45 protein-coding genes (1 of these 45 running past the window's edge) are annotated in these 57,671 nt (G+C 66.3%); 9 read left to right on the forward strand and 36 right to left on the reverse strand.

Features of this window, described 5'->3' with window-relative positions:
• Positions 1–416 precede the first annotated feature (416 nt).
• The gene (locus N7573_RS10160; RefSeq protein WP_024958695.1) at positions 417–1,400 is read right to left on the reverse strand and encodes a LysR family transcriptional regulator; all 984 of its coding nucleotides are present in this window, start codon (positions 1,398–1,400) and stop codon (positions 417–419) included.
• A gap of 207 nt (positions 1,401–1,607) precedes the next feature.
• On the opposite strand from N7573_RS10160, the gene cysK reads away from it, so the two are divergent.
• Both cysK and N7573_RS10170 read left to right on the forward strand, forming a co-directional pair.
• Positions 1,608–2,567, forward strand: coding sequence for a cysteine synthase A (gene cysK, locus N7573_RS10165; RefSeq protein WP_032127874.1), 960 nt, complete (start codon positions 1,608–1,610; stop codon positions 2,565–2,567).
• Positions 2,568–2,842: 275 nt separating this feature from the next.
• The gene (locus tag N7573_RS10170; protein ID WP_032127873.1) at positions 2,843–3,442 is read left to right on the forward strand and encodes an O-acetyl-ADP-ribose deacetylase; all 600 of its coding nucleotides are present in this window, start codon (positions 2,843–2,845) and stop codon (positions 3,440–3,442) included.
• A 91-nt stretch (positions 3,443–3,533) separates the two neighbouring features.
• On the opposite strand, the gene N7573_RS10175 is transcribed toward N7573_RS10170, so the two are convergent.
• The 8 genes from N7573_RS10175 to gap form a co-directional block, all read right to left on the reverse strand.
• Positions 3,534–4,682 carry a hypothetical protein gene (locus N7573_RS10175; RefSeq protein WP_032127872.1) on the reverse strand — a complete coding sequence of 383 codons (1,149 nt, stop codon included), beginning with the start codon at positions 4,680–4,682 and terminating at the stop codon, positions 3,534–3,536.
• Between the two features lie 129 nt (positions 4,683–4,811).
• Positions 4,812–5,816 carry a class I fructose-bisphosphate aldolase gene (locus tag N7573_RS10180; protein ID WP_010481439.1) on the reverse strand — a complete coding sequence of 335 codons (1,005 nt, stop codon included), beginning with the start codon at positions 5,814–5,816 and terminating at the stop codon, positions 4,812–4,814.
• 196 nt (positions 5,817–6,012) lie between these two features.
• Positions 6,013–7,479, reverse strand: a complete 1,467-nt coding sequence (pyk, locus tag N7573_RS10185; RefSeq protein ID WP_032127871.1) for a pyruvate kinase — start codon at positions 7,477–7,479, stop codon at positions 6,013–6,015.
• 180 nt (positions 7,480–7,659) lie between these two features.
• Positions 7,660–8,313 (reverse strand): HAD hydrolase-like protein, encoded by a 654-nt coding sequence (locus N7573_RS10190; RefSeq protein ID WP_279943145.1) that lies wholly within the window; start codon positions 8,311–8,313, stop codon positions 7,660–7,662.
• Positions 8,310–9,485, reverse strand: coding sequence for a phosphoglycerate kinase (locus tag N7573_RS10195; RefSeq protein WP_032127869.1), 1,176 nt, complete (start codon positions 9,483–9,485; stop codon positions 8,310–8,312). Before N7573_RS10195 ends, N7573_RS10190 begins: the two co-directional genes overlap by 4 nt.
• Positions 9,486–10,199: 714 nt before the next feature.
• On the reverse strand, positions 10,200–11,576 hold the full coding sequence (locus tag N7573_RS10200) for a DUF3999 domain-containing protein (protein WP_279913827.1): 1,377 nt from the start codon (positions 11,574–11,576) through the stop codon (positions 10,200–10,202).
• Entirely contained in the window at positions 11,573–14,248 is a 2,676-nt protein-coding gene (locus tag N7573_RS10205; protein WP_279913828.1) for a DUF2339 domain-containing protein, read from the reverse strand. Before N7573_RS10205 ends, N7573_RS10200 begins: the two co-directional genes overlap by 4 nt.
• A 125-nt stretch (positions 14,249–14,373) precedes the next feature.
• On the reverse strand, positions 14,374–15,378 hold the full coding sequence (gap, locus tag N7573_RS10210) for a type I glyceraldehyde-3-phosphate dehydrogenase (RefSeq protein ID WP_032127866.1): 1,005 nt from the start codon (positions 15,376–15,378) through the stop codon (positions 14,374–14,376).
• Positions 15,379–15,571: 193 nt separating this feature from the next.
• Between gap and N7573_RS10215 the strand changes: the two genes are divergently transcribed.
• The 3 genes from N7573_RS10215 to N7573_RS10225 all read left to right on the forward strand — a co-directional run bounded on the left by N7573_RS10215 (position 15,572) and on the right by N7573_RS10225 (position 18,393).
• Positions 15,572–16,201, forward strand: coding sequence for an OmpW family outer membrane protein (locus N7573_RS10215; RefSeq protein WP_279943146.1), 630 nt, complete (start codon positions 15,572–15,574; stop codon positions 16,199–16,201).
• 561 nt (positions 16,202–16,762) lie between these two features.
• Positions 16,763–17,581, forward strand: a complete 819-nt coding sequence (locus N7573_RS10220) for a S1/P1 nuclease (protein ID WP_279912238.1) — start codon at positions 16,763–16,765, stop codon at positions 17,579–17,581.
• 11 nt (positions 17,582–17,592) lie between these two features.
• The gene (locus tag N7573_RS10225; protein ID WP_279912237.1) at positions 17,593–18,393 is read left to right on the forward strand and encodes an MBL fold metallo-hydrolase; all 801 of its coding nucleotides are present in this window, start codon (positions 17,593–17,595) and stop codon (positions 18,391–18,393) included.
• Positions 18,394–18,458: 65 nt separating this feature from the next.
• Here the strand turns inward: N7573_RS10225 and N7573_RS10230 are convergent, their stop codons facing one another.
• The 3 genes from N7573_RS10230 to N7573_RS10240 are packed head-to-tail and all read right to left on the reverse strand — an operon-like array spanning position 18,459 to position 20,618.
• A complete protein-coding gene (locus N7573_RS10230) occupies positions 18,459–19,022 on the reverse strand; it encodes a hypothetical protein (protein WP_279912236.1) in 564 nt (187 codons plus the stop codon).
• A complete protein-coding gene (locus N7573_RS10235; protein WP_279912235.1) occupies positions 19,019–20,260 on the reverse strand; it encodes a TonB family protein in 1,242 nt (413 codons plus the stop codon). The genes N7573_RS10230 and N7573_RS10235 overlap by 4 nt, the downstream gene beginning before the upstream one ends.
• Positions 20,253–20,618: a BlaI/MecI/CopY family transcriptional regulator gene (locus tag N7573_RS10240; protein WP_014648244.1), complete on the reverse strand. Its 366-nt coding sequence runs from the start codon at positions 20,616–20,618 to the stop codon at positions 20,253–20,255. Before N7573_RS10240 ends, N7573_RS10235 begins: the two co-directional genes overlap by 8 nt.
• Before the next feature lie 118 nt (positions 20,619–20,736).
• Here N7573_RS10240 and N7573_RS10245 point away from each other — a divergent pair, with 118 nt between their 5' ends.
• Entirely contained in the window at positions 20,737–21,294 is a 558-nt protein-coding gene (locus N7573_RS10245) for a flavin reductase family protein (RefSeq protein WP_279912234.1), read from the forward strand.
• A 34-nt stretch (positions 21,295–21,328) separates the two neighbouring features.
• The gene (locus N7573_RS10250; RefSeq protein ID WP_279912233.1) at positions 21,329–23,281 is read left to right on the forward strand and encodes an acetyl-CoA hydrolase/transferase C-terminal domain-containing protein; all 1,953 of its coding nucleotides are present in this window, start codon (positions 21,329–21,331) and stop codon (positions 23,279–23,281) included.
• Between the two features lie 88 nt (positions 23,282–23,369).
• Here N7573_RS10250 and N7573_RS10255 read toward each other — a convergent pair whose 3' ends face one another.
• The 15 genes from N7573_RS10255 to N7573_RS10325 form a co-directional block, all read right to left on the reverse strand.
• Positions 23,370–23,675, reverse strand: a complete 306-nt coding sequence (locus tag N7573_RS10255; protein ID WP_014038309.1) for a HigA family addiction module antitoxin — start codon at positions 23,673–23,675, stop codon at positions 23,370–23,372.
• Between the two features lie 11 nt (positions 23,676–23,686).
• Positions 23,687–23,965, reverse strand: a complete 279-nt coding sequence (locus N7573_RS10260; RefSeq protein WP_049422655.1) for a type II toxin-antitoxin system RelE/ParE family toxin — start codon at positions 23,963–23,965, stop codon at positions 23,687–23,689.
• Positions 23,966–24,270: 305 nt separating this feature from the next.
• Entirely contained in the window at positions 24,271–26,268 is a 1,998-nt protein-coding gene (gene tkt, locus N7573_RS10265) for a transketolase (protein ID WP_032127859.1), read from the reverse strand.
• Positions 26,269–26,606: 338 nt separating this feature from the next.
• Positions 26,607–27,926 carry a dicarboxylate/amino acid:cation symporter gene (locus N7573_RS10270; RefSeq protein ID WP_032127858.1) on the reverse strand — a complete coding sequence of 440 codons (1,320 nt, stop codon included), beginning with the start codon at positions 27,924–27,926 and terminating at the stop codon, positions 26,607–26,609.
• 57 nt (positions 27,927–27,983) lie between these two features.
• Positions 27,984–29,699: a BatD family protein gene (locus N7573_RS10275; protein WP_279912232.1), complete on the reverse strand. Its 1,716-nt coding sequence runs from the start codon at positions 29,697–29,699 to the stop codon at positions 27,984–27,986.
• The gene (locus N7573_RS10280; protein WP_279912231.1) at positions 29,696–31,534 is read right to left on the reverse strand and encodes a tetratricopeptide repeat protein; all 1,839 of its coding nucleotides are present in this window, start codon (positions 31,532–31,534) and stop codon (positions 29,696–29,698) included. Before N7573_RS10280 ends, N7573_RS10275 begins: the two co-directional genes overlap by 4 nt.
• Positions 31,531–32,535, reverse strand: a complete 1,005-nt coding sequence (locus N7573_RS10285) for a VWA domain-containing protein (protein ID WP_049400749.1) — start codon at positions 32,533–32,535, stop codon at positions 31,531–31,533. Before N7573_RS10285 ends, N7573_RS10280 begins: the two co-directional genes overlap by 4 nt.
• Complete coding sequence (locus tag N7573_RS10290) at positions 32,532–32,981, reverse strand: DUF4381 family protein (RefSeq protein ID WP_032127854.1); 450 nt, start codon at positions 32,979–32,981, stop codon at positions 32,532–32,534. The genes N7573_RS10285 and N7573_RS10290 overlap by 4 nt, the downstream gene beginning before the upstream one ends.
• Entirely contained in the window at positions 32,978–33,907 is a 930-nt protein-coding gene (locus tag N7573_RS10295) for a DUF58 domain-containing protein (RefSeq protein WP_049422629.1), read from the reverse strand. The genes N7573_RS10290 and N7573_RS10295 overlap by 4 nt, the downstream gene beginning before the upstream one ends.
• 8 nt (positions 33,908–33,915) lie before the next feature.
• Positions 33,916–34,950 carry a MoxR family ATPase gene (locus N7573_RS10300; RefSeq protein WP_279912229.1) on the reverse strand — a complete coding sequence of 345 codons (1,035 nt, stop codon included), beginning with the start codon at positions 34,948–34,950 and terminating at the stop codon, positions 33,916–33,918.
• Between the two features lie 196 nt (positions 34,951–35,146).
• A complete protein-coding gene (locus tag N7573_RS10305; protein ID WP_049422631.1) occupies positions 35,147–37,120 on the reverse strand; it encodes a type IV pilus secretin PilQ family protein in 1,974 nt (657 codons plus the stop codon).
• A gap of 21 nt (positions 37,121–37,141) precedes the next feature.
• On the reverse strand, positions 37,142–37,648 hold the full coding sequence (locus N7573_RS10310; RefSeq protein WP_032127850.1) for a pilus assembly protein PilP: 507 nt from the start codon (positions 37,646–37,648) through the stop codon (positions 37,142–37,144).
• A 26-nt stretch (positions 37,649–37,674) separates the two neighbouring features.
• Positions 37,675–38,331: a type 4a pilus biogenesis protein PilO gene (gene pilO / locus N7573_RS10315; protein WP_049400744.1), complete on the reverse strand. Its 657-nt coding sequence runs from the start codon at positions 38,329–38,331 to the stop codon at positions 37,675–37,677.
• The gene (locus N7573_RS10320; protein WP_279943148.1) at positions 38,328–39,251 is read right to left on the reverse strand and encodes a PilN domain-containing protein; all 924 of its coding nucleotides are present in this window, start codon (positions 39,249–39,251) and stop codon (positions 38,328–38,330) included. Before N7573_RS10320 ends, pilO begins: the two co-directional genes overlap by 4 nt.
• A complete protein-coding gene (locus tag N7573_RS10325; RefSeq protein ID WP_010484061.1) occupies positions 39,251–40,309 on the reverse strand; it encodes a pilus assembly protein PilM in 1,059 nt (352 codons plus the stop codon). Before N7573_RS10325 ends, N7573_RS10320 begins: the two co-directional genes overlap by 1 nt.
• A gap of 219 nt (positions 40,310–40,528) precedes the next feature.
• On the opposite strand from N7573_RS10325, the gene N7573_RS10330 reads away from it, so the two are divergent.
• Both N7573_RS10330 and N7573_RS10335 read left to right on the forward strand, forming a co-directional pair.
• Positions 40,529–42,952, forward strand: a complete 2,424-nt coding sequence (locus N7573_RS10330; protein ID WP_343238869.1) for a penicillin-binding protein 1A — start codon at positions 40,529–40,531, stop codon at positions 42,950–42,952.
• A 564-nt stretch (positions 42,953–43,516) separates the two neighbouring features.
• Positions 43,517–44,161 carry a hypothetical protein gene (locus N7573_RS10335; RefSeq protein WP_010484059.1) on the forward strand — a complete coding sequence of 215 codons (645 nt, stop codon included), beginning with the start codon at positions 43,517–43,519 and terminating at the stop codon, positions 44,159–44,161.
• Between the two features lie 281 nt (positions 44,162–44,442).
• On the opposite strand, the gene N7573_RS10340 is transcribed toward N7573_RS10335, so the two are convergent.
• From N7573_RS10340 to N7573_RS10380, 9 genes are all read right to left on the reverse strand, one after another.
• Positions 44,443–45,186 (reverse strand): hypothetical protein, encoded by a 744-nt coding sequence (locus N7573_RS10340; RefSeq protein ID WP_107432127.1) that lies wholly within the window; start codon positions 45,184–45,186, stop codon positions 44,443–44,445.
• 69 nt (positions 45,187–45,255) lie between these two features.
• A complete protein-coding gene (locus N7573_RS10345) occupies positions 45,256–49,884 on the reverse strand; it encodes an ESPR-type extended signal peptide-containing protein (protein WP_279912227.1) in 4,629 nt (1,542 codons plus the stop codon).
• A gap of 57 nt (positions 49,885–49,941) precedes the next feature.
• The gene (locus tag N7573_RS10350; RefSeq protein WP_279912226.1) at positions 49,942–50,649 is read right to left on the reverse strand and encodes a pilus assembly protein; all 708 of its coding nucleotides are present in this window, start codon (positions 50,647–50,649) and stop codon (positions 49,942–49,944) included.
• A gap of 18 nt (positions 50,650–50,667) precedes the next feature.
• On the reverse strand, positions 50,668–51,801 hold the full coding sequence (locus tag N7573_RS10355; protein ID WP_279912225.1) for a CfaE/CblD family pilus tip adhesin: 1,134 nt from the start codon (positions 51,799–51,801) through the stop codon (positions 50,668–50,670).
• Positions 51,798–54,530, reverse strand: a complete 2,733-nt coding sequence (locus N7573_RS10360; protein ID WP_279912224.1) for a TcfC E-set like domain-containing protein — start codon at positions 54,528–54,530, stop codon at positions 51,798–51,800. The genes N7573_RS10355 and N7573_RS10360 overlap by 4 nt, the downstream gene beginning before the upstream one ends.
• A gap of 61 nt (positions 54,531–54,591) precedes the next feature.
• On the reverse strand, positions 54,592–55,092 hold the full coding sequence (locus tag N7573_RS10365) for a CS1 type fimbrial major subunit (RefSeq protein WP_279912223.1): 501 nt from the start codon (positions 55,090–55,092) through the stop codon (positions 54,592–54,594).
• 456 nt (positions 55,093–55,548) lie between these two features.
• Complete coding sequence (locus N7573_RS10370) at positions 55,549–55,911, reverse strand: NirD/YgiW/YdeI family stress tolerance protein (protein WP_279912222.1); 363 nt, start codon at positions 55,909–55,911, stop codon at positions 55,549–55,551.
• Positions 55,912–56,248: 337 nt separating this feature from the next.
• Positions 56,249–57,319 carry a hypothetical protein gene (locus tag N7573_RS10375; protein ID WP_279912221.1) on the reverse strand — a complete coding sequence of 357 codons (1,071 nt, stop codon included), beginning with the start codon at positions 57,317–57,319 and terminating at the stop codon, positions 56,249–56,251.
• A 346-nt stretch (positions 57,320–57,665) separates the two neighbouring features.
• Positions 57,666–57,671 carry the end of a citrate synthase gene (locus N7573_RS10380; RefSeq protein ID WP_032127838.1) on the reverse strand. It continues 1,272 nt past the right edge of the window, so the window shows 6 of its 1,278 coding nt (coding positions 1,273–1,278); its start codon lies off the right edge, out of view — the gene reads right to left on this strand; it ends in the stop codon at positions 57,666–57,668.

Below are 57,671 nucleotides of genomic sequence, written 5' to 3' on the forward strand. Positions count from 1 at the left end.
CCATGGCGCTCACGCCCCCGCAACCGGACCCACCCCGCCTTCGACAGATCTCTGCGATCTGCAGTAGATCCACGCCATGCGTGGATGAATCTCCATCGGAATCGAATATTTCGAATTGGAATCGAAATGCATCCACGCATGGCGTGGATCTACCGTGTCGACCAAGGTCGACACCTACCAACAGCCGCCGGAATCTGTCAGAGGTGGGGCGGTGTGGGCAGGCAGGACCGTTGGCGCCATGGATGGCGCCATCGAGCCCCCATGGATGGGTTTACGGCGTGTCCTGCCTGCCCACACCGCCCCGCCATCCCACAGGAAACCCGCATTTGATGTTGATGTTGATGTTGCTTCTGAGGTTGCCGGCCAGCGGCCGGCACTACCGCGGGTGCAGGGCGGCACGCCCTGCTCGACCCACCTCACACCGTGATGGTCTGGGTCAATGACTCCCACGTCGGGGGCACCGGCCACGCGGCGGCCTGGTTGCCATCCAGCACCCTGCGCAGATCGCGCGGATCAATCTGCGGTGCCAGCACGTGCACCAGCTCCAGCGCGTAATCGCGCAGCACCCGGTCGCGCGGCAACACCGCCCAGGCAATGCACTCGCTGATCGGGTCCGGCGCCGGCCACGAGCGCAGGTCTTCGTCGTTGGAACTGACCGCCATCTCGGCCAGCAGGCCCACGCCCAGCCCGGTACGCACATAGGTCTTGATCAGGTCCGCATCGAGCGCGGTCAGCGCCAGGTCCGGCGCCAGGCCGTTTGCAGCGAAGGCGCGCTGCAACGAGGAATTCGGGCGGGTCGAGGATTCGTAGCTGATCAGCGGCTGCCGGGCCAACGCGGCCAGGTCCGGCGCGCGGCCGGCGCGGTCCAGCGGGTGCCCCTTGGGTACCACCACCAGGCGTCGCCAGCGGAACAGCGGCACCGCGATGCCATCGGTGGGCTCACTGCCGGCGGTGCTGATGATGGCGATATCCGCGTCACCCTGATTCAAGCGGTCCAGCGCGTCGGTTTCACCGGCCTGCTGCAGGTGCACGCTGACCTGCGGGTAGGCCTGCTTGATCGCTGCCACCGCCGGCGGCAGGACGAAGCGCGCCTGGGTGTGGGTGGTGGTCAGGATCAGCTGGCCCTGGCTCTCGCGGCGCTGGTTGGCCGCGTAGGTGCGGATGTTGTTGGCCTCGGCCAGCACCGCGCGGGCGCGGGCGATCACCTCGGTGCCGGCCGGGGTGACCGACTCCAGGCTGCGGCCCTTGCGCACGAACAACAGGAAGCCGAGCTCGTCCTCCAGCTGCTTGAGCTGCTTGGACAGGCCGGGCTGGGTGGCGTGCACGCGCGAGGCGGCCAGCGTGATGTTCAGCTCGGCGTCGGCGATGGCGACCAGGTAGCGCAGCTGGGTCAGCGTCATGGGAGGCGGGCGGCGTGGGGCGGAGGTCCACTCTAGGGTCAATTGCCGTCACCAGCTTATAACCAAAGGTTGTTTAAGAAAGGTATCTGGTCATTTCCGGGCGTCATATGCCGGCGCTACGGTCAGCCGGCAGCCGCTGGCCTGAACAGCCAGCCCTCCCCCTTCGCCCGCCGAAGCCCGGCGCGGCCCCGTTTCCGGAGCGCTTCCATGGCCCTGTACGACTCCATCCTCGATACCGTCGGCAACACCCCCATCGTCAGGCTGCAGCGCCTGGCGCCCGCGCAGGTCAGCGTCTACGCCAAGGTCGAGTCGTTCAACCCGGGCGGCTCTGTGAAGGACCGCCTGGCGCTGGCGATCATCCTCGACGCCGAAGCGCGTGGCCTGCTCAAGCCGGGCGACACCATCGTCGAGGCCACCTCGGGCAACACCGGCGTGGCACTGGCGATGGTCGCCGCCGCGCGTGGCTACAAGTTCGTGGCCACCATGGTCGAAACCTTCTCGGTGGAGCGCCGCAAGCTGATGCGCGCCTATGGTGCCAAGGTGATCCTGACCCCGGCCGCCGAGCGCGGCAGCGGCATGGTGCGCAAGGCGGCCGAACTGGCTGAGCAGCACGGCTGGTTCCTGGCCAGCCAGTTCGCCAACCCGGCCAACCCGGCCTATCACCGCAACACCACCGCTGCCGAGATCCTGCGCGACTTCGCCGGCAAGCGGCTGGACTACTTCGTCAGTGGCTGGGGCACAGGTGGCACGCTTACCGGCGTGGGCGAAGTGCTGAAGGTCGCGCGCCCGCAGACCCGCATCATCGCCACCGAACCGGCCGGTGCCGCACTGCTCAAGGGCGATGACTGGAAGCCGCACAAGATCCAGGGCTGGACCCCGGACTTCGTGCCGGACGTGCTCAACCGCGATGTGGTGGACGAACTGGTCTCGGTCGAAGATGACCGCGCGATCGCCACCGCGCGTCGCCTGGCTGCGGAGGAAGGCATCTTCGTCGGCATTTCCGCCGGCGCCACCGTGGCGAGCGCGCTGGACGTGGCCGCCCGCGCTGAACCGGGCTCGGTGATCCTGGCAATGCTGCCCGATACCGGCGAGCGCTATTTCTCCACACCGCTGTTCGCCGATGTGAATGAGGGTTCCGACGACGACTGGCTGGCCGGCCTGCCGTGATGCATTGGGTCGGATCCCTTTCCTGCAGGGAAAGGGCTCTGACCCGGTTTGCCAGAACCATGGATCGCAGGGGTCAGAACCTTTTCCGTGCGGGAAAAAGCTCTGAGCCCTTTCTGCTTCAGCCTGCGTGAAGGCGTCGCCCGCCATCGTGCGTGAAGGCCGTCGGATCGCAGCGCGTGAGACGGTCATGACGCAGTATCGATGCCCTGTCCCCTACCGTGGGAACAGCCGGCGCAGATGCTGCGCGGAACACCTCACAGGCAGGAGACGGACGCATGAAGATCGAAGTTTGGCAGGGCGATATCACGACCCTGGCGGTGGATGCGATCGTCAACGCGGCCAATGAAACACTGCTCGGCGGCGGCGGCGTCGACGGCGCGATCCATCGCGCGGCCGGGCCGGCATTGCTGGCCGAGTGCGAGCAGTTGCCGGAACTGCGTCCGGGCGTGCGTTGCCCGACCGGCGAAGTGCGCGCCACCGACGCTTACGCATTGCCTGCGCGGCATGTACTGCACACGGTGGGCCCGGTCTGGCACGACGGCCAGCGCGACGAACCGGCATTGCTGGCCAACTGCTACTGGAAATCGCTGCAGTTGGCCGAGTCGCTGGGCGTGAAGTCGATCGCCTTCCCGGCGATCAGCTGCGGTGTGTATGGCTATCCGCTGTACCAGGCCGCGCAGATCGCAGTGACGGAAACACTGGCGTGGCAGCGCAGCCATGCACAGCCGATGCGCATCGTGCTGGTGGCGTTCAACACTGCTACGGCGAAGGCCTACCAGCAGGCATTGAGCGCCGCGGGACAAAGCACGGACAACGAACCGCGTGGATCGATGCTGCCGCCTCTGGGCGATGCGGGCTTCGCCGCTGCGCACTGAACCGCAGCGCTTCCGGTAAAAGGAAAGGCCGGGCATTGCCCGGCCTTTCCCGTTGCGGCCTTGAGGTCATCCACGCTACGTGTGGATCACCTCAACGGCTGGCTGCTTCCACCGCAGCAGCGGCGTCATCGGCCACGGCAGCAGCGGCATCCGCAGCGGCGCGTGCGGCCGAGACGGCAGCACCGTCGGCGCTGGCACCTTCGACCTGCACGCGCACTTCCACCAGGCCCGCACCGTTGTTCAGGCTGGACACGTCGACGGTGTAGTGACCGGCCGGCAGCGTCTCTTCCAGGCGTGCATTGGTGCCATTGCCACCGTCGTCGTCGGTCAGCTCGACGGCGCCGCCGACCACGCGCAGCACGGTATCGACCTGGCTGGAAATCGCATCCAGGCGCACGTCGGCCGGACGATCCAGGGTCAGCAGGAAGCGGCGGCGGCCTTCGTTATCGAGCATGGTGTACGCGCTGCCCGACTTCGGCAGTGCCGTGCCATCGCGATCCACCAGGTTGCCTGGCAGCTCAATGCGGGTGGCCGACAGGGTGAACATGCCATTGACGCCGTCGCCGAGGCCGCGTGCAGTCAGGGTGTACTTGCCCGGCTTCAGCGAGAGGTTCAGGCGCGAGTTGGTGCTGTCGCCGCCATCATCGTTCTCGGCATCCACGCCCTGGCCGGACAGCTTCAGCACCGGATCGAAGACATCCGAGACCAGGCGGATCTCGTACAGGCCCGCCTTCTCCACCTGCAGGGTGTAGTCCTGCGAGTTGCTGGCCAGCATGTCGACGATCTCACCACTGCCCACCAGCGGCTTGCCGTCGTACGGCTTCAGCTTCTCGGCGCGCAGGCGGTACGGACCAAAGGCGCTCGGACCGTTGGCGTTGACCGCCACCTGGTAGGTGCCGCCACCGTTGGCACGGAAGGCCAGCGAGACATCGCCTTCGCGTTCGTAACCGGTATTGCTGGTGGACACCAGGCTGCCGTTGTTGAACACGGCAATCGAGCCGGTCAGTGCGCCGGTGAGCTTCAGGCCGACCAGTTCCCTGTCTTCCAGCTTGATCTGGTACAGCTGGTGATGGCTGCCGTCGTTGAAGTTGATGCCGCTGCGCGAGGTGATCTCGCCGGACACCGGCTTGTCGAAATCGAGCGACGCGGCCTTGCCTGCGTCACCACCGCCACCGATGCGGTTGCAACCGCCGGCGATCAGGACCGTGGCGACGGCCAGTGTGATTGCTGCCAAACGCATGTTTTTTCTCCTTGGCCTTCCATGTATGTCCCGCACACCGGCCCGGTGCGTGGGGGCGGAAAAGATACCCGCAAAAGCAAACGCCGGCGTGATGCCGGCGTTGCCCTGTTCATCCTGCGATGGGACGGATCAACCGTTCCACTTGCCCAGCGCGGCCAGGCCGTTGTCCTTGGCGCGCTCGTACACGGTCTTCTGGGCGGCAGCGTAGTTGCCCTTCATGTCCTTGGCCCACAGCTTCAGCGCGGCCTGCTGCATGGCGCGGCCGTAGGAGAAGCTCAGCGGCCACGGCAGGTTCCCCAGCTGGTTCATCGCGTTCAGATGCTCGGTGGACTGCTCGTCGCTCTGGCCACCGGACAGGAACACCACGCCCGGCAGGATGGCCGGCACGGTGCTCTTCAGGCACATCACGGTCGACTCGGCCACTTCCTCGACGTCGGCCTGCTCATCGCAGCCCTTGCCGGAGATGACCATCGAGGCCTTCAGGATGGTGCCTTCCAGCAGCACGTTCTGCTGGTACAGGGCATCGAACAGCGAACGCAGGGTGGCTTCGGTGACTTCGTAGCAGGTCTCGATGTCGTGGTCGCCGTCCATGATCACTTCCGGCTCGACCATCGGCACCAGGCCACATTCCTGGCACAGGGCGGCATAGCGGGCCAGCGCGTGGGCGTTGGACTCGATGCAGGTGCCCGACGGAATGCTTTCGCCGATGTTGATCACCGCACGCCACTTGGCGAAGCGCGCACCCAGCTTGTAGTACTCCTGCAGGCGCTCGCGCAGGCCGTCCAGGCCTTCGGTCACCAGCTCGCCCGGGCAGCCGGCCAGCGGGTGCGCACCCTTGTCCACCTTGATGCCCGGAATCATGCCGTGGTCGGCCATGTACTTGGCGAACGGCACGCCGTCCTTGGTCGACTGACGGATGGTTTCGTCAAACAGGATGGCGCCGGAAATGTGCTCGTTGAGCTTCGGCGTGGTCAGCAGCAGTTCGCGGTAGGCACGACGGTTCTCCTCGGTGTTCTCGATACCGACGCCTGCGAAACGCTTGGCGATGGTAGCGGTGGATTCGTCGATCGCGATGATGCCCTTGCCCGGGGCAACCATGGCCTGGGCGGTTTCAGCCAGCTGTTCGATGCTCATGTACTTCCTGTGGCGGGTGCGGGAAAAACGTAAGTATAGCCCCGCCGCCCGTTGCACCGACGTGCAGGGCAGTCTGGAAACGATTCCAATGTCCGCACCGGACAGACGATGTCCTGTTGCGCCGGGTCACGACCCCTTCAGGGATCTGACCCCGGGTCGGACCCGCGCAGCGGCTCCGACCCGGGGCCGCCTGGGTTTACAGATCGCCCAGGCCGCTGGCGCGGCCGTCTTCGCCCACTTCCAGCAGGCGCAGGGTGTTGGTCGCGCCCAGGGTTTCCATGTGCTCACCGCTGGTGAACACGACGCGGTCACCGGCCTGCAGCAGTTCGGCTTCCACCAGCAGGCGGATGCTGCCGCGTGCGGCTTCACGCGGGGTCAGGCCACGGCTGTCGAAGTTGATCGGGTAGACATCGCGCATCAGCGCCATCTGGCGGCGTGCACCGTCGTGGCGGGTGACCGCGAACACCGGCGCCTTGGCGCGGAAACGCGACAGGTAGCGGGCGGTGCCACCGGATTCGGTCATCGCCACGATCGCGCGCACGCCCACGTGCTGCGACAGGAACATGGTGGCCATGGCAATGGCCTGGTCGGCACGTTCCAGGTTGCGCGGCGAGGCGTTGAAGTCGGTCTCGGTCTGGAACTGGCGCTCTGCACCCAGGCAGATGCGCGCCATCGCTTCCACGGCCTTGACCGGCCAGGCACCGGCAGCGGTCTCGGCCGACAGCATCACCGCGTCGGTACCGTCGATGACCGAGTTGGCCACGTCCAGCACTTCGGCACGGGTCGGGATCGGGCTTTCGACCATCGACTGCAGCATCTGCGTGGCGGTGATGACCACCTTGTTCTGCGCCAGCGAGGCCTTGATGATCTTCTTCTGCAGGCCCGGCAGTTCGGCATCGCCGATTTCCACGCCAAGGTCGCCACGGGCCACCATCACCACGTCGCTGGCCTCGACGATCTCTTCCAGGTTCTCGATCGCCTCGGTGCGCTCGATCTTCGACACCAGCGCGGCATCGCAGCCGTGCGAGCGGGCGATCTCACGCGCGTCGTTCATGTCCTGCGCATTGCGGCAGAACGACACGGCAATGAAGTCGACACCGATCTTGGCGACGATGCCGATCAGTTCCTTGTCGCGCTCGGTCAGCGCGCCCAGCGACAGGCCGCCGCCCTGCTTGTTCAGGCCCTTGCGGTCGGACAGCACACCGTCGTTCAGTACGGTGTTGATGATGCGTTCGCCCTGCACTTCCACCACCTGCAGCTGCATCAGGCCGTCGTCGAGCAGCAGCACATCGCCCGGACCCACGTCCTGCGGCAGGCCGAGGTAGCTCACGCCCACCTGGGTGGCGTCACCCGGGCCGGCGCTGGTGCTGGCGATCAGGTCGAAGCGGTTGCCCGCCTTCAGCTGTACCTTGCCTTCGGCGAAGCGCTCGATGCGGATCTTCGGGCCCGGCAGGTCGGCCAGGATGCCGACTTCCACGCCCACGCGGGCCGCGGCAGCGCGCACTTCGGCAGCACGCTTGGCCTGGCCGGAGGGATCGCCATGGCTGAAGTTCAGGCGTACCACGTTGACGCCGGCGCGGAACAGATCCTCCAGCACGCCCGGCGGATCAGTGGCCGGACCGAGGGTGGCAAGGATCTTGGTGCGACGCTGACGCTCGAACATGGTGAATGGGCCTCTCCCGATAAAGAACGGAAATTAGCACATCCTTCACGCCGCATGTATACGGTTACAGCCTTGTGCTGCCTGACTTCGCGGGTCATGGAACGGACATCACCCGGACATACGCTGGCGCAGGGTGGTGGTGGCGCCGGGCGTGGCCCGGCGCTACCGATCAACGGTGCATCACGCCAGCAGCGTTTCCAGCTGCGCCGGTTCACGGGCCAGCTGCCCGGCACCGGCTTCGGTGAGTTCGGCCTCACCGCCGAAGCCCCACAACACACCGACGCTGCGCACGCCATGGTGACGCGCGCCTTCAATGTCCATGCGGCGGTCGCCGATCATCCAGCACTGCGCGGGCTGCACCTGCAGCCGACGCAGCGCCTCACCGACCAGTTCCGGCTTGTGGCTGCGCGAGCCATCGAGGGTTGAACCGACGATCTCCTCGAACAGCCCACCGAACGGCAGGTGGGCAAGGATGCGGCGCGCGTGCGGCTCGTTCTTGGCAGTGACCACCGCCAGGCGATGGCCACGACCATGCAGCGTGCGAAGGGTGTCTTCCACCTGCGGGTACACCGTGTGCTCGCGCCAGCCCTCGACGTCGAAGCGCTCACGGTAGTAGCCCACCGCCTGTTCCACCCGCGCCGGTTCACCGAACAGCGGCGCGAAGGTGGTGCGCAGTGACGGACCGATCCAGCCCAGCAGGGTCTCCTGCGGTGGCACCGGATGGTCCATCTTCTGCAGCGCATAGGCGATGCAGGCGGTGATACCCACCTGCGAATCGATCAGCGTGCCGTCGAGGTCGAAGAACAGGACATCCTTGCTGCGGTCGGCACTCATGCGCCGCGCGCGTCGAGTGCGGCCACCGCCGGCAGGGTCTTGCCTTCCAGGAATTCCAGGAACGCACCGCCACCGGTGGAGATGTAGCTGACCTGCTGGGCGATATCGAACTTGTCGACCGCGGCCAGGGTGTCGCCGCCACCGGCGATGGAGAATGCCGGCGAACTGGCGATGGCACGGGCCAGCGCTTCGGTGCCCTTGCTGAAGGCCTCGAATTCGAACACACCGACCGGACCGTTCCAGACCACGGTACCGGCCTTCCCGATCAGCTGCGCGTACTGCGCCGCGGTCTGCGGGCCGATGTCCAGGATCAGGTCGTCTTCGGCAACGGCGTCGACCGCCTTCACTTCGGCAACCGCGTCCGGCATGAACTGCTTGGCGGTGACCACGTCCACCGGCAGCGGGATATCGGCGCCACGCGCCTTGGCATCGGCCACGATCTTCTTCGCGGTGTCCAGCAGGTCCGGCTCGTACAGCGACTTGCCGACGTTGTAGCCGGCGGCAGCGATGAAGGTGTTGGCGATGCCACCACCGACGATCAGCTGATCGACCTTGCCGACCAGGTTGGCCAGCAGTTCCAGCTTGGTGCTGACCTTGCTGCCGGCGACGATGGCCAGCAGCGGCTTGGCCGGTGCATCCAGCGCCTGCGCCAGCGCGTCCAGTTCGGCCATCAGCAACGGGCCACCGGCAGCGACCGGGGCGAAGCGGATGACGCCATGGGTCGAGGCCTGCGCACGGTGCGCGGTGCCGAAGGCATCCATCACGAACACATCGCACAGGGCGGCGTACTTCTTCGACAGGGCTTCATCGTCCTTGCCCTCGCCGACATTCATGCGGCAGTTTTCCAGCAGCACCAGCTGGCCCGGCTGCACGTCGACACCGTCGACCCAGTCGCGCACCAGCGGAACCTCGCGACCGAGCAGCTCGGACAGGCGCTGGGCCACCGGCGCCAGCGAATCGGCTTCACTCCACACGCCTTCCTTCGGGCGCCCCAGGTGTGAGGTGACCATCACCGCCGCGCCCTGCTCCAGCGCGCGCTTGAGCGTCGGCAGCGAAGCGGTGATGCGCTGTTCGGAGGTGATGCGGCCATTCTCGATCGGCACGTTCAGATCCTGGCGGATCAGCACGCGCTTGCCGGAGAGGTCGAGGTCGGTCATGCGGACGATGGACATGGGCAACTCTTTGGCTCAGGGACGGGATGCCGGGGTACGGCAGACGGCCATTGTATCGGGTGCGGGTGGTGGGAGGGCCGATGCCTGCGGCAGGCAGAGGCGCACAGCAACTGCAACAGCTACGGCAACGGCCAAAGCGCTGGCGCTTCGTGATGCTGGGGCTGGGCCGGGGTAGTGTGGGCTGGCAGGGGACGCCGTGGATCCGTCCCTGGAGGCTTGGCAGCCGCTTGCTCGTGTGCGCTGTCCTGCGCACACGGCAAGACCGGGGTTGGCCGTCCTGCCCAACCCGCCCGAGGCATGCCTCGGGCCCATGCGGCTGACACCCCTGCCAGCCCACACTACCCCGGCCTCGACAGGTTCATGAGGTGACGCGGATGGCAAAGGCGGAAGCAAGAGCGGCTTCTGGTGTCGGGAAAAAAATGAAGAGCCGAGCATGGGCTCGGCTCTACAAGGAGCGCGCAGCCAAGCCGCTTTTGCTTTTGCTCTTCTTTTTTCTCTTCCGTGGGTGGACGCACCCGGAAACTGTCAGAGGCCGGGCGGGGTGGGTTCGCGGGGGTGTCCGTCGCATGGATGCGGCGGCCAAGCCTACAAGGACGTACTTGCGGCGTCCCCCGCGAACCCACCCCGCCCGGCCAAGCGCAGCTTTGCAGTCGAGCAAGCTCGACTCTACCGACGCTACGGCCACCCACGAGGGGCTGCGCCGTTCGCCGGAACCTACGCCGAAGGCGCAGGCTTCTGCCGAAGCAGACTGACCGCCAGGCCGCCAACAACCAACACGCCCAGCCCCAACAACGCCCACAACAGCCACGACTTCCAGCCGTGCTGCGGCTTCAACGCCGCATCGCCGGCCAGCGGTTCCGGGCTGCCCTCCAGGCGCGCCAGCGTCGGCTGCCACGACGGATCATTGCGCTGCCGCAGCTCCTCGATCAGCACACCGATCGGCGCCTCCATCCGGCGCGCAGTCGAGCTGCCCACCGCCAGCGCATACGGCGCCGCGCCCTGGCTCAGGAACACCAGCACTTCCGGCTGATAACCCAGACGCAGGGTTGGAGCCGTCGCCGTTTCAGCCGGATTTGCTACCAGCTTCCAGTAACGATCCCGATGCACGCCGCCCAGCGGCTGCGCGGCCGATTGCTGACGCTGGCCCTGCGCGCCCTGCTGCAGCTGATAGGCAATCCACGGTGCACTACGGCGCTGCCATTCCGCGCTCTCGTCATCGCGGCTGAACAATGTCCACTGCACCAGGCTGTTGTCGGTGCTGGCCACGTCAGCACGCGCCGCCGGGAAGCGGCCATCCATCTCGAAGGTGTATTCGCCCTTGCGCTTCGAGGTCGGTTCCAGCGACAACCACTCCCACGGCAGTGTGGCCGGTGCCGGCGGCAGCTCGGCCAGTACGCTGCGCAGCGTTGGCAGACGGGCATCGCCCTGCGCCAGCACACGCAGATAGCGCGCTTCACCATCCACCTGCAGACGGCGCTGGAGCAGGCGCTTGCCGGCGCGCTGCAGATCCACCAGCGGAATGTCGCGGCCAATCGCACGCCAGTGCTGCAGGTCGTCGCTGACGTCCAGCTGCACCTGTGCCTGCAACGGCTGGCCACTATCCGCCCAATCCAGCACCAGTGCCGCCAATGGTTGCTGGCCGAGCACGCTGGCATCGATCAGCCAACCGCCCTGCCCGTTCGCTACCGCACCACCACCCACACGCGCCTCGACCCGGCGTACGCGACCATCGGTATCGCGCTCGGTCAGCAACTGCAGGTCGTTGCGCTGCGCTTCGGCCAGCGGCGGCAACGCGAACCACGGCAGCTCACGCTGCACCGGCGGCTGTGCCAGCGGCTGGTCCGGCGCCAGCAATGCCGACGGCAACGATTGGCCGGCGGCATTGAACACCTGCACATCGCCCAGGTCCGCACTACCGGCGCGACGGTAGATCGCCGGTTCCAGCACGACACGGTAGGCACCCGATTGTGCGCTGGACAACGTCAGCGGCCACTGCTCGGCGTACTGGGTACGGTAATCGGCGGCCTGTGCGGTGACGGCGGCCAGCATGCCGAACATCGCCGGCAGCAGCGCCCTGCTCCACGTCTTCATTGTTTTTCCTCCACGGTCGGCGCCGCGCTCGGCGGTGCCGGTGCCAGATAACCCACGACCGTGCACAGCAGGCCGTAGGCGATGAACGATGCGATGCCCAGCAGGTTGCCCAGGTGCTGGCGATCGACGATGACCAGCTTGGCCAGCACCACGCCCATCAGCACGGCACCGACCATCCACAACACGCGCTGGCCGCGGCGCGAGCCCCACACCCAGGCAATCACGCCGAGCACGCTCCACAGCACGGTCAGGCTGGTCTGCGCCAGGCTGAAGCGCATCATCGACGCGTTCCAGGACAGGCCGCCCCACTGATGCACGCCATGCAGCACAACGCTGGTCAGCGCGACGAAGGTTGCCAGTGACAGCAGCGGCATGCGGATACCCAGCAGCGCCTGCGGCGCCTGATCGCTGTACAGCCAACGCGCCAGCAGCAGCAGGCTCAGCCACTGCCCGATCTCCGCCGGATTCAGCACCGGCAGCCACAGCAGCGGCGCAGCATCGCCCGGCAGCAGCTGGCCGGACAGCCAGCCGATCGACAACAGGCCGAACAGCACGCACTGCAGCGGCTGGCGCACGCGATCGAACGCTGCACCCAGCGGCCAGCGCAGCGCATTCCAGCGCCACAGCGACAGCGCCGCCATCAGCAGCCACGGCAGCGTCACCAGCAACGTGGTCCAGCCCTGTGCCAGCCCGGCTTCACCACCGCCCCACAGGGCCAGCAGCGAAAGCAGCGACGGCCACAGCAGCCACCACAGGAACTGCGCGATGCGTGCCACGGTATTGCCGCCCTGGCGCAGGCACAGCAGCGTGCGCACGCCCAGCACCGCGAACACCGCCCAGGCCAGCGCGCCGTAGCCGGCGAACGGCTGATGGTGCGCGTCGCTCTGTATCAGCGCCAGTGGGAAGCCCAGCGCCAGCATCGCGAGTGCGGTCACCCCCAGCGCACGCGCCGGCTGGCGCCGCTGTACTTCGGCGGCCAGCCATGCGGTAACGGCAGCCAGCACCAGCAGTGCATCCACTTCGGTGCGGTACGGGAAGAACCGGGTGATCTCGTGCACCAGGCCACCCAACCACCACAGCAGGCCCCACAGGTAGTAGACCAGGGCAATCTCGTGGCGCTGCCTGCGCTGGTAGCTCCAGGCCGACGCGAAGCCGGCAACGGCCAGCAGCAGTGCACCGATCGCGGTCGGGTTGAGCAGGAAGCGCAGGTCCTCATGCCAGTGATCGCCACCGGCCACGAAAGCGAACGCCGCGCCCATCTGCAACAACGCACCGGACACCTGCGGCAGCCAGCGCTTCTGGCGCAGGCCCAGCCAGGCCAGGCCTGCACCTTCCAGCGCGAACACCGCGCCGGTGGCACGCGCCGACAAGGCCAGCGGCACCGCCAGCGTGGCGAAGCCCACCGCCAGCACCGCATGCGACTGCGCCAGCACGGTGTACGACGCGCGCCCAATCAGTGCCCGCGCCAGTACGGCGTAGATCGCCGCCAGGCCCAGTGCGCACAGCGCCAGCGTCATCGGCTGCTCGTGCAGCATGCCGGCCTGCAGCGAGAAGGCGACCAAGGGCGTACCGAACACCAGGCTGCCGTCGACCAGGTCACGCCGCCCGGCGGGCTGCCGGCGTGCGTACAGCAGCGGGATCAGCAGGTAGAAGGCGAAGAACAGCAGCAGGAACGGCTCGGTGCTGCTGAACTTGTCCGGCGCGTACTGCAGCACGCCCCAGAACGTACCGATGCCGAAGGTGAAGGCGAAGCCCAGCAGGTTCAGCGCGCGCCACGGCCGGAACCAGGCAATGGCGAAGATGCCGGCGTTGAGCACCGCGTAGTAGCTGAACAACCCCACGTGGTTGCCGCTGCCGGTGGACAGCCACAGCGGTGCCATGAAGCCTGCGAGGATGCCCAGCACCGCCAGCGTGCGCGAGTTCTGCACCACCGCCAGCACACACAGCCCGGCCACCAGCGCGATCGAACTGGCAAAGGCAAACCCGGGGTTGAGCAGCTCGAACCGCTTGAACGCGGCGAAGATGGTCAGCAGCAGCACGCCGATGGCACCGCCCTGCAGCGCCAGTGCGAACAAGCGCCGGCGCTCGCGCTGATGCCAGCCGAACGCCAGCAGGCCCAGCGCACCCACGGTGACACCGGCCAGGCGCAGCTCGATCGGCAGCACCAGCCAGCCCTGGTCACTGACGTACTTCAACAGCGCGGCAACACCGGCCAGCAGCACCAGCATGCCGATCTTGACCGGCACATTGCCCTCGGTGAACCAGCGCTTGACCGCTCCGATGCCGCGCTCGATGAAGTTCGGCAGCGTCGGTTCGGAAGGCAACGGCGGCTGCACTGGCACGGGTGGCACCGGCGGTGGTGCGACCGGGCGCGGCGCCTCCACTGCCGCAGGCACCGGTTCGTGCACCGGCGGCGGCGTTGGCTGGGGGGGAGGCGGCGCGGCAGCCGCCACCGGCCGCAGGAACGGTGGATCGGCACTGGCCGCAGGCATGGGCGCAGCCCGTTCCGGCGCAGGCTCGGCTGCAGCCGGGCGGGCGGTCGGCGCGGCGGCCAAGGCACCTTCCAGCGCGGCCACACGACGGCGCAGGCCGGCAATCATCACCAGCGCTACCACCAGCAGCAGCGGGATGGCCAGCAGAACCAGTACCACCAGGGCTATCAATGCTTCCATTGCATGCTTCCATTGCAATCCCGCGCCCCAGCGGCAGCGGTCGACCGCCCCATGCTACGACAGGGCTGGCCCCATAAACGACGAACCCCGGCCAGGCCGGGGTCCGCGTGCGATCTTGGCCAGCCTTACTTGGCGGCGACGACCTTGGCCATTTCCAGGCACTTGTTCGAGTAGCCCCACTCGTTGTCGTACCAGGTGACCAGCTTGACGAAGGTGCCGTCCAGGGCGATGCCGGCTTCGGCGTCGAACACCGAGGTGCAGGTCTCGCCGCGGAAATCGGTGGCCACGACCTTGTCTTCGGTGTAGCCCAGGATGCCCTTCAGCGGGCCTTCGCTCTGTGCCTTCACTTCAGCGCAGATCTCGGCGTAGGTGGCTTCCTTTTCCAGCTCGACGGTCAGGTCGACCACCGACACGTCCGAGGTCGGGACACGGAAGCTCATGCCGGTCAGCTTCTTGTTCAGTTCCGGGATGACCACGCCGACGGCCTTGGCCGCACCGGTGGACGACGGAATGATGTTCTCCAGGATGCCGCGGCCACCACGCCAGTCCTTGTTGGACGGGCCATCGACGGTCTTCTGGGTAGCGGTAGCCGCATGCACGGTGGTCATCAGGCCACGCTTGATGCCCCACTTGTCATTGATGACCTTGGCCAGCGGGGCCAGGCAGTTGGTGGTGCACGACGCGTTGGAGACGATCGCCTGGCCGGCGTAGGTCTTGTCGTTCACGCCGTAGACGAACATCGGGGTGTCGTCCTTCGACGGGGCCGACATGATGACCTTCTTGGCGCCGGCATCGATGTGCTTCTGCGCGGTTTCCTTGGTCAGGAACAGGCCGGTGGATTCGATCACCACGTCCACGTCCACTTCGTTCCACTTCAGGTTGGCCGGGTCGCGTTCCTGGGTCAGGCGGATCTTCTTGCCGTTGACCAGCAGGTCGTTGCCCTGCACCGCCACGTCAGCCTTGAAACGGCCGTGCACGGAGTCGTACTTGAGCATGTACGCCAGATAGTCCGGCTCCAGCAGATCGTTGATGGCCACGATTTCGATGTCGTCGCCGAAGTTCAGCACCGCCGAGCGCAGGACGTTACGCCCGATGCGACCGAAACCGTTGATACCAACCTTGATTGCCATGTTCTCAAGCTCCTGCGGCCGCGACGGGTGCGGCGGGATGGATAGGGCCCACAAGTCTAGCAAACCGGGGCTGGCCACCGCCGGCCAGCCCCGGCAGGCAGCAGGCCGGCGGACAGGATTTGATCCGGATCAAAGCGTTAGCGCGATGTGAGGCCGAGACTGGCCGCATCCACCCAGCAACGAGATCCCCCCCATGCGCAAGACCTCCCCCCTGATCGTGGCCAGCCTGGCCGCCGCCCTGTCCCTCGTCGCCGCCCCGGCCATGGCCCAGTCCAAGGGCGACTGGACCCTCTCCGCCGGCGTGCACCAGGTGGCCCCGAAGTCGAACAACGGCTGGCTGGCCAACCACACCCTGAAGGTCGACGTCGACAACGACGTCAAGCCGACCATCACCGGTGAGTACTTCATCGCCGACAACCTGGGCATCGAAGTGCTGGCCGCGCTGCCGTTCAAGCACGACATCAACATCAACGGCCTGGGCCGCGTGGGCAGCACCAAGCAGCTGCCGCCGGTGGTGACCGTGCAGTACCACTTCAACAGCAAGGGCAAGGTGTCGCCGTTCATCGGTGCGGGCGTGAACTACACGACTTTCTTCAGCGAAGACACCACCGGTGCGCTGAAGGACAGCCGCCTGAAGCTGCAGGATTCGTGGGGCCTGGCCGCGCATGCGGGCGTGGACTTCGCGATCGGCGAGAAGGGCGCACTGCGCGTGGACATGCGCTGGATCGACATCGACAGCAAGGTGAAGTTGAACGGCGAGAAGATCGGCACGGTCAACATCGATCCGCTGGTCTACGGCGCTTCGTACGTCTTCAAGTTCTAAAGCGGTGTGTTGAGTGCGGGGGCTTCGCCCCCGCTCCCCCGCTACACGCAAAACCCTCGCAGCATGTTGCCCCGGTGATTGCCGGGGCTTTTTTGTTCCTGGGACTGAAGCGGTTTCGGAGCTGGGGCGAGGCGGGGAGCAGAGCCGGGACACGCCGTTAACCCATCCATGGGGGCTCGATGGCGCCATCCATGGCGCCAACGGTCCCGGCTCTGCTCCCCGCCTCGCCCCTTCCCATCACTGCGCGCGTGCCAGCTCAAGCAAAGGCAAGAGCAGAACCCGTGCATCCGAGGCGCAATGATTGCCTGTAATTGCAGGAGGCCGATTCTGATCCTGCATTTGTTTTTGATGTTGCCTTTGACGTTTGCATCCGCCTCCGCGGCCAAGTTGGATGGGGGCTGCAGGGGCAGGCGCTGCGGGACCGTCCGCGGCATGGATGCCGCGGCCGAGCTTACAGGGACGTACTTGCAGCGTGTCCCGCAGCGCCAGCCCCTGCAGCCAGCCCCCAGCAGACAGGAACGCGCCGCTCTTCAATCCACCTACCCCCGCTAGAATGTGCGCATGAAAGCCCTGCACTCCCTGTTCCTCGCCGCCGCCCTGGCGCCGGCCCTGCTGTCCGTCTCCGCCCCCGCCCATGCCTGGGGCGCGCAAGGCCACCGTCTGGTCGCCGAAGTCGCCGACGTCCGCCTCAACCCCACCGCCCGCGCCGAAGTGGACCGCCTGCTGGCCACCGAACCGGATGCCACGCTGGCCAGCATCGCGCCGTGGGCCGACCAGCTGCGCGCCAAAGACCCGGGCCTGGGCCGTCGCTCGGCCGGCTGGCACTACGTCAACATCGCCGAAGACAACTGCCACTACGAAGCACCGAAGCACTGCAAGAACGGCAACTGCATCGTCGAGGCCCTGAAGGCACAGAGCGCCATCCTCGGCGACCGCAGCCTGACCGACGGCGAGCGCCTGCAGGCGCTGAAGTTCGTCGTGCACCTGGTCGGCGACATCCACCAGCCGATGCACGCCGGTTACGCCCACGACAAGGGCGGCAACGACTTCCAGCTGCAGTTCGGCAACCGCGGTACCAACCTGCACTCGCTGTGGGACAGCGGCATGCTCAACACCCGCAAGCTGGACGACGCCGGCTATCTCCCGCTGCTGCAGAGCCAGCGCGCGCCGAAGCTGGCGCGCCAGTCCAACCCGCAGCGCGACCCGCAGACGTGGGCCGAAGCCAGCTGCCGCATTTCCATGCAAGCTGGCGTTTATCCGGCCACGCGTAAAATCGGTGACGAATACACCGAGCGCTACCGGCCGCTGGCCGAAGCGCAGCTGCGACTGGCCGGTGAGAACCTGGCGCAGTTGCTGAACCGCGTGCTCGGCACGCGCTGAGGAGCGTTCCAATGTCAGTCCAGGTGCAGTCGTTCTTCCACCGTGACAGCAACACCTTCAGCTATCTGGTCAGCGACCCGGCCAGCGGCGAGGCAGCGCTGATCGACCCGGTCCTGGACTACGACCCGGATACCGACGCCAGCAGTGAAGCGCCGCTGCATGCCGCGTTGCAGGCCATCGAACAACAGGACCTGCAGCTGCGCTGGCTGCTGGAGACACACGCTCACGCCGATCACGTATCGGGTGGGCGCCGTCTCAAGCAACGCTTCCCCCAGGCCACGCTGGCCATCGGCGAAGGCATCCGCGCGGTGCAGGCCACCTTCGCGCCGCGCTACGGCCTGCAGCTTCCTGCGGCCGATGACATCTTCGATCACCTGTTCAGCGATAGCGAAACCTTTGCTCTGGGCGAACTGCGCTGTCAGGTGATCGCCGTGCCCGGCCATACCAGCGACAGCATCGCCTACCTGATCGACGATGCGCTGTTCACCGGTGACTCGCTGTTCATGCCCGACGGCGGTACCGCCCGCTGCGACTTCCCGGGTGGCGATGCCGCGCAGTTGTACCGTTCAATCCAGCGCCTGCTGGCGCTGCCCGATGCGACGCGCGTGTTCGTCTGCCACGACTACGGTCCGGGTGGTCGTGCATTCGCCAACGAAACCACCATCGGCGAACAGCGCGCACACAACATCCACGTGCATGACGGCGTGGCCGAGGCGGAGTTCGTCAGCGTGCGCCAGGCACGCGATGCGACGCTGGAAGAACCCAAGCTGATGCAGCCCGCGGTGAAGGCCAACATCCAGGGCGGGGCCTGATCCACGCGGCTGCGCTCGCCGGGCAAAGCCCGGCGCTATCAGTTTCCATCACGGACCACGGACGTTCATTTTCCCTGCGTCCGCACTACATGCCGGCCCTTCACGATCTCGAAGGTGAAGGCGTACTGCAAGGTCACCGCCACCGGCTCGACCCGTTCGGCGCCCCGGCAGTCACCGCGGTCGGCAGGCACCTTGCCAGCCGCGAAGTGGCAGACCGCTGCGGACGAGTATTTCCACATCGCCACGGCGTCCTGCGCAGCCTGCAGCAGGGGCGCATTCTCGCGTGCAGCCCCTGCGGCACAGTCCTGGCGATCGGTCAGCGGCATGCTGCGTTCGACGCTGCCCTGCGCATCCACCACCACCTGCAGGCAGATCGTAGTCGGCGCCAGTTCCGCGCGCGGATCACGATCGCCGACCTCCGGGTCCGGTGCCGCGTAGAGCTGTGGCATCCGGTAACCCTCGGTCGCACCCAGCGAATACACCTGCAACTGCCCACTGCCACCGCCCGCCTGCGGCTGCAGGCGCTGGTGGCCGACATTCTCGCTGCGGGTATCCACCGTGGTCAGCCGCTCCTGGCTGGCGCATCCGGCCAACAGCGCCGCCGTCATCCACAGCGGCGCGCACTTCACTTCGCGTCCTCGGTGTCGTCCATCGCAAAAGTGATCGGAATCTTCACTGCGCCTGCCACCGGCTTGCCGTTCTTCATTGCCGGACGATAGGTCCAGCTGCGCGCAGCCGCCACCGACACCGCATCGAACACGCCGGGATTGGTAGCGCTGAGCACCTGGACATCGGCGGGACGCCCCTGCGCATCCACCTCCACGCGCAGGTTCACCACGCCGACCTGGCGCTGCTCGACCGCAGACTTCGGGTAGGACGGCGGTGGCATCTTGTCGACCTGGATCGGACGATCCAGCCCTGCCTTGGCCGCATCTTCTTCAGCGTGCTCGAACGGCTCGACACCGATCCTCGGGCTCCCGGCCACGCCGCCCTGGCTGGCCCACGCCACCGCTCCCATTCCCAGACACAACCCGACCACCAGCACCTGCCCCGACACCCACGGCAATGCCTTCCGCTTGGACTGCTTCAACATGGCGATACGCTCCTTCAACACGGGTTGGCTGCGCCAATGGCAGACCGCTGGCGCAACCGGATGGACCAGCTGCGCCTTCAGCAGCGTGCTGGCGTAGAGACCGCGCAGCGCAGGCTGCGGGGCAATGGTGCGGGCATCGCAGGCCAGCTCCTGGTCACGCAGGAATCGGCGGGAGGCCCACGGCAGAAGCGGATGGAACCAGAACACCGCGCGTGCCATCAGCAGCGCCCCATTGGCCCAGTGATCGCCATTGCGACGGTGGCTGCGCTCGTGCTGCAGGATCAGGCCCTGCTCCTGTGCGGTGAACTGCTGGTCGAAATCCGGGCCTACCACGATGCGCGGACGCCACAGGCCGACCAGCGCGGGCAGGCCCGGGTCGGCGCTGGCCTGCCAGCTGCCATCGGCGCGTGCACACAGTTGGCCCATGCCACGTTCAAAGCGCCGGTGCGCACGTAGATCGCGTAGCAGACAAAGGACCGCCCCCAGCATCCATGCCAGCAGCAACAGCCCGGCCCACGGCAACGACTGCCCTGCCATGCCTTCGACGGCGCCGGGTACCACTTTCAGCGGCAGCGTTGGCACATGCTCCAGAAGTGCCACCTGCGGCAACGGCAGCATCAGTGCCAGCAGCAGCAACGGCAGCAGCCACCAGCTGCGGTAGGCCAACGCCACGCCCCCCAGCCGCACCAGCAAGGGTCGCAGCACCGCCAGCACGACCACGCCCACCGCCAGCCACAGGCTGGCCTGCCACAGCCCATCGAGCAGCTCAGTCATGGTCCAGCTCCTGGATCAGTTTCTTCAGTTCGGCGATGTCCTGCGCACTCAACTGGCCGCGTTCGCTGAAGTGCGCAACCAACGGCGCAACGCGCCCTTCGAAGACACGACCAATGAAGTCCTGGCTCTGCGCCTCCACCCAGGCCTGCCGCTGCAGCAGCGGCCGGTACAGGTAGCGCCGGCCATCGCGCTCGGCAGTAATCGCGCCCTTGGTCAGCAGGCGGTTGAGCAGGGTCTTGATGGTCGGCTCGGCCCAGTCACGGTGGGCCAGTGCGGCGACCACGTCATCGGCGCTACGCGGTGCCTGCTGCCATAGCACCTCCATCACAACGGCTTCGGCTTCGCTGATCGGGGTCATGGTTTACATCCGTAATCGACGACCCGATTACGCGCGTAATCGAATCGTCTGTCAAGCCCCTCGACTCCAGGTTCATCCCGGCTGCGCCAGCATCGATTCCTCCCGCCCCAGGCCCCGGATGAAAGCGCTGCCCAAGAAGGAATTCCCGGTCGAGCAGGCCCGCCGCTTCCTCGAACCCGGGCCGATCGTGCTGGTCAGCACCGCCTGGCGCGGCCAGCGCAACCTGATGACGATGGGCTGGCACATGGTGATGGGCTTCTCGCCTTCGCTGGTCGCCACCTACCTGTGGGACGCAAACCACAGCCATGCGCTGGCGCGTGGCAGCGGCGAGTGCGTGATCAATGTGCCGGGTGTGGAACTGCTCGATACCGTGGTGGACATCGGCAACTGCAGCGGCCGCGAGGTCGACAAGTTCGCCCGTTTCGAGCTTGATGCGCTGCCCGCGCGCGAGGTCGGCGCGCCGCTGGTCGGCCAATGCCATTCGTGCTTCGAATGCCGCTTGTACGACGACAGCCAGGTGGCGTCGAACAACCTGTTCATCTGGGAAATCGTACGCGCCCATGTTGCGCCCCGGCCGAAACTGCCGCGCACGATGCATTACCGGGGCGATGGGCGGTTCATGGTGTCTGGCGCCGAAGTCTCCCGTCGACGGCGGTTCAAGCCCGACATGCTGTAATGCCCGCACTCCCCCACACGCAGGACCGCCGCGCATGACCGAACACCTCACCGACCTGGACGCCGCCGTCGACTGGTTGTTTGCGCGCGTGGACGGGCCGCTGCGGATCGGGGCACCGCTGGCACTGGGCAAGCCGCATCGGCTGCTCAATGCCCTTTACGCACGCGTCGAGCACGATCCGTCGCGGCCACTGCAGCTGTATACCGCGCTGTCGCTGAACCCGCCGAAGGCGCGCGGCAACGGCCTGGAAGCGCGCTTCATGGCGCCGTTCGCGCAGCGCCATTTCGGCGACGATTTCCCGCGCCTGGCCTATGCCGATGCGATCGCGCGCGACGCGTTGCCGGCACATGTGCAGGTGGAAGAGTTCTACATGCAGTCCGGCGCCCTGCTCGGCTCGCGGCAGGCGCAGTCCAGCTATACCAGCCTGAACTACACCCACGCCGCCGATGCGGTGGCGCAGCGCGCGCCGCAGGTGATCGTGCAGAAGGTGGCGATGCGGCCGAACGACCGCCGGCTCTCGCTGTCGTGCAACAACGACATCACCCAGGACACGCTGGATGCGATGACCGCTCGCGGGCTGCCTCGCCCGCTGCTGATCGCCGAGATCGATCCGCAGCTACCCTACCTGGGTGGCTCGGCCACGGTCGATGTGTCGTTCTTCGATCTGGTGATCACCCCGCCACCACCGTACCCGGCGTTGTTCGGCCTGCCGCGGCAGCCGGTCGGCGATGCCGACTACGCGATCGGCCTGTATGCCAGCACGCTGGTGCGCGACGGCGGCACCCTGCAGATCGGCATCGGCACGCTGGCCGACGCGCTCAGCCATGCGCTGGTGCTGCGCCACACCGACAACGCGCGCTACCGGCGCGTGCTGCATGCGCTGGATCCGCAGCTGGCCAGCCACCCGCTGGTGCAGGAAATCGGCGGACTGGATCCGTTCGAGGTCGGCCTGTATGGCTGCAGCGAAATGCTCAACGAGGGCTTCCGCCGGCTGGTGCAGACCGGCGTGATCAAGCGCAAGGTGCACGATGACCTGGCGCTGATGCAACGCATCGAGAACGGCAGCACGCTGTCCATCGACCACGCCACCCTGGCTGCCGAGGGCGAGTATCTGCATGGCGCCTTCTACCTGGGCTCGCCGGAGTTCTACGAGTGGTTGCGCACGCTGCCGGAAGACGAATGCCGTGCGATCGGCATGCGCCGCATCAGCGAGATCAACCAGCTGTACGGTGGCAACGAGACACTAGAACGCCTGCAGCGCCGGCACGCGCGCTTCTTCAACTCCTGCATGATGGCCACCGCGCTGGGCGCGGCGGTGTCGGATGCGCTGGATGATGGACGTGTGGTGTCCGGCGTGGGTGGTCAGTACAACTTCGTGGCGATGGCACATGCGCTGCCGGAAGCGCGCAGCGTGCTGATGTTCCGCGCCGCGCGCGATGACAAGGGCCAGCGCGAATCCAACGTGCGCTGGAACTACGGGCACACCACCATCCCACGCCACCTGCGCGACATCTACCTCAACGAATACGGCATCGCCGACCTGCGCGGCCTGACCGACGAGGACTGCGTGCATGCGATGACTGCAATCACCGAGGCCCCGTTCCAGGGCGGCCTGCTGCAGCAGGCACACGCCTCGCGCAAGCTGCTGGCGGCCACGCAACCGGATCCGGAGCGCCAGCAGCGCAACACGCCGCAGGCACTGTCCGCGGCACTGGCACCGTTCCGCGTCGATGGCAGCCTGCCCGACTATCCGTTGGGCAGCGACTTCAACGAGATCGAGCAGGTGCTGGTGAAAGCGCTGGGCTGGCTGAAGGCCAACACGCAGACCCGCGGCGACAAGCTGCGCACGGTCTGGGCGGCGCTGCGGCAACCGGCTGGCGACGGCGATGCGGTGTACCTGCAGCGCATGGGCCTGCAGGCACCGAAGGATTTCGCCGAACGCCTGGACGCGCGACTGCTGCGCCTCGCACTGGCACGCACCGCCTGAAAAAAGGGGACGGAGGGGATTAAGTCGTTTGTGCATAAACGACTTAATCCCCTCCGTCCCCTTTTTCTCATCCACGCATGGCGTAGATCTACCGCTCTATCCTCACTGCATCCTCAAGATACAGACGGGCAATCGGTGGATGCGCTCGATGCTCGACCTGCCACAGGTCGTATGCCGCCTGCATCGCCAGCCACATGCGGGCATTGCCCAGACCTGCAAGCTCAAGGCGGAATGCAAGTTCCGCGGAGATGCCAGCGTGCCCGTTGATGATGGTCGACAGCTGTCCGCGCGAATAGCCAAGATGCTGCGCCAGCGCACTGATCGACATGCTTATCGCCGGCAGGATGTCTTCGCGCAGCGACTCTCCGGGATGCGGTGGATCATGCAACGGCATCGAGCAGACTCCTAGTGGTAATCAAGGTAATCGACCAGTTCGACGTCCAGCCCACGAAAGCGGAACACCAATCGCCAACTCGCCGAGACACTTACAGCCCAGTAGCCGCTATAGCTCCCGCGCAGTGGGTGCAGGCGATTTCCGGGCAGCCCCATGTCTCCAGGCAGCCGGGCTTGATCCAGCTGCAGAAGCAAACGCCGCAACCGAGCCACATGATCGGCACGGACTCCGGACATGTCGCCCCGCTCATAGAGCGCCTTCAGGCCCTTGTGCCTGAAGCTGACGATCATGCGGCGCCAGTGTAAGGCATCACCTTACACCCCGTAAATCCACCATGGGTTTCTGCGCCGCTCTTCTTGTCCATGACTACTTCCGGGGGTACCTCGGCAGGCCCTCCTTTTCGCAAGGAATGCAGGCTAGATGAAGAGGCCAACGCGACACTGGTGCCGCAGGGCGCAACATGCCGGACGAAAAAGGGACGGAGGGGATCAAGTCGTTTGTGCAAAAACGACTTAATCCCCTCCGTCCCCTTTTCTCTCGAGCAAAGAAAAGGCCGGCGTGCGCCGGCCTTTCCCTTCCTGCTTCGCGAGGCTGCTTACAGCGCCTTGGCCGCTTCCACCACGTGGGCGGTGGTGATGCCGAAGTGCTTGTACAGCTGGTCGGCGGGGGCCGAGGCACCGAAGGTGTCGATACCAATCACCGCACCGTCCAGGCCGACGAACTGGCGCCAGAAACCGGTGACACCGGCTTCCACCGCCACGCGCTTGCGCACGGCGTTCGGCAGCACCGATTCACGGTAGGCCGCATCCTGGCGCAGGAACACGTCGGTGGACGGCATCGAGACCACGCGGGTCTTGAGGCCGGCCGCATCCAGCTGGGCCTTGGCTTCGGTCGCCAGCGAAACTTCCGAACCGGTGGCGATCAGGATCACGTCCGGGGTACCGGCGGCATCGGCCAGGACGTAGCCACCGCGCTCGATCTGGGCGATCTGCTCGGCGTTGCGCGGCTGGTGCGGCAGGTTCTGGCGGCTGAACACCAGGCAGCTCGGACCATCCTGACGGGTGATCGCGGCCTTCCAGCTCACCGCCGACTCGACCGCATCGCACGGACGCCACACGTCGTTGTTCGGGATGTAACGCAGCGAAGCCAGGTGCTCCACCGGCTGGTGGGTCGGGCCGTCTTCGCCCAGGCCGATCGAATCGTGGGTGTAGACGTGGATGGCGTGGGCCGGAATCAGCGCGCTCATGCGCACGCCGTTGCGGGCGTAATCGCTGAACACCAGGAAGGTGGCGTCGAACGGAATGAAGCCGCCGTGCAGGGCCAGGCCGTTGGCAATGGCGGTCATGCCGAACTCGCGCACGCCGTAGTACACGTAGTTGGCGTTGGCGTCGTCGCTGGCGACCGACTTGCTGCCCTTCCACAGGGTCAGGTTGGAGTGCGCCAGGTCGGCCGAGCCACCGACGATTTCCGGCAGCAGCGGGGCGTAGGCTTCGATGGCCAGCTGCGAGGCCTTGCGCGAAGCGATCGTCGGGCCTTCAGCGGCCACCTGGGCGATGTAGGCATCGGCCTTGGCAACGAAGTCGGCCGGCAGCTCGCCGTGCGAACGGCGGGTCAGCTCGGACGCTTCAGCCGGGTACTGGCTGGCGTACTTGTCGAACAGCTGTTCCCACTCGGCCTGGCGCAGGGTGCCAGCGCCATTGGCGCGCCAGCCGTCGTAGATCGCCTGCGGGATCTCGAACGGACCGTATTCCCAGCCCAGCTGCTTGCGGGTGGCTTCCAGCTCGTCCTTGCCCAGCGGAGCGCCGTGGCTGGATTCCTTGCCCGCCTTGTTCGGCGAACCGAAACCAATGGTGGTGCGGCAGCAGATCAGGGTCGGCTTGTCGCTCTGCGACAGCGCGGCCTCGATGCCGGCCTTGATGCTTTCCGGGTCGTGGCCATCGACATCGCGCACGACGTTCCAGCCATAGGCCTCGAAACGCTCCGGGGTATTGTCGGTGAACCAGCCCTCGACGTTGCCGTCGATGGAGATGTGGTTGTTGTCCCAGAAGCAGACCAGCTTGTGCAGGCCCCAGGTACCGGCCAGCGAAGCGGCTTCATGCGACACGCCTTCCATCAGGCAGCCATCGCCCATGAACACCCAGGTGCGGTGGTCGACCACTTCCAGCTCCGGGCGGTTGAAGCGCTGTGCCAGCAGCTTCTCGGCCAGGGCGAAGCCCACGGCATTGGCGAAACCCTGGCCCAGCGGGCCGGTGGTGGTTTCCACGCCCGGGGTCTCGTGGCGTTCCGGGTGGCCGGCGGTGTGGCTGCCCAGCTGGCGGAACAGCTTCAGCTGCTCGATCGGCAGGTCGTAACCGCTCAGGTGCAGCAGCGCGTACTGCAGCATCGAACCGTGGCCGTTGGACAGCACGAAACGGTCGCGGTTGAACCAGTGCGGGTTGCTCGGGTTATGGCGGAGATAGTCGTTCCAGAGGACTTCGGCGATGTCGGCCATGCCCATGGGCATGCCGGGGTGGCCGGACTTTGCGGTTTCAACCGCATCGGCGGCAAGGAAGCGGATGGCGTTGGCCAACTGGCGACGGGTAGGCTGCGTCATGGTTCTGTCGGAATCGGGAGGCGGCCGCGGACGTGCGGGCGGCCTATTGTCCCATAGTCGCCGGGCGGGGGGGTCGGTTCACCTTGCCCGGTCGTGCCGGCCGCTGGCCGGCAGTTGCGCAGAATTCAATGAAGATCATGAAGTTGCCGGCCAGCGGCCGGCACTACCCGCCCCCGGAGTTCGGGGGCTGCGCCATAGGCGCCGGGGTGTGGAGGCCGGTAAGGGGGGCCCGCGATTCGCATCGCGAAACGTGGGAGCGGCAGCGCGCATGCGATGACGCGTACCCGGCCAGCGGCCGGCACTACCCGTCCCCGGAGTCCGGGGACGGGAATCCGGTCTCAGTCCTGCTGCGGGCCCAGCGCCGGGCCATCGTGCGACTCGCCCTTGGCCACCAGGGTGGTCAGGGCCAGGTCGCCGGTCACGTTCAGCGCGGTACGGCACATGTCCAGGAAGTGGTTCACGCCCAGGATCAGGCCGATGCCCAACGGGTTCACGCCCACCATCGCGCAGATCATCGCCACCACCGGCAGCGAGCCTGACGGCACGCCGGCCGTGCCGATGCCACCGAGGATGCAGACCGCCATCACCATGATCTGCTGGCCGATGCTCAGGTCCACGCCGAAGAACTGGGCCAGGAAGATCACCGTCACGCCCTCGAACAGCGCGGTGCCGTTCTGGTTGGCGGTGGCGCCCACGGTCAGCACGAAGCGCGACACGCGCTGCGGCAGGCCCATCTGGTCGGCCACGCGCAGCGCGGTCGGCAGGGTGGCGTTGCTGGAGGCGGTGGAGAACGCCATCACCGTCGCTTCCTGGGTATCGCGGAAGAACGACAGCGGCGAACGACCGGACAGCCATACGGCCGTACCGTAGCTCACCACCATGTGCAGGCCGAGTGCCAGCACCACCACGCCCACGTAGGCACCGAGGCGGATGATCAGCTCGAAGCCGAACAGCGCGGCCAGGTTGAACATGAAGCAGGCCACCGCATACGGGGCCAGGCGGATGACCAGGTTGATCAGGGTCATCGAAATTTCGAACACGCCTTCGATGGCGCGGCGCAGCGGCGCGACCTTCTCGTTGTCGGTCAGCACCATGCCGATGCCGAACATCAGCGCGAAGAACATCAGCGACAGGATCGCGCCGTTGTCAGACGCGGCCTGCAGCACGTTGCTCGGCACGATCGACAGCAGCATGTCCATGCCCTTCGGCGTGCCGTGGATGCCCGCGACAATCTCCTTGCTGCGCTCGGCGTTCTCCGACAGCATCATCGCAGCGACCTGCGGGTCGACGCCCACACCCGGCTTGAGCAGGTTCACCAGCACCAGCCCGATGCCCACGGCAATGCCGGACAGCAGCACGGTATAGGCCAGGGTCTTCCAGCCGATGCGGCCTAGGGCGCGGATGTCGCCCATCTCCGACACACCCATGATCAGCGCCGAGAAGATCAGCGGCACGATCAGCATGAAGATCAGGTTGAGGAACAGGCCCGACGCCGGGGTGGTGATGTAGTCCATTACCCACTTGGCACCGGCCTGCAGACCATCGACGCTGCCGCCCAGGGCGTGCACGATCAGTCCCAGGATCAGGCCGATCGCAAAGCCGATGCCCATCTTCCAATGCAGGGGCAACTTCTTCTTGTCGGCAGCAGCTGCTGTCATGCGCGGGTTTCCTCGAAAAATGAATGCACTCTAACAAAGCGCGCAAGCGGCGCCGGTTCAGGTTCGCCGCGGCGGATACAGCGGCGCCAGGCCAGTGTCAGCGGTCTTTGCTGCCGCCGACCAGTGCGGTCCGTCACGGAAGACCTCGCGCAGGCGCGTGCGCAGCGGCGCAAGATCACCCTGCCCGCCCCATCGGGCCTGCTGCAGTTCCTGCAGCACCTGGCGCTGGGCGGCATCCTCAAGCCGCGCGATGACCTGCTCGATACGTTCGACACCGGCCATCGCACACAGCTGCGCTTCCACCTGATCAAACCCTTCACCATCCAGCGCGCGGCGCAGTTCGGCCACGCCGGCACGTCCAGTCGCCACAGCCGGCACAGCGCCCTTGGCCGCCACGGGTGCCGCCACGCGCGGGCGACGGCCTCGCTGCCAGCCCCACAACAGCGTCAACAGCCACAGCAACGCCAGGCCGATGGCGGCGCCCATCCACGGCCACGGACGCTCGGACAAACCACTGGCGCGCGGATCGGTCGCCGCGATACGGCTGTCCTGGCCATCGCCATCCGGCAGCGCCGCATCGGTGTCGATCGGCGGCAGCGGTGCAGGTGACGCACTGCCAGCCCCGTTACCGGCCACCACGGCCAGCGTCAGGTCCGGCAGCTTCGCTTCCTGTGCCTTGCCATTGCGCACGTCCCACCACGGCAGGCGCGGCCCCGGCACCACCAGCGAACCCGGCTGGCGCGGCACGATCGAATAGCGGCGGGTGATCTTCAGCCGCGGGGTACTGCCATTGAAGGTCTCTTCGTACTGCGCAGGTTCTGCGAACACCTGCGCGGCGTTGCCGACGTCGGGCACCGGCAGATCGGTGAACTGCGCGCGGGTGGCGCCTTCGGCAATCGCCTCCACCACCACGTTGGCCGCCTCGCCGGTACGGGCGCTGGTCGGTGCACTGGTGTAGCGCAGCTGCAGGCCCTGCAGCGGCAGCCATGGCTGCGGCGCCTGTGCCGGTTGCGCCTGCACCTGCAACGTGCGATCGGCGCCAGTGGCATTCATGCGCCCGTCGCCGCCGCCGAAGAAATCGTCGAAGAAGCCACCGGCACTGCGCCCGCTGAAGCGCGCACCGGCCAGCCGAAGTGCACCGCTGCGCTCGGGGATCAGCAGGAAGCGCCGCTCGACCACGTTGTAGCGGCGGCCGTTGACCTGTCGCACATCGGTGCGGTCATCGCCCACCCGCTGCAACGACGCGCCGCCCGGTGTATCCAGCACCAGTTCGCCGGAGGCCAGCTGCGAAGCGAAATACAACCGCACCACCACGCCTACGCTCTGCTGCACATACGGTGTCTCGTCATCGACAGCGGTTTCGATGAACGCCACCGCATTGCTGTCGGGACCTGCCACGGCAGCGGCATCCACCTGCAGGGTCAACGGTGCGGTACGTACGCTGCCCACCTGCAGGCCCGGCACCACCAGTGCACCGCTACGCCGTGGCGTGAGTGCCACGCCATACAGATTGCGCTGCTGCATGCTGCCATTGCTCCACGCTACCTGGCGGCTGCTGGTCTGCCCGCTGAGGTCGAAGTCTGTTCGCAACGGTGTGAAGTCAGGGGCGCCCTGGTCGCTCTCGACATTGAGCGTGACCGTGTCACCCATCGCGATGCGGTCGCGGTCCAGCCACGCACGCGGCTGCGCCCAGGCCAGCAGCGGCAGCCACAGCAGCAGCGCCGCCAGTACCTGTCGGGGCCAGTGCCCGTGCATGTTGATCGCCCGCGTCATCGCCCTTCCCTCTTCCTGCGTTCGTTTTCCAGCTGGAACTTGGCCCGCAGCAATGCGCCCGGATCATCCGGCACGCGTCGCATCCACGCCTCCACCGCCTGCTGCTCCTCGCGTTGGCGTGGGGTGGTGCCATCGCTGCCTGGTACCGGCTTGCCGTCCTTGTCGGCCTGACCCTCGCGCGCCTGCTGCATCGCCTGCTGCATGCGCTGGCGCTGCTGTTCATCGGCCTGCGCCTGCGCCTTGGCATCCTCCACCTGTGGCGGCGCCTGCTGTCCATCGCGGCCGCGCTCGCCGGGCTGCGGGCTCGACTGGTTCTTGTCGTCACCGGGATTGGGCTGGCCCTGCTGACCCGACTGTGGCTGTCCCTGACCGGGATTCTGCTGGCCCTGCTGCGGCTGCTGGCCCTGCGGATTCTGCTGGCCCTGTGAATCGTTCTGCTGCTTCTGCTGCCCGTTCTGCGGTGGCTTCTGCTGATCCTGGCCTTTGCCACCCGACTGCTTGCGCTTGCGCGCGGCATCGACCACGGCACGGTTGGCGACCGCATCGGCCATGCCGGGATGCAGTGCCAGCGCGCGGTCGTAGGCGGCAATGGCTTCGTCGTAGTTGCCCTGGCGGGCCAGCGTATTGGCCAGGTTGTACCAGCCCGCATCGCTGTCGATGCCCTCGAACTGCTTGCGGGCACTGGCGAAATCACCGTTGCGGTAAGCCTGCGCACCTTCGGCCAGACGCTGGTGCTGCACCTGGTCGGCGCGCTTCCACAGCGTGCCCTGCGCCGGCGGTGCGGCCGGCACCGCGGGCGCCTGCGCCTGCACATCACTCATCCATGGCAACAGGCCCACCGCCAGCACCGCCGCCAGCAGCGCGCGGCGTCGGAAGGCCAACAGCGCCAGCAGCATCACCGGTGGCAGCAGCCAGAACCCTTCATCACGCCATTGCTTGCCCTCGCCGGGCCGCTGCGCCGCAGTACCTTCGCGTGCATCAAGTACGCCCAGCGCACGCAGATCACTGTCATCGGTGGCGATGCGGGCATAGCGGCCTCCGCCTGCGGTCGCCACCGCACGCAGGCTGCCTTCATCCAGCGCGGCCTGGCGGATCTGCCCAGTGCCATCCCGGTACGCCGCACCGGCAGATGTGCCCAGCCCCAGTACCGACACCTGCATGCCGAGGCTGCGCGCCTGCGCTGCGGCCAGTGCCGCTTCATCATCCGCCTGATCGCTGACCAGCAGGATCTGCCCCCGCAATGCCCCGATCTGGCGCATCAACCGCGTCGCCCAGTCGATGCCACGGTCGGCGCGTTGTCCGTCGCGCGGCATCACATCCGGCGACAGCGCGTCCAGATACAGCGCGACGTTGCTGCCGTCATCGGTCAGCGGTGCCACGGTGTAGGCATCCTCGGCATAGACCACCAGGCCCACCTGGCCACCCTGGCGGGCACGCAGCAGCTCGCCCACTTTCGCCCGAGCCTGCAGCAGGCGCGACGGCGGCAGATCGGTGGCATTGATCCGGCTGGACAGATCCAGCACGACCAGCAGCGGTGCGCTGGCCTGGAACATCGGTTGTGCCTGCTGCCGCCAACTCGGCCCGGCCATGGCCAGCGCTGCCAGGGTCCAGCCCAGCAGCACGGCCCAGGGCAGGCGTGCACGGCGGCGCGTGCCCGCAGCCAGCAGATGTGGCAACAGGTGGGCATCCACCGCTGTTCGCCACACGTCGCTGCGCCGCTGCCGATACAACGCCACAGCGATGATCAACGGCAGCGCCAGCAACGCCCACAGCCATTCCGGACGCAGGAAGTGCAGCGCGTTCCAGTCAGGAAGATTCGAAGCAAGCGCGATCATCGGCGACGCTCCGGCCACAGCCAGGCCAATGCGCCCAGCAGCAAGGCCAGGCCCAGCGCCCATGCATAGCGTTCCTCGCGCGGTCGCAGGCTTGGTCCCTTCGCAGCGATCGGCTCGAGCCGGTCCAGTTCGGCATAGATGCCGGCCAGCTGTGCAGTGTCGCGGGCGCGGAAGAACTGGCCGCCGGTCATGCTCGCGATCTTCTTCAAGGTAGCCTCGTCGACCGGATCCTGGTCGGCGGAAATGGGAATACCGAACAGGCGCATGCTGCCATCACCGCCAAAGGCGACGGTGTGGATACGCACGCCCTCGGCACGTGCGACTTCGGCGGCACGCAGCGGTTCCAGCACGCCGGCATTGCTGACGCCGTCGGTCAGCAGAATCAGCACGCGCTGGCCTTCAGGCTGGCTGCGCAGGCGCTTCACTGCCAGGCCGATGGCATCACCGATGGCGGTCTCGCGCCCGGCCAGGCCGACCACGCTGTCGCGCAGCTGGTCGCGCACGCTGGCCAGATCCGCCGTAAGCGGCGTCAGCGTGTAGGCGCGGTCGCCGAAGATCAGCAGGCCGATGCGATCACCGGCACGACGATCAAGGAAATCGGCCAGCACGGCCTTGGCCGCGGTCAGGCGATCCACCGCCTGCCCGCCCAGCACCATGTCGCCCTCGCCCATGCTGCCGGACACGTCCATCGCCAGCATCATCTGCCGGCCCTCCTGCGGAGGCGTGATCGCTTCACCCAGCTGTTGCGGGCGAGCCAGTGCGACGCACAGCGCGCACCAACCCAGCCACAACAGCAGCGTGCGCAGCCACGACACGTCAACGCGGCCGCCACCGGACAGCGCTTCCAGTTCCGTCGCCGCATAGGGCACCCGCAGCGCAGCGCCGGGATCGGCACGACGCTTCCACCAGCGCATCAGCAACGGCAACGGCAGCGCCAGCAGGGCCAGCGGCCACGCCAGCTGCAGGTCCGGCCATGGCCAGTAACTTGCCAGCAGGTTCATCGGCGCCGCTCCAGCAGCATGGCCAGGTAGCGCTCGCGCGCCCAGCGGCGTACTGCGGCCACCTCGTTGACGTCCACCCGTGGGCGATAGGCACCTTCGGCCAACAGGCTTCGGCGTGCTTCCGGCAATGTGCCCTGCGGATCCACGCGCTGCCACCAGGCGTCATCGCGCAGGGATTCACTGCCGGGCTGCGCCTGGCGTGCGGCGCGACGCAGCAGTCCGGCGATGGCTGCCAGTTCCGCAGCAGCATCGGCGGTGGATGCCAGCTCCTGATCGAACAGCTGCAACCAGCGTTGGCGGCGACGGCGACGTTGCCACCAGAAGAAGGCCGCCACCACCAGCAACAGCAGCACCACGCCGCCGATCATCAGATAGCCCGGTGCCGGCGGCCACCATGATGGAGCGGGTGGCACCTGCACATCGCGCAGCGGCAGGTTCGCGCTCATGCCGGCACCTCGGTCGGGGATGGCGCCAGCCAGGCATCACTGGGCGCGTCGGTGGACAGCACCTGCACATCGACGCGGCGCGCTCCCAGCTGGCGCCGCAGGTCCTGCAGCGGTTCAACGAAATGGGCCTGCCAATGAGCCTGGACCTCGCTGCGTCGCAGGTCGAGGCCGATGCGCTGCTGCAGGGTCTGGAACTGTAGCGCGGCTGACGGAGGCTGCAGTTCCAATGGATCCACCAGCAGCACCAGACTGAGGTCGTGGTGCTGGGCCAGCGCACTCCAGCGCGCCGGCGGAATACGGATGGCCTGCTGCGGATCGGCCAGCACCAGCACACGTGCACCCGGGCGCAGGACGCGACCGGCATGGTCCAGCGCACGTTCCAGGCCAAGGTCATCGGCCGGGGGCTGCGCATACCAGCGGGTGAGCGCGTCCAGCACGCGCAATACGCCGCGCGGGCCGCCTGCCGGTGCAATCGGTGGTTCACGGTCGCTGCCACGCAGGGCGCCGATGCGATCGCCACGACGCTGCGCCGACCACGCGGCGACGGCGCCCGCGCGTGCAGCCTGCACCGATTTGAAGCGCACGCGGGTGCCGAAGTACAGGGCCGGCGAGGTATCGGCCACGATCAGGCTGACCCGCTCGCGTTCGGCCTGGAACAGCTTGGTGTGGGCACGACCGGTCCGCGCGGTCACCCGCCAATCGATATGCCGTGCATCATCACCGGCCACGTACTCGCGTGACTCCGCATATTCCATGCCACGCCCGCGCAGCGGCGACGGCGCCTGCCCGGCGTTGCCGGCACGGCCACGGCGTGGCGGCGGCGGTCGCTGTGCAAGGCGGCGCAGCGCCACCAGTTCGGACAGTTGCGGGCGCAGCCCGTCACCGTCACTGACGGAGGAGGCGTGGTGCAGGGATGGATCGGTCATGCGCAGGCTCAGGGTGCCGGCACCCGGGCCAGCAGCTCCTGCACCAGGCGTTCGCCATCCCAGCCTTCAGCGGTGGCCTCATAGCTGGGCAGCACGCGATGGCGCAGCACGTCGGCGGCAACCGCACGCACGTCATCGGGGGTGACGAAGTCGCGGCCGGCCAGCCAGGCGCGCGCGCGTGCACAGCGTTCCAGCGCGATGGAACCGCGCGGGCTGGCGCCCCATGCAATGCGGCGGCCAAGGCCAGCGTCATAGCGCGACGGATCACGCGAGGCCAGCACCAGCTCGATCAGGTAGCGTTCCAGCGCCGGCGCCATGTGCAGGTCCAACACTTCGCGGCGGGCATCGAACACATCCTGCATCGGCAGCTTTTCCGGCGCTTGTGCGGCTTCGCCCAACGCACCACGGGCGCGCTCGCGAGCCAGGCGCAGGATCTCCGATTCGGCGGCCTGGTCCGGGTAGCCGATGCGCACATGCATCAGGAAACGGTCCAACTGCGCTTCTGGCAGCGGGAAGGTGCCTTCCTGCTCGATCGGGTTCTGCGTGGCCATCACCAGGAACAGTGGCGGCAGCGCGTAGGTGTGGCGGCCCACGGTGACCTGGCGCTCGCCCATCGCTTCCAGCAGTGCCGACTGCACCTTGGCTGGCGCGCGGTTGATTTCATCGGCCAGCAGGATCGGATGGAAGATCGGGCCGGGTACGAATTCGAAGCGGCCTTCCTGCGGACGCCAGATCTCGGTGCCGGTCAGGTCGGCCGGCAACAGGTCCGGGGTGAACTGCACGCGGGCGAAGTCGGCCTCCAGGCGCGAGGCCAGCGCGCGGATCGCCGTGGTCTTGGCCAGGCCCGGAGCGCCTTCCACCAGCAGGTGGCCATCGGCCAGCAGCGCGATCAGCAGGCGTTCGACCAGCGCGGCCTGGCCGACGATCTCGGCCGACAATGCGTCGCGCAGCTGGCTGAAAGCGGCATGCAGGCGGGAAGTGGCCGGCGCGGACGGCGCGGACGGCGGCGAGACGGTTTCGGGCATCGGCGGTGGCAGGTTCATGGGGGCCTTTGACCGGCGCGGGACGGCACGGGTTCCCGACATCATCGCAGGGTGCCCTGCGAATGGCATCAAGAACGGCTGAACGGCCCATCCACGCATGGCGTGGATCTACTGGACATGGGCGGCGTGGATCTACGGGCGGAAACGCAGAAGGGCCGCGCAGGGCGGCCCTTCTGCGTTTCGCGGAGGCGCGGGCTCAGTTCTGCTTGGCCACGCGCAGCACCTTCGGGGTCACGAACACCAGCAGCTCGGCCTTGTCCTTGTTGCGGCCGCGCTTCTTGAACAGGTTGCCCAGGAACGGCACGTCGCCCAGGAACGGCACCTTGCTGATGCTGCTGCGGTCGGTGAACTCGTACACACCACCGATGACCACGGTCTGCCCATCCTCGACCAGCACCGCGGTGTTGACCTCACGGCGGTTGATCGACGGTACCGTGCCGTAGCCCTGCAGTTCGATCAGGCGGTCGACTTCGTCCTTCTTCACCTGCATGTTGAGGAACACGCGGTTGTCGTTGGTGATGGTCGGGGTCACCCGCAGTTCCAGCACCACTTCCTTGAACTGCACGTTCGGGGTGGAACCGGCGCCACCGGCAGCACCGGTGCCGCTGATGGTGACGTAGCCGATTTCCTTGCCCTGCTTGATCATCGCCTCGCGCTGGTTGGTGGTGACCACGCGCGGGTTGGAGATCACCTCACCCCGCGACTCTTCCTGCATGGCCGACAGCTCCACGTCCAGCAGGTAGCCTGCGTTGAGGATCGACAGCGCCAGCGAACCCGGATTGCTGGCCGTAGCCACCGGCAGGTTCCAGTTCAGGCCACGCTTGATGGTCGGGCCGCTGGGAATCGGCGCCGGGCCGACGCTGCCACCGGCCTGCCACTCACGGACCGCCTTGGCGTTGGCCAGTGCGGTATCGACCTGCGACTTGCGGGTTTCCTCATTGGCAGCGAGGCTGCCGCTGAAGTACACGTTGTCGCGGCTGCCGCTGATGCCGAACTTCGCACCCAGCTCGCGGGCGAAGGTGTCGGTCGCGATCACGATGCGGCTTTCGATCAGCACCTGGTCGACCGGGCGGTCGATCACGCTGATCAGCTCGCGCATGCGCGCGATCTTCTTCGGAATGTCGCTGATCATCAGCGTGTTGGTGCGCTCGTCGGCGACAATGCGGCCCCGCCCGGACAGGAAGCCACTCTCCTCCTGCGACGAGCCGCCACCACCGCCATTGCCGCCACCACTGCCACCACCGATGCCCTTGGCCTCGGTCAGCGCTTTGAAGATCTGCGTGGCGCTGTGGTAGTTGATCTGGACGTAATCGGTGACCAGGTCTTCGCGGTTCTCGATGGCGATGCGCGCGTCTTCCTTCTCCTGCTCGAACTTGGCCAGCTCAGCCTGCGGAGCGACCCAGATCACGCTGCCATCGCGACGCTTGTCCAGGCCCTTGGCACGCAGCACGATGTCCAGCGCCTGGTCCCACGGCACGTTGACCAGGCGCAGGGTCACATTGCCCTGTACCGAATCGGAGGCCACCACGTTGAGATTGGATTCCTCGGCGATCAGCTGCAGCACGGTGCGCACCGGCACGTCCTGGAAGTTGAAGGTCACCGGCTTGCCGGTGAAACCGCGCTGACCAACAGCCTTGGCAGCCTGGGTGACGCTGCCGGCGGTGACTGCACCGACGGCGGCCGGCGCCTGCCGCGGGCTGATCTCCACCACGTACTCGTTGCCACTCTGGTAGGCCAGTGATTCGACCGCACCGCCGGTGCTCAGCACCAGCTGGGTACCGGCACCGGACGGCTTGGCGTCAATGCGCTGCACCGGCGTAGCGAAGTCGATGACGTTCATCGGCTTCTGCAGGTTGGCCGGCAGTCGGGCGTTACCGACATCGACCACCACGCTGTTGCCCTGCGTACGCAGGTCCGGAACCGCGCCCTGGCCGTCAAACTGGACGATCAGGCGCCCGGCGCCATCATCGCCGCGCTTGAAATCGATCTTGGCCACCGACAGGCCGGCCGGCGCTGCCGCCGGTGCCACGGTGGCGCCCACCGGCTTTTCCGCCGGTGCGGCGGCCAGCGCCGGAGCGCAGGCCAGCATCAGCGCGACTCCCAACGCGCTGACACGGTTCAAGGTAAAGCGCCGGATGGGACGCAGCCCCTTGGCTTGGTGAAAGGTCATCGTGCTATCCCCAGTAAACGATCATTGATCTTCAAGCGAGAGCGTTGCCGGCCGCTCCAGCCAGCCACCCGCGCCATCCGGCACCAGTTCGATCAGCTCCACGTGGTCTTCGAAGACCGCCGTGACCCGCCCGTCGCTCTGCCCCAGGTAGCCGCCCGGGCGTACCCGGTAGGTCACCTTGTCCGGCCCCATCACCAGCGCCACGGTGGCGGCTCCGGTGCCGATGGTGCCGACCATGTCCAGTGCGTCCAGCGGGAAGCCTTCCAGCGGCTCCTTGCGCCGGTTCGGATCCGGACGCAATCCGCCATTCCCCTGCTGCGGATTGGTCCAGGCATCGGTGAACGGGTCGCGCAGACCCTGTGCGGAGTATTCGAAGGTTTCGAACTGCTGCATCACCGGCAGCGGCTCCAGCGGCTGCGCCGGTCGCGCACGCTCGCCTTCCACCCACTTTTCAAGATTCGGTGCATCACCCGGCGTGCTGGTCACATCGCGGCCGCACGCGGCCAGCATCAGCACGATGGCAGCCATTCCACAACGCGCAAAGAGGGAACGGATCACTTCTTCTCCTCCTTGCCGGCGTCAGCCGCCTGCTGTGCCTGCACTTCGGTCTCATCCAGATAGCGATAGGTCTTGACCGTGCCGGACAACTCCAGCGCACCACTGCGGGCGTTGCCGCTGGTCTTGTCCTTGGGCTTGAGGTTGATGTCGTGCATGGTCAGGATGACCACGCGCGGCAGCGACGCCACGCCACTGACGAAGGCACCGAACTGGTGGTAACTGCCCACCATGCGCAACTTGATCGGCTTTTCGGCGTAGAACTCCTTGACCTGCTCCTGCTCCGGCTCGAACAGCTCGTTGGTCAGGCCGCTGGACAGCGCGGTCTGCGAGATGTCGATGATCAGGTCCGGCATTTCGGTCTTGCTGGGCAGCTGCCGCAGCATCTGCTGCAGCACCTGTTCCATCTGTGCCAGCTGCTGCTTCAGCGGCGCCAGGTTCACCGCACGCTCCTGCTGCTTGGTGAACTCCGAACGCAGCTCGACTTCCTTCGATTCCAGGCCGGCCAGTTCCTCGCGCTTGCCACTGATCAGCAGCATCCACGCCACGAACATGATCACCAGCGCCAACAGCGAGCAGAAGACGATCTTGGCCTTCTGCGGCCAATTGCCGATGTCGTTGAAATCCAGGTTCTTCAGATCGATTTTCTGGCTCATGCGCGATCCCCCTGCAGCGGGGCGTTGAAGGCCTGCGGCGGCTGCGCCAGGCGGCTGCCCTCGGGCTTCGGCGCAGGCTTTGCAGCCGGGGCTGCCGGCTGGTTCGGCGTAGCCGGGGCCGGGGTGGCAGCAGGTGCGTTGACCGGCGCGGCGGCGGGAGCGGGTGCAGCCGGTGCAGCAGCAGGCTGGCCGGCGGCCGGTGCAGCAGGTGCAGCAGGTGCCGCTGCATCCGGGCCGGCTGCAAGCGGTGCCACTGCGGGCGGAGCCGGCGTTGCCACCGAACCATCGGCGTTGAGGCCTGGCGTACCGGCCACTTCCTCACTCTGTGCCGGCAGCTTCACCTTGACCACGAACACATAGGGCAGCGCCTTGATGTCGGCCAGCGGGCCCACCTTGCCGTCCTTGTCCTTCTCGGGATCACGCGCTTCGATGATCGACAGTTCCGGGTTGGTCATCCAACCGGAGGTCTCCAGATTGCGCATGTACGCCGAAACTCGGGCATTGGACTGGGTGCGGCCTTCCAGGGTCAGCACGTCGCCTTCCTGCTTCAGCGCGGTCAGCACCAGGCCATCGGGAATCGTGCGCACCAACGCATCGAACAGGTGCACCATCTGCGAGCGCTTGGCCTGCAGTTCCTCGATCACCTTCTTGCGGGCCAGCAGGCGTTCCTTCTGCGCGTCGAGGCGGTCGATCTCCTTGTTCTGTTCCTTGACCTTGTTCTGTTCCTTGACCTTCTCGATCTCGGCTTCCAGATAGGCGTTGCGGTCCATCTGGCCGCTCACCTGGCGGTCGTAGTAGAACCAGATCACCAGCGACAGCAGCAGGCCACCGATCGCGGCCATGCCCAGCATTGCGTAGAACTCGCGCTGGCGTTGCTTGCGCCGCTCGGCGCGCCAGGGCAATAGATTGATGCGTGCCATCAGTCGAAGCTCCTCAGCGCCAGACCGGTTGCGATCATCAGCGCGGGGGCATCCTGGGCCAGCGCATGCGCGTTCACCTTCGGCCCCAGGGTCATCTGCGCCAGCGGGTTGGCGACCACGGTCGGCACGCCCAGCTGTTCCTCGACCATTTCCGGCAGACCGCCCAGCACGGCGCAGCCGCCGGCCAGCACGATGTGATCAACGCGGTTGAACTCGCTGCCTGCGTAGAAGAACTGCAGCAGGCGGCTGATCTGCTGGACCGTGGCTTCCTTGAACGGCTCCAGCACTTCCATCTCGTAGCTTTCCGGCAGCCCGCCCTGGCGCTTGGCCAGGCCGGCTTCCTCGTAGCTCAGGCCGTAGCGGCGCATGATCTCGTCGGTCAGCTGCTTGCCACCGAACACCTGTTCGCGGCTGTACAGGCTGCGGCCGCCGCGCAGGACATTGAGGGTGGTCATGGTGGCGCCGATGTCGACCAGCGCGACCACACCCTCGATGGATACCGGCAGCTCGCTGGCGACCAGGGCATAGGCGTTCTCGACCGCGAAGGCCTCCACGTCCATCACCTTGGCCTGCAGGCCACCCAGCTCCAGCGCCGACTGGCGCAGTTCCACGTTCTCCGAACGCGACGCGGCCAGCAGCACCTGGACCATCTCCGGGTTGTTCGGGATCGCCCCGATCACCTCGAAGTCCAGGTTCACTTCCTCGATCGGGTACGGAATGTAGTTGACCGCTTCCAGCTCGATCTGGGCTTCCATGTCGTTCTCGTCGAGCTCGGCCGGCATCGGGATCACCTTGGTGATCACCGCCGACCCAGCGACGGCGGCAGCGGCCAGCTTGGCCTTGCTCCCCGAGCGGTTCATCGCGCGGCGGATGGCCTCACCCACGGCCTCCACTTCCACGATGTTCTTCTCCACCACCGCATTCGGCGGAAGAGGTTCCACAGCGTAATGTTCCACACGAAAACGATTGCCACTGCGGGACAGCTGCAAAAGCTTTACCGCAGTCGAACTGATGTCGACGCCTACAAGCGGCGACTGACTTTTTGGGATGAGCCCCACGGTTTCTCCCCTGCCGACGGGCACTTGGACCCAAGACCTGCGCCCGAGCATTAATAACGTATTCTTAGCAAATGGCAACGGCCCTGCTGTGAAGTCCCTCACGGATTCACCATGCAGCCCCTGACTGTTCCCCTTGCGCTCCCCGGTGCCGACCCCAGCCGCCACCTTGCGTAATCTATACTCTGCGACCACGAAATTCGCAATCGGAATCTGAACCCGATGACTCGACTCCGCCGCTGGCTGCGCTGGATCTTCCTGATTGTCCTGGTCCTGGCGCTGATCGGCGCGGCCGCCGTGGGCGGTCTGTACTACGCCGTGTCCTCCAAGCTTCCCGACGTGCAGACCCTGCGCGACGTGGAAATGCAGGAGCCCATGTACGTCTATGCCGCCGACGGCAAGCTGATGGCGGTGTTCGGCGAGACCCGCCGTACCCCCATCACCATGAAGGACGTGCCCGAACGCCTGAAGCAGGCGTTCCTGGCCACCGAGGATGCCCGCTTCTACGAGCATGGCGGTGTGGACTACATGGGCATCGGCCGTGCGGTGTGGCTGCTGGCCACCACCAACGACAAGCGCGTGCCGGGTGGCTCCACCATCACCCAGCAGGTGGCCCGCCAGTTCTTCCTCAGCTCCGAGTACAGCTACACCCGCAAGCTGGCCGAGATCCTGCTGGCGCGGAAGATCGAGTCCGAGCTGAGCAAGGACGAGATCTTCGAGCTGTACCTGAACAAGAGTTTCTTCGGCAACCGCGCCTACGGCGTGGCCGCCGCCGCCGAGTTCTACTACGGCAAGAAGCTGAACGAGCTGGACCTGGATGAAATGGCCTCGCTGGCCGGCATCCCCAAGTTCCCGTCTTCGGGCAACCCGATCTCCAACCCGGAACGTGCCCGCCAGCGCCGCGACAACTATGTGCTGCAGCGCATGGCCGACCTGAAGTTCGTCAGCCAGGCCGAGGCCGACGCGGCCAAGGCCGTGCCGATGCACGCCACCGCGCATGAGCCGCCGGTGCAGGTCGATGCGCCCTACGTGGCCGAGCTGGTCCGCCAGGAAATGATCGCCCGATTCGGCGGCGACGTGGTCAACAAGGGCTATCACGTCACCACCACGATCGACTCCACCCTGCAGACCGCCGCGAACCAGTCGGTGCGCGACGGCCTGCTGCTGTACGACCACCGCCACGGCTGGCACGGCGTGGAGAAGCAGGTGCAGCTGGGTGCCGGTGACGATACCGCCGCCCTCGCCGAGCACCTGCGCGGCATGTTCGGCCAGGCCGGCCTGCTGCCGGCGATCGTCGCCAGCACCGGCGCCGATGGCAGCGCCACCGTGGTGCTGGCCAACCGTACCGAGATCGTGCTGCCGGCCGGTGCCGCCAAGTGGACCAACAAGACCCCGGGCAAGCTGGTGCAGCGCGGTGACATCGTGCGCGTGCGCGCCGGTGCCAAGGAAGGTGAGTGGCTGCTGGACCAGATCCCGCGCGGCCAGTCCGCGCTGGTCTCGCTGGATGCCCACAACGGCGCGTTGAAGGCGCTGGTGGGTGGCTTCAGCTTCTCCGGCAACAAGTTCAACCGCGCCACCCAGGCCCGTCGCCAGCCGGGCTCGAGCTTCAAGCCGTTCGTCTACGCAGCCGCCTTCGACAAGGGCTACAACCCGGCCTCGATCGTGCTCGACGCCCCGGTCGTGTTCCGCGACCGCCGCGGCAAGACCTGGGCCCCGCAGAACGACGGCGGCGGCTTCCGTGGCCCGATGCGCCTGCGCGAAGCGCTGGTGCAGTCGCGCAACCTGGTCTCGGTGCGCCTGCTCGATGGCATGGGCGTGGACTACGCACGCAAGTACATCAGCGAGTTTGGCTTTGCCGAATCGGAACTGCCGCCGAACCTGTCGATGTCGCTGGGCACCGCCTCGCTGACCCCGCTGTCGGTGGCGCGTGGCTACGCCGTGTTCGCCAACGGCGGCTCGCGCGTGGACACCTGGCTGATCGACCAGGTCAACGACCGCGACGGCAACCTGGTGTTCAAGGAAAACCCGGCGCTGGCCTGCCGCGACTGCGCCGGCAGCAGCGACCAGCCGGTCAACCAGGTGGTGGACGGCTTCAACTTCGGCGCTCCGGCCCCGAAGGTGGACCCGGCCGCTGCGGCCAAGGCCGAAGCCAAGGTCGACACCCCGGCGGCACCGGCCAACCCGGATGCCCGCACCGCCCCGCGCGCGATCGATGCCCGCACTGCCTACCAGCTGGTGTCGATGATGCGCGACGTGGTCCAGCGCGGTACCGGCGTGCAGGCCAAGGTGCTCGGCCGCGAGGACGTGGGCGGCAAGACCGGCTCCACCAACGACCACCGCGATGCGTGGTTCTCCGGCTTCGGCGGCCCGTACGTGACCACCGTGTGGGTGGGCCGCGACGACTTCCGCTCGCTGGGTTACCGTGAATACGGTGGCAAGGCCGCCCTGCCGATCTGGATCGACTACATGCGCACCGCGCTGAAGGACACCCCGATCGCGCAGAACGAACCGCCCAGCGGCATGGTCCAGGCCACCCTCAACGGCGCCACCGAGTGGGTGAAAGTGGAAGACATGGACCGTCTGACCGACTACGACCTGAACCTCAATACCCCGCAGGCCGACGCCGCCGCGTTCGATATCTTCTGAGGAAGGGTTCGGTAGGTGCCGCTCTGGTAGATGCCAACCTTGGTTGGCGCCGATGCCGCTCTGGTAGATGCCAACCTTGGTTGGCGCCGATGCCGCCCCGGTAGTTGCCAACCTTGGTTGGCACCGATACCGCCCCGGTAGTTGCCAACCTTGGTTGGGCCCTGTGCCGACCAAGGTCGGCACCTACCAAAGCGTTGGTGGGTGCCAACCTCGGTTGGCACCGATGCCGCCCTGGTAGTTGCCAACCTTGGTTGGCGCCCTGTGCCGACCAAGGTCGGCACCTACCAAAGCGTTGGTGGGTGCCAACCTCGGTTGGCACCGATGCCGCCCTCGTAGATGCCAACCTTGGTTGGCGCCCTGTGCCGACCAAGGTCGGCACCTACCAAAGCCTTGGTGGGTGCCAACCTCGGTTGGCACCGATGCCGCCCTGGTAGATGCCAACCTTGGTTGGCGCCCCGTGCCGACCAAGGTCGGCACCCACCAAAGCGGTTGCATCCGCCATACCCACGCAGATGTCACATCCGTGCGCTAGTCTGTAGCCAGGTCGCAACAGGGAGTCATCGCATGCATCGCGCCCGTCAGCATGCTGCCAGCCAGACCCGCGAGCGGCGCCACCGCCTCGCCCACGAAGCCGCCCGCCTGATGGCCGAAGGCGGCATCCGCGACTACCACCAGGCCAAGTTGAAGGCCGCCAGCCGGCTCGGCATTCACGACGATGCCTCCCTGCCCCGCAACACCGAGATCGAAGACGCCCTGCGCGAGTACCAGCGGCTGTTCTCCGGGCCGCAGCACGGCAACGAACTGCAGCGCCGCCGCGAAGCCGCGATGCGTGCGCTGGAGTTCCTGCACGGCTTCTCCCCGCGCCTGGCCGGTCCCGTGCTGGACGGCACCGCCGACGCCAACAGCCCCGTGCAGCTGCACCTGCACAGTGACGACCCGGAAGCCGTGCACCGCTTCCTGGACGAACACGGCATCCCCGCCGAATCGCGAACACGCCGCCTGCGCATGGACCGCGAACGCTGCCTGGACGTGCCGGTGTGGGTGTTCAGTGCCGAAGAGCTGACCTTCGACCTGGCGGTGTTGCCGTATGACGCCCTGCGTCAGGCACCGCTGTCACCGGTGGATGAGAAGCCGATGCGACGCGCATCCGTGGCGCAGTTGCGGCAGGTGCTGGCCGAAGCGGAGATCACCGCGTACATCGGCGGCTGACGGTAACGCCGGTCCATGGCCGGCGAGCGCAGCGGTGCCTGCCTTGGGTGGGTGCGGACCGTTGGTCCGCACTGTGCTTCGGGCATTTCGATGGCTGACCGGAGAGCAGTCGAGCATGGCTCGACTCTACAGGGGCGCTGCACCCGTGTTTGGTAGGTGCGGACCGCTGGTCCGCACTGTGCTTCGTGCATTTCGATGGCTGAGCGGAGAGCAGTCGAGCAAGCTCGACTCTACAAAAGCGGTGTTACCTGCTCTGGCAGATGATGCCCATCTTGCTCCCGCTACCAGACAAAACGGGTATCGCGCAGCGGGTCGCTGAGCAGCCGCGGCAACCACGGTGCGGGGGCACGCTGCGGATACTCCCGCATCATCTGTGCGTGCATGGCCTGCAGGTCCCGCAACACCCAGGACTGGTAGTAGATGTCGTTGAACCCATCCGACCAACCACTCTTCACCCGCTCATGCTCGTCTGCCTCCAACGACGGCATCTGGTCCAACGACACCTCCAGGATCGTCGCCAGCGCCGCGTTGATCTGCGCATTCTCCACACCGGCCTGGCGCACGTAGTCCAACCGATCCAGCACCCGCCGACAATCGTAGGGAAAGCACCCACCTGTGGCGGTGATGTAGTCAGCGATGTCCGCCAGCATGTCGGCTTTCAGCCGCCACACCACTTCGCTGTCCATCACCTGCCGTACCCGCATCGTGCGCAGCGTGCTTGCCCGCACCTCCTCCGGCGTAGTGAACGGGGCACCCGGCGTGCTGCCCGCGTGGCGCACCAGCACGATGCGATGGATCGCCTCCCTGGTGACACCCTCGATGCGCAGCGCCGCTGTCTCCGGGTGCACGCGCGGGGTCGGCACGCTCAGCATCCGCCACATGTACCACAGCACCAGCAACAGACCGGCGATGCACAGTCCGCTCATCAGCGTCCACAGATCCAGGTTCCGCGTGTAGTAGCGATAGCGCGCCCGCCAGATGTAGAACGTGCGATAGCTGATGATTCCCTTTACCCATCTGTACATCGCCATCTCCTGGGCAAGGACCCCGGCGCGACGGGGTGGATTACGCGCGTCACGCCGGGGCTCCATGGCTTACCAGCCGATGCCCACACCGACGCCCATGCTGCGCTCACCGCTGTTGGTGAACGCACCATTGAGACTGAAGGTGGCCGAGCCCTTCTCGTTGAGCACGCGCTGGTAACCCACCGCCATCGCCGACTCACCCTCGCTGTAGCCCACACCCGCACCGAGGCGGTTGTAGGTGGCCAGGCCGGCGGTGTTCATCGCCATCGCTGTCTGCGCGCTGCTCATCGCCGCCATGCGGTTGAAGCGCTTGTCCATCTTGTCCAGGCGTCGCTCGACGTTGCTGATCGCACCATCGGTGTACTCGTTGGCGCGGGCCAGCATCTTCTCCAGCTCGGCGGTGTCGACCTGCGGCTTCGGCGATTCGTCCTGCTTGGCCTTCGGCTGTGGTGTGGGCTTGTCGCCCTCGCCTACCGAAGCGACCTGCTGGGAGTCCTTGCCTTCCAGCACCACAGGAGTTTCCTCAGTCTGCGGCTTCGGCACCGCGGACGACGCCAGTGCACGCGGTGCCGGGGCATCGTCGATGCGCTGCTCCAGACCGTCCATGCGGCTGTTGAGCTGCTGCTGCATCGAATGCAGCTGGCCACCGTTGACCGCATCGCGACTGCCGGCCGCGATCAGGCCGTTTGCCACGTTGGAGATGACCATGCCATTAGCACCGGCGAGGGTGAGCTGGTTGACACCGTCGGCGCGGACCGAGGGCGTGTCCTGGAACACGGAGCGGAGCTGGGTCTCCACGTTGTTCATGCGCGAGGTGTTGGTGACAACCGCACCATCCAGCGCCTCCAGTGCGCCGTTCAACGTGGACTGTGTCTGGCCTTGGACGTGGAAGCGCGGGCCAACGATGTTGCCGTTGGCATCCACCTCACCGCCGAGGGCGGAAAGTGCACCACGCAGCTGGCCGACGGTGGCGGCGTTGTGGTTGGCGGTGCCGTTGGCGATGTTTACGAGGCGGCGCTTCGTTCCAACATTACCAAACGATACAACTCCTGCCTCGGTCGCATGAGAGCTGGTTCCGAACGCGATAGAACCGTGGGCTCCGTTCTGGACCTTCGCACCAATACCGAGAGCAATCCCCCCGATTGCGGTTCCTCCATCAAACGTTCCGACTTCCGCTCCCGTCCCAATGGCAATGCTGAAATCGGAACCATTGAAGACTGTAGATCCCCGCCCAAGTGCAACCGAGTTCACACCCAATGCAAGAGAGCGTGACCCAATCGCAGTTCCTCCTTCGATGCCCGCCTTTGCAAGGATGCCAAGCGCGACCCCAGCCCGACCGGCCTCCGCGCGACCAGTCGTGGGAGCTGTACCTACGCTGAGAAATTGACCGACCTCTTCCAATGCATCGAGTCGACCATTGGTTGAATAGAGCTGACTGCCGCGCACAACGTCCGAACTGTCAGCCGACAGCTTCCCCTCGGCGATGCCAGTCAAACGCGCACCACCGAAGTCGATTGGGCCGTTTGCATCCAACCCACGCATTGCCTGCTGCCCCATCTCCCGCTCCTTGCGCATCGCCTCCAGATCATTCCGATTCTGCGAGATCTTCTGCTCTGCGGCGTACAGCTGGTTGCCCGTAACGGCATCGCGGCTTCCTGGGGCTACTCGACCGTCGGCAAGATTGGTCAGCACCATGCCGTTCACGCCATTCAGCGCGATCTTGCTTGTGCCGTCGGCACGCGCCGAAGGTGAATCCTGGAAGATCGAGCCGAGCTGAGCTTCCACCTTGTCCGCGCGACGGCCGGCGGTGATGACGGCACCATCGAGTGCCATCAGCGCATCCTCGACAGTGTTCTGCGTTCCGCCTTGCACCGTATAGGTCGGGGCGATGATGTTGCCATTGGCATCCATGCCTGCACCGCCGCCGAGGGTGGCGAGGGAATCTTTGAGTTGGGAGACGGTGGTGGCGTTGTGGTCGGCGGTGCCGCGCGCGACGTTCACGAGACGCCGTCCCACGCCCTCACTACCAAATGAGGCCGTCCCACTTTCAGTCGCCACCGCGCCAGTACCTAGCGCCAAGGAACCATCGGCACCCGAGAGGACGCTTGCACTTTCACCGATGGCAACTCCGTTGCGGGACCACACTTGCGCACCTGCTCCCATAGCGAAGCCGCCGGCTGACTCTTCAGAAACCCATGCGCCGCGCCCGACCGCTACAGAATTGACGCCAAGCGATGTCGAAAACGCCCCTAGCGCCACACCACCATCTATCCCAGTCTTTGCTGAATCGCCGATCGCCACACCGAGTACACCAGCCTCAGCACGAGCACTGAATTCATCAGACCCGACGCTCACGAACCGGCTTGCGCCTTCCAGGTCCGAAAGTCGTACATTCGTCTGGTGCAACTGCCTTCCTGACACGGCATCGGCGCTGACAGCACTAATGACACCATCCGCCACACCACTGATCTTCCGATTGGCACTGGCGCTGTTGCGCACATCCAAGGTCGTGCCGCTGTTCTTCCCACCTAGCCGTACACTGCCAGACGCAGATACCTGCGCCACCAACCCACCCAGCGCCGCTGTCTCGGCCAGCGCCTTGGCCGCATCCCCCTTTGCCACCGCAGCTTCCGTTCCCGCAGATCTGGCAATGCCCTCCACCGCTGCAACCTTGTCATTGGTCGCATTGAGCTGCCTGCCGTTTACGGCCTCATAGCTGCTGGCGCCGACCACACCATCGGCCACCCCTCCCAATTTCCGATTCACGTTCGCGCTGTTGCGAATATCCAGCAAGGATCCGCTGTTCTTCTCGCCGACGCGGACATTGCCATTGGCACTGCTCTGGCTCAGCAGCCCGTTGAGCGTCCCCACCTGTGTCAGGGCGGTGTTCGCGGCGGTCTTGGCTGCGCTCGCATCACTCAGTGCGGTACTGACGTTGCTATTGGTGGCGTTGAGCTGCCGGCCGGTCACCGCATCGGTACTGGTGGTGGACAATGCTGCATCGGCAACGCCAGTGATCTTGCGGCTCGCATTGGCGCTGTTCCGCACGTCCAGTACGGTGCCGCTGTTGGTTGCGCCCAGGCGGACATTGCCCGAGGCAGCGGTCTGGCTCAGAAGCCCGGAGAGAGTGTTGGCCTTGGTCAACGCGCTGTCGGCACTGCTCTTTGCAACGTCAGCTGCCGTCTGAGCCTTGGCTACAGACTGCTGGGTATCGAACAGCTGGCTGCCGGTAACAGCATCCGTGCTGCTCTTGCTGATACTGCCGTCTGCAATGTACTGGATCTTTCGCCTGACCGAGGCGTTGCCCACCGAGACCGAGTTGGCGGAGTAGGTGACGGACCCAGCCCCCAGTGCCACCGCGTTCTCATGCTTGGCCTGGGCACGATCGCCCAGCGCGACCGCGCTGACCGCAGTTGCTTTCGACAGGTTTCCGAATGCACTGGTATACAGCGCAGTTGCTTCGCTGCTGCGACCCAATGCAGTGCTCTGGCCAGCAGTCGCCTTGCTCTGATAGCCGACAGCGGTACTATGATCGGCCTGGGCCTTGGCATCGGCCCCCATCGCCACGCTCCAGGCGCCAGTGGAGTCGGCCCTGAAGCCCGCAGCGACGCCCCCATTGCCACTTCGACTGTTGGCGCCCAGGGAGACACCTGAGTTCGACCCGACAATCTTCTTCCCGTCCACGTCCACACCCGCCAACGCGTTGGCCCCCAAGGCTACGCTGCCGCTGTTGTAGGCCTTGGCGGCATCGCCAAGCGCAGCGCTGGCACCGTAGGCACCCGTTTCTGCAATTGCGCCCCTGCCCAGCGCCGGTGCGGCCGCGTCAATACGATGGGTGGCCTTCTGCGCTAGGTCGCGCACCGCCACAAGATCCGTCTTCGCGCTATCGGCAGTTTTCTCGACAGCTGCCAACTTCGTGTTGGTGCTGTAAAGCTGATTGCCTGTCACTGCATCGGCACTCGTGGATGACACAGTTCCGTTCCCCACGTTGACGATGCGCCGTTTGATTGAACTGCTTCCCACAGAAACGGTATTGGGGCCACGAGCATCGGACCCAGCGCCCAACGCCACTGAGTTGTTCCCAAGAGCCAATGCACCCCATCCTATGACCACCGATCCTTCGGAGCTGCTCCCCATCGATTGAGCGTTGGCGCCGATGACTATTGAGCGCGGGGAATCGGTATGTGAACCGCTGCCTATCGCAATACTGTTTTCATGCCGGGCATCTGCCCTGTTCCCAATTGCCATGGCACCGATCCCCCAGGCTGTTGCATAGGTTCCGATCGCAACGTTGTGTCCGAACTTCGCATCTGCGCCGTACCCTACTGTCACACTGTCAACATCATGAGCAAATGCATACTTGCCAATGGCAATCGACTTGTTCCCACTTGCCAACCCGCCCCCCGCCGACCATTTGTAGTTCTCCATCGGCGCAATCGTGGCAGATGCGCTCAAGACACCATTGCTCCAGCACTCACTTGTAGCCAACCACTCAGTGCGGTCACAGCGGGCAGGGGATTCAATCGCCTGAGCATGCGAAGCTCCTGCCACGCACAGCGTCAAGGGCAGGAGCGCCCGCTTTGACCGCAAGCGACTTCTGTGTTGCTGCCTTGCTTTTCCTCGTGGACTTGCCAGTTCACTGGCCACCACCCAACACTGCTTGGCTTTGTTCCAGATACGACGATAGATGCGGTTCATGTTTTTCCTTAACAAACAAGAGAAATGAAGCCCCGCGCATGCGCGGAGCAAAGAACGTCAGGCGCTGGGCGCCAGGATCGTTACGTGATCGCGATAGCCGTCGTTCGACAGGCGGTACTGCAGCTGCAAGGTGTTGCCGGGCTGGAGCTGGAACGGCAAGGTCAGCGCGGCGTCGGGGTAGAGGCTTTTCGACAGATCACGCGGTGTGCATACGCCACCGGCACTGCACTCGGCAGCGCCAGTGATGCCAACACGCAGGGTGCCCTTGTTGTGCAGAGTGTTGCCCTGCAGTTTCAGATCCACGCTGCCCTCCGCAGGCACTACGTTCACCAGCGCCCCCCAGACCAGGCTGACGCCGACGTTGGCCTGCGCCGCCAGCTCGTCGCCTTCCAGGATCGTGCCGTCGGGGCCATTCACGCCCTCGAAGTAGATGCGGTAGGCCGCCTCCTTCTCGACGGTCTGCAGCGGAATCACCCGGATCAGGCGATTGCCACCACCGCTGAGTGCGAACTTGCCGGGCGTAATGGCAATCGCCGCATCGGCGGCGTCCACTTCGATCTCTTCCTCACCCACCTGTGCCGGGTTGGTGATGCGCAACAGGCGTGCCTGCACGTACTGCGGCCGGGTGGATTGCGAGTACACGCGGATCTTCGTGCCGTGCTTGGCATCCACCGCTGCACGCATCGGATGAATGGACAGATTGGCCTGTGCCGGCGGGGCCAGCAGTGCGCTCAACGGCAACAAACAGAACAGCAGCTTTCTCATGATGAGCCTCCAGGGGGATCAAGGTTTGGCGGTCGGCACGCGCAGCTCCACCGTCAGTTCGCCGTCGTAGAGACCTGCGCGTTTGCTGGCGATAGGCGTGGGCGGCGTTTCCAGCGTCAATGGCGTGGGCACGCAGTACACGGGCTGACTGATGCCCGGCAGCAGCACCATGCGCAGTTGCGCGCTATCGATGCCGCGCAGCAGCTGTTCTTCGCCATGCTTCATCGCCAGCAGATTGCCGCCGTAGTTCAGGCCGACCTGGTAATCGAGACGTTGGGTGTCGTCGCTGCCGCCGTCCTGATGCCAGACCGCGAAGTCCCGCCCAGGCGGTGGGCGTGGCCCGCTGTCGCGCACGGTGACGCCGAGGAATTCGCTCTGCGAACCCACACCGTCGTAGAGGCACATGTCCACGTCCTTGCGCCCGGCGACGACCTTGCGAATCGGGTCGTAGCGCAGGTCCATGTTGACCAGGGGTGCAACGCCGTCGAAGCCTGGGAAGTAGATCGAGATGGCGTCGTAGTCGGTGACGGTGAAATCGAAGTTGAAGGTGGCTGTGGCAACTGGTGCTGCGGCAGGGTCGGCTTTGATGTTCAGACGCATCGTGGCCTTCCAGTGGCCGGCTACAAGTCGCTCAAGCTCTGACTTGGGCAGGATCAGTTGAATGCCAGTTCCAATCGATTCATCTGGCGGACATTGAAACCGTAGCGTCTCGTGAAGCATCCTCTCCGAGCCATTCCAATAATCGCTTGTGCAAACGCGCCCCGACATAATTCTCCGCATGAAGCCCACCGCGGTGACTTCTGCTGGATAGCCCGTGCGCTCGTCCACAGTGCGCAACCTAATTTGCGTATGGCCAAGGATCTGCCCCGGTGTGCCCTCACTCGGGCAACCACCCACACTTGAGTCAGAGTTCGACTCACAAACCACATGGATCTGCCCATACTTCATCGCCCGATCGTGACTGAACCCCAACACCGTCCGCGGCGCCCACAACTCCACATCACCCGGCACCGCCGAGCGATCCCAGGTCATCACGATGTCCCTGTGCTGATCCGCCGGATGCGTCTCCGGCGGCCACTGCGCCCACGCCCTGGGCGCCAGCGCCACCAGCGCACACACCAGCATCAACACCAACAACACGCGCCGGTTCATGGCGTTCCTCCTGCAGCAGCGGTCTGGGGCGTGGCGGCAATCAACGCGCGTTCCTGCAGCAGGCGGGTCACGCGGGCCTGCTGGCGGATCTGCGGCGGCAGCTGGGCCACGGCCAGCGGCTCGCAGTGCACGGCGCCGACCAGCAGCACCACCTGGCGGCGCTCGCGCACCTGCAGCGGGCAGTGCAGCAGGCGGTCGTCCTGCAGCAGGTACAGCGTTGTTTCGCGGCGCGGGAAGTCGGCGACGAAGCCGCCGTTGGCGCTGGTGCCGGGCACCGGCGCGTTGAGGATGCGGGCGCCGCCCAGCGGCGCCCCGGCAAGATCCTTGGCGTTGCCGATGAAGGTATAGGTCACCTCGATCGGCACCGGCATGCGCATCAGCCGCCCGGGGCTGAGGAACATCGGCCGTGCGCCGCCCACGCCGGTCACGCGGATGGCGGCGATGCTGTCCAGCGTGCTGGCATCCTGTACTTCGGCACGGTGCGACTGGTACGACGACAGCGGCAGCAACCGGCGCTCACCAATCTGCAGGCGTTGCCTGCGCAGGCCGCCCACCTGCAGTTCGGCCGCCACGCCACGCAGGTCGACGTCGTCGGTGTCCGCCACCTGCACGGCCAGGCCGGCGTCGGCGCCGTTGCTGCCGCTCCAGTAGAAGCCGCGCTTGCCCAATGCAAAGCCGGAGCTGTGCATGCCGCTGTAGGCGGTCTCGCTGCGGCCGCGCTGCTGGTAGTGCGCCAGCGTGGCGCCGCTCTGGCCCAGGCTGTTCTGCAGCTGGCCGCTGAGCGTGGCGCTGTAACGGTCGCTGTTGTTGGCGCGCAGCTCGCCCGACAGTTCACGGTACTGCGCGTCCACCTCCTGGCGCAGGCTGTGGCCGACGCTGTAGTTGATGTCCGGGCGCTGATGCTGCGGCTGCCGCACGTCCACGCTGTAGCGGCGCTGGCCGCTGCCGGCGGTGCCGCGCAGCAGGCGGGTCAGGCTCAGGTTGAAGTAGATGCCGCGGTCGCGTTGGTCCCTGCCGCGCAGGCTGTCGCTGGCGCGCTGCTGCCACACGCCCACGCGCGTGGAGACACTGAAATCCTGCCAGCGATGGCTGCGGCTGAAGCTGGCCTGCCAGGTGCGGCTGAGCTGCGGCTCGCGGCGTGGCTGCCACGGCGGCGGCGGTGGCAGCAGCGGGTCCAGCCCGGCCAGCGGATCGCCCTCTGCACCGGGGAGCTCGCGCCCGGCGCGCCAGGTCTGCCGTCGCGTGTAGCCCACGTAGGCACTGCCACCGGCCATCGGCAACGCCATCGACGCACTGAGTGAATTGGTGCAACCCAGCTGGTCGCGGGCGTCGGCCTCGAACTGGCAGGCCTTGCCGCGCATGCGCTGCTGGTAGATGTTCCAGGATGCGGTGCGGCGGTACGACAGTTGGTGCTGCTGGCCGGTGCTGCCATCGTTGCCGCGCATGCCACCGAAGCTGGCGCGTAGTTCCTGGGTGGCATACAGGCGGCGCAGGTCCACGCGCAGCTCGCCATAGCGGAAGCCGCCCAGGTCGGCGGCGCCGGCCACCATCGCCACGTCGCGGCCCAGCGGCACGCGCATGCCGGCCACCGCCACGCGTTCGCCATCGAAGCGGTCACTACGACGCTCGTTGCGCTTGCCGCCCTGCACGAACCACTGCCACTGGCTGTTGGTCCAGTCGCCGCCCTTGTCGAACGGCGCGTCTTCGCTGCGCACCAGCACGCCGTCTTCGTAGATGCGCAGGGTGACGTTGTAGTTGCCGAACGGGAAGTTGCGGGTGTCGATCTGGTTGATGCCGGCCTGCAGGTAGGAGGTCTGCAGCAGGCGCGTGCCGTCGTAGGCATCCACGCGTGCATCGCGCGCCAGCAGCACGGTCAGCGGCGTGGCCTGCACGGCAGCATCGGCGTCCACATAGGCCTGGGTGGTGCCCACGCGCAGGCCCTGCAGGCGGTCCAGCGGCAGCATGCTGAAACTGAAGGTGCCGCCCTGCGGGCTGGACAGGTTGCGGCGGTCCATGCGCCCGGCCTGCAGGTAGTGCGCCTGCCCCAGGTCGTGGCGGTAATAGACGTTGTCGAACTGGAATTCACTGTCACTGCCGCGGCTGCGGTAGCGCTGCTGGTTGAAGTTCCATTCGGCGGAAACATGCCCGCGGTCGAACAGGCCCAGCACGCCGGTGCCACGCGCGGACAGCGTCTGGTAGTCGCGGCTGCCACTCACATTGATCACCTGCTGGTGCAGGAAGGCGTTTTCGGCGTTGGCGCTGACGGTGTGGAAGCGCTCTGCGGCCGGCTTGCCGGGAATCCACTGGCGGGCGACGAACAGGCGCACCGCGCCCTCGCCTTCGTCGTACAGCGCGCGCACGGTGGCGGGGTCGTCCGGTGGATCGAGATAGCCGCAACCGGCGGTGGCGCCACCGAAGCGACAGGCCAGGTGGCTGTTGCGCGGCATGGGCTGCGAGAGCGCCGGCAACAGCGCGGCCTGTGCTTCGGCGGGCAGGTCCAGCGCCTGCAGCACGTATGCCGGGTCTTCCAGCTGCACGTGTTCCAGGGTCACGCGCACCGGCGACAGCCCGGCCGAGCGGCCGAACAGTTGGATGTCGAGTTGTTCGGTCTGGCCTTCGACCAGATCCTCGAAGCCGGGCGGGACGCCGCGCGCCGCCGCCAGCGGCGTTGCCAACGCCAGTGCGAGCGCGACCGCCAGCCGGGTGACGGCGGGGGCGTGTGGGGTCATGGGGGTACCGCAGGAGAAACGGCCGGCCCGATTCAGGGGCCGGCGCGGGAGGTGCGTTGAATCAGGGCTTCTGGCTCAGCACGATGTTGACGACGCCCGAGTAGCGACCCTGGGTGGTGAGCGGAGCCGGGGCGGTCTGGGCGATGACCAGCGGCATCGAGATCGACGCGCCCGGGGTCGAGCCGGCACCGGTGAACAGATCGGCCGCAGCGTACTCAATCGGGGTCAGGCCCAGATCGCGACCGTTGAGGCTGACCTTCATCGGCACGGTGACCGTACCGTCACCGTTGGCCAACACAAATGCACCACCGATCTTGGCTTCGATATCAGCGGTGTCATCGTTGGAGTGGATGCGCACGTGCTGGGTGTCCGGAATCAGGCCACGCAGCGGATCGTGGGTCAGGGTGACGGCGTCCGGCAGTGCGCTGCCGTCATCGCGCAGCAGCGCCAGGGTCGGGTCGACGTCGGCGTAGACGGTGATCTTGGTTTCCACGGCGTGCGCGGACAGCGAAGCCGTGGCCAGCGCTGCAGCGAGCGCGGCCTTCTTGAGAATGGCGTGCATGGGTTGTCTCTCTCGGACAAGGGGGGAATGAGAAAGCCCCCCTCCCCTAAGGAGAAAGGGAGGGAGGCGCCGCCCGCAGAGGTGGTTGCGGGCGACGGAGAGAATGTTAGAAACCCATTGTCCTGCAGGCCATTCAAGCATTCCTAAAACGTTGAAAGTTAAGAAGAATCTTTGAATTAGTTCAACGTTCCCGGCTTATGCAATTTCCCTCATTCGGTAAATGCAAAAAATCTCATTGCTTCGCCTTTGTAGAGTCGAGCCATGCTCGACTGCTGTTCGCGCTATGCGTGCGAGTCGAGCATGGCTCGACTCTACAGTGGACCATCCACGCATGGCGTGGATCTACCGGCCATGGCTATGCAATTTCCCTCATGCGTTGAATGCAACAAATCTCATTGCCTTGCTTTTGTAGAGTCGAGCCATGCTCGACTGCTGTTCGCGCTATGCGCGCGAGCCTCAGCCTGCGGGCACCACGGTGACGCGATCAACATCGATGTCGGTCGGTTTGAACCGATGCGTGTCGACCTTGCCGTGCAGTTCCACCACGGTGTCCGCGCCGATGGCCTGCGGCGGCAGGTCTTCGTCGTCGATCTCCACTTCGATCTGGCCACTTGCATCGCGGAACTGGTAACGCTCATGCCCAAGCTTGGCGACCAGCGTGCCACGCAGCACGACCGGCTGGTCGTCGCGCTGGGCGCGCGCATCGGCCACGGTGCTGGAAGCGGTTCCTGCGCCCGGGCCGGTGTACTGGGCAAATGCGGGCCGGCTCAGCAGAGCCAGCGGCGTGGCGATGAGGGCAATGGCAAGCAGTCGGTTCATGGTGTTCTCCATGGCTGAGTAAGTGCCCTCAGGTTCTATCGCCTCGGATGTGATGCCTATGAAATAGATCCGAAAAGATGTGAAAGCGACACTCAGTGTCAGAATTCGTTCAGATCCTGAAGCAAGGTTTTGTAGAGTCGAGCCTGTGCTCGGCTGCTGTCCGCGCTGCGCGGGAGTCGAGCACGGCTCGACTCTACAAATACCCGTCCACGCATGCGTGGACCTCGCATTGGCGCGATCAGAAGAAGATCGCGTACAGGATCAGCAGCGGAATCGGTACGCCCAACAACCAGAGCAGAATCATTTTCATGGCAGGTCTCCTTGCATGGAACGGGGGTTACAGGTCGCGACGGCGGCCGCCCCAGGTGGCGCTGAGGCTGGCGAAGAACGCGCCGATCAGCAGCGTGATGAACAGCCACAGCGCGGCATACGCTGCTGCCTTGCGGGCATCGTCGGCCGCCTGCTTGGCAGTGTTCTTGGCCTTCTCCAGCGCAGCACGCATGCGCGTCTGCACATCGGTCACGCGCGCCTGCGCTTCGGCCTGACTCATGCCGGTCTCGCGCGCGATCAGCTGGGACAGGTACTGGGTGTCGGCCGGATCCAGGCCATCTCCCTGCAGACTGTTGACGATGATGCGATTCACCTCGGCACGCACTTCACGGCGGTCAGCCACCGGGCCATTGCCCGGCATCGGACGCGGCGGTGCGGCCAAGCGCGCGTCGCGCGGGCCGACGCTTGCGACCGGCGGCGGCGGGGCCGCATTCGGATCCATCGGCGCACCCGGCGGAGGCGGCGTTGCAGGATCAGACGGCCCTGCGCCGGTGGCGCTGCGGAACAGCGAGTCCACCCAGTAGTTGAGGTCGCCTTCCGGCGCAGCCGCGGCGGCGCTACCGGCACTCGCGGCGGCAACGCCTGCCGTGGAGGCAGCGGCGCCTGCAGTGGCACCGGCCACTTTCGCGCCCGTACCGAGTACGCCGCCGATGGCCGAGGTGAGCAGACCGGCGGTGAGCAGCGTGGCCACCGCCCACGACACGAAGCCATGTGCGGTATCGCGGAAGTAGGTTTCGTCGCCGTGGATCTGCGTCCACTTGGTACGCAGGCGTCCTGCCAGATAGCCACCCAGACCCGAAGCCGCCAGCGCGGTGAAGGTGAGCCAGATGATGCTGGACCAACCGAAAGTTTCCTTGCTGACGCCTTCGAACGACCACGGCGACACCGAGGACAGCCCCAGGCCCACGCCGAGAATCAGCAGGATGAGGGACAACGCGGCGGCGGCGGCGGCACCGGCGAAGATTGCACCCCAGGACACGGCGCTTTCGCTTGGCGGGGCAACGATGGGGGCGGCGACGACAGTGCCGACGTCAGGGCCGAGCGGGCCGCGCTCGGGTGGGTCGAATCGGGTACTCATGGGACGGACGCTCCGGATCAGATGCTGCGGATGCAGCTGGCGTCCTGAGGCTGCGCGAGCGCTTGTGAAGCTGGCGAGACCCTTGAATCACGCGGTCTTGGCGCGGTGAAGAGCGTGCCAACCAAGGTTGGCACCTACCAGAAAGCGGAAACGTGGTAGATCCATGCCAAGCGTGGATGGGGAAGCGTGCCAACCAAGGGCGAGGACAAAGTAGATCCACGCCATGCGTGGATGGTTTTTCGCTAGCGTCGTAATCGTGCCAACCAAGGTTGGCAGCTACCAGAGCCGAAGCAAAAAAAAACGCCCCGCGGATGCGGGGCGTTCTCGGCACAATCTACGCGGGCGATCAGCC

It is taken from the genome of Stenotrophomonas sp. GD04054 (assembly GCF_029836955.1).
Lineage (GTDB): Bacteria > Pseudomonadota > Gammaproteobacteria > Xanthomonadales > Xanthomonadaceae > Stenotrophomonas > Stenotrophomonas maltophilia_A.

Bases quoted from the DNA above. Each gene is read 5' to 3' on its own strand.
- N7573_RS10160 (WP_024958695.1), bottom strand. From the start codon at position 1,400: ATGACGCTGACCCAGCTGCGCTACCTGGTCGCCATCGCCGACGCCGAG.
- cysK (WP_032127874.1), top strand. From the start codon at position 1,608: ATGGCCCTGTACGACTCCATCCTCGATACCGTCGGCAACACCCCCATC.
- N7573_RS10170 (WP_032127873.1), top strand. From the start codon at position 2,843: ATGAAGATCGAAGTTTGGCAGGGCGATATCACGACCCTGGCGGTGGAT.
- N7573_RS10175 (WP_032127872.1), bottom strand. From the start codon at position 4,682: ATGCGTTTGGCAGCAATCACACTGGCCGTCGCCACGGTCCTGATCGCC.
- N7573_RS10180 (WP_010481439.1), bottom strand. From the start codon at position 5,816: ATGAGCATCGAACAGCTGGCTGAAACCGCCCAGGCCATGGTTGCCCCG.
- pyk (WP_032127871.1), bottom strand. From the start codon at position 7,479: ATGTTCGAGCGTCAGCGTCGCACCAAGATCCTTGCCACCCTCGGTCCG.
- N7573_RS10190 (WP_279943145.1), bottom strand. From the start codon at position 8,313: ATGAGTGCCGACCGCAGCAAGGATGTCCTGTTCTTCGACCTCGACGGC.
- N7573_RS10195 (WP_032127869.1), bottom strand. From the start codon at position 9,485: ATGTCCATCGTCCGCATGACCGACCTCGACCTCTCCGGCAAGCGCGTG.
- N7573_RS10200 (WP_279913827.1), bottom strand. From the start codon at position 11,576: ATGAAGACGTGGAGCAGGGCGCTGCTGCCGGCGATGTTCGGCATGCTG.
- N7573_RS10205 (WP_279913828.1), bottom strand. From the start codon at position 14,248: ATGGAAGCATTGATAGCCCTGGTGGTACTGGTTCTGCTGGCCATCCCG.
- gap (WP_032127866.1), bottom strand. From the start codon at position 15,378: ATGGCAATCAAGGTTGGTATCAACGGTTTCGGTCGCATCGGGCGTAAC.
- N7573_RS10215 (WP_279943146.1), top strand. From the start codon at position 15,572: ATGCGCAAGACCTCCCCCCTGATCGTGGCCAGCCTGGCCGCCGCCCTG.
- N7573_RS10220 (WP_279912238.1), top strand. From the start codon at position 16,763: ATGAAAGCCCTGCACTCCCTGTTCCTCGCCGCCGCCCTGGCGCCGGCC.
- N7573_RS10225 (WP_279912237.1), top strand. From the start codon at position 17,593: ATGTCAGTCCAGGTGCAGTCGTTCTTCCACCGTGACAGCAACACCTTC.
- N7573_RS10235 (WP_279912235.1), bottom strand. From the start codon at position 20,260: ATGACTGAGCTGCTCGATGGGCTGTGGCAGGCCAGCCTGTGGCTGGCG.
- N7573_RS10240 (WP_014648244.1), bottom strand. From the start codon at position 20,618: ATGACCCCGATCAGCGAAGCCGAAGCCGTTGTGATGGAGGTGCTATGG.
- N7573_RS10245 (WP_279912234.1), top strand. From the start codon at position 20,737: ATGAAAGCGCTGCCCAAGAAGGAATTCCCGGTCGAGCAGGCCCGCCGC.
- N7573_RS10250 (WP_279912233.1), top strand. From the start codon at position 21,329: ATGACCGAACACCTCACCGACCTGGACGCCGCCGTCGACTGGTTGTTT.
- N7573_RS10255 (WP_014038309.1), bottom strand. From the start codon at position 23,675: ATGCCGTTGCATGATCCACCGCATCCCGGAGAGTCGCTGCGCGAAGAC.
- N7573_RS10260 (WP_049422655.1), bottom strand. From the start codon at position 23,965: ATGATCGTCAGCTTCAGGCACAAGGGCCTGAAGGCGCTCTATGAGCGG.
- tkt (WP_032127859.1), bottom strand. From the start codon at position 26,268: ATGACGCAGCCTACCCGTCGCCAGTTGGCCAACGCCATCCGCTTCCTT.
- N7573_RS10270 (WP_032127858.1), bottom strand. From the start codon at position 27,926: ATGACAGCAGCTGCTGCCGACAAGAAGAAGTTGCCCCTGCATTGGAAG.
- N7573_RS10275 (WP_279912232.1), bottom strand. From the start codon at position 29,699: ATGACGCGGGCGATCAACATGCACGGGCACTGGCCCCGACAGGTACTG.
- N7573_RS10280 (WP_279912231.1), bottom strand. From the start codon at position 31,534: ATGATCGCGCTTGCTTCGAATCTTCCTGACTGGAACGCGCTGCACTTC.
- N7573_RS10285 (WP_049400749.1), bottom strand. From the start codon at position 32,535: ATGAACCTGCTGGCAAGTTACTGGCCATGGCCGGACCTGCAGCTGGCG.
- N7573_RS10290 (WP_032127854.1), bottom strand. From the start codon at position 32,981: ATGAGCGCGAACCTGCCGCTGCGCGATGTGCAGGTGCCACCCGCTCCA.
- N7573_RS10295 (WP_049422629.1), bottom strand. From the start codon at position 33,907: ATGACCGATCCATCCCTGCACCACGCCTCCTCCGTCAGTGACGGTGAC.
- N7573_RS10300 (WP_279912229.1), bottom strand. From the start codon at position 34,950: ATGAACCTGCCACCGCCGATGCCCGAAACCGTCTCGCCGCCGTCCGCG.
- N7573_RS10305 (WP_049422631.1), bottom strand. From the start codon at position 37,120: ATGACCTTTCACCAAGCCAAGGGGCTGCGTCCCATCCGGCGCTTTACC.
- N7573_RS10310 (WP_032127850.1), bottom strand. From the start codon at position 37,648: ATGGCTGCCATCGTGCTGATGCTGGCCGCGTGCGGCCGCGATGTGACC.
- pilO (WP_049400744.1), bottom strand. From the start codon at position 38,331: ATGAGCCAGAAAATCGATCTGAAGAACCTGGATTTCAACGACATCGGC.
- N7573_RS10320 (WP_279943148.1), bottom strand. From the start codon at position 39,251: ATGGCACGCATCAATCTATTGCCCTGGCGCGCCGAGCGGCGCAAGCAA.
- N7573_RS10330 (WP_343238869.1), top strand. From the start codon at position 40,529: ATGACTCGACTCCGCCGCTGGCTGCGCTGGATCTTCCTGATTGTCCTG.
- N7573_RS10335 (WP_010484059.1), top strand. From the start codon at position 43,517: ATGCATCGCGCCCGTCAGCATGCTGCCAGCCAGACCCGCGAGCGGCGC.
- N7573_RS10340 (WP_107432127.1), bottom strand. From the start codon at position 45,186: ATGTACAGATGGGTAAAGGGAATCATCAGCTATCGCACGTTCTACATC.
- N7573_RS10345 (WP_279912227.1), bottom strand. From the start codon at position 49,884: ATGAACCGCATCTATCGTCGTATCTGGAACAAAGCCAAGCAGTGTTGG.
- N7573_RS10350 (WP_279912226.1), bottom strand. From the start codon at position 50,649: ATGAGAAAGCTGCTGTTCTGTTTGTTGCCGTTGAGCGCACTGCTGGCC.
- N7573_RS10355 (WP_279912225.1), bottom strand. From the start codon at position 51,801: ATGAACCGGCGCGTGTTGTTGGTGTTGATGCTGGTGTGTGCGCTGGTG.
- N7573_RS10360 (WP_279912224.1), bottom strand. From the start codon at position 54,530: ATGACCCCACACGCCCCCGCCGTCACCCGGCTGGCGGTCGCGCTCGCA.
- N7573_RS10365 (WP_279912223.1), bottom strand. From the start codon at position 55,092: ATGCACGCCATTCTCAAGAAGGCCGCGCTCGCTGCAGCGCTGGCCACG.
- N7573_RS10370 (WP_279912222.1), bottom strand. From the start codon at position 55,911: ATGAACCGACTGCTTGCCATTGCCCTCATCGCCACGCCGCTGGCTCTG.
- N7573_RS10375 (WP_279912221.1), bottom strand. From the start codon at position 57,319: ATGAGTACCCGATTCGACCCACCCGAGCGCGGCCCGCTCGGCCCTGAC.